Here is a 57,102-nt window from a genome sequence, read left to right as displayed (position 1 = left end):
CAGCGAGGCGATCGCGGCGAGGCCGATCGCGCTCACGCCCAGGAAGGTGGCCCGCCAGCCCAGGTGCTGGCCCATCAGCGTGGCCGCCGGTACGCCCGCGATGTTGGCGACGGTCAGGCCGAGGAACATCAGGGACACCGAGCGGGCCTTGCGCTCCGGCGGGACCATGGTCGTGGCGACGACCGCTCCCACGCCGAAGAAGGCGCCGTGCGGCAGGCCGCTGAGGAAGCGGGCGGCCAGCAGGGAGTCGTTTCCGGGGGCCAGCGCCGAGAGGGCGTTGCCCGCCACGAACAGGGCCATCAGGGCGATCAGGACCGTGCGGCGGGACATGCGGGCCGTGAGCGCGGCCAGCAGCGGGGCGCCGATCACCACGCCCAGCGCGTACGCCGAGACCAGGTGACCGGCGGCGGGGATGGAGATGTGCAGGTCGTCCGCGACGTCGGGCAACAGGCCCATCATCACGAACTCGGTCGTACCTATACCGAAAGCGCCGACGGCCAGAGCGAGCAGGGCCAGGGGCATGAAGGGCCTGTGCCTTTCGAAGTCGAAGAGGAGTGGGAGAGCGGAGTTCCGTACAGCTTATGTTCAGTTGCGGAACAAAGCCTCTCAGGCCCAGTATTCCAAGGGGTTACGCCGACGTGTCCAGCTTCACACGGGCAGCCACGGGAAGGTGGTCGCTGCCGGTGCGCGGCAGTGTCCAGGAACTCTCCGGATCCATGCCCCTGACCATGATCTGGTCGATCCGCGCCATCGGGAACGACGCCGGCCAGCTGAACCCGAAGCCGCTGCCCGCCGCGCCCTGCGTGGAGCGCATCTGGGAGGTGACGGCGTTGAGCGAACGGTCGTTCATCGTGCCGTTCAGGTCGCCGAGCAGCACCACCCGCTTCAGCGGCTCCCCGGCGATGGCCTCGCCGAGCGCGTCGGCGCTCTTGTCGCGCTGCCGTGCGGTGAACCCGGCCTCCACCTTCACCCGCACCGAGGGCATGTGGGCGACGTACACCGCGATGGGGCCCTTCGGCGTGGTCACGGTGGCGCGCATCGCGCGCTTCCAGCCGAGCTTGATGTCCACCGCCCGCACGTCGCTCATCGGGTACTTGCTCCACAGACCGACCGTGCCCTCGACACCGTGATACCCGTACGTCGGCGCGAGCGCCTTCTCGTAGGTGGACACGGCCGTGCCCGGGACCTCCTCCAGGGCCACCACGTCGGCGCCGGAGGCGGCCACCTCACGGGCCGTCGCGGCGGGGTCGGGATTCTCGGCGTTGACGTTGTGCGACGCCACCATCAGGTCGCCGCCCGAGCCCGTCTTGTCGGTGAGCAGCCCGCCGAAGAGGTTCAGCCACACGACGGCCGGAAGGAGTACGGCGATCAGCGCGGTCGCCGACCTCCGCAGCAGCCCGAGGAGCAGCAGTACCGGGATGGCGAGGCCGAGCCACGGCAGAAACGTCTCGGTGAGGCTGCCGAGGTTGCCCACCTGGTTCGGGATGCGCGAGTGCAGCAGCATCACCAGGGCGAGCAGGAGGGCGAGGAGCGCGAGGACGATGCCCCGGCGCCAGATGCGCGGGTCACCGCGCCAGCCGGCCAGCAGGCGGTGCACCAGGCGCCGAAGCCGGGATCCGGGTCGCTCGGGCCCCGAGCCGCCGTTGTCCGTCTCCGTCATGTACGCCTGCTGCGCCATACCGTCTGCCTCACTGCCTGCCGTGCACACCGTCGTTCCCCCGTGTTCTTCCGACCCTAGGGGATGATCGGCTCCGATCCCGCCGTCCCATGACGGCCGTACGGAAGACGAGGACGATCGAGGCGGGGCAGTGAGTTCCGGTTACCCCCGAAACCATGGGGTCTGTGACAGAACGCGCACATGAGCGCTACGAGGCTGTCGAGCTGACGGGCCGTAGGCCTTCCAGAACGGAGTCGACGATCTGCTCGGCCAGGCCCTCGGGCAGTGCGCCGTCGCGGCGCAGGACGGAGCGCACGAGCATGGGGCCGACGAACATGTCGTTGGCCAGCTCCAGGTCGACGTCCGTGCGCAGTTCGCCGTTGCGCTGTCCGCGGCGCAGCACGTCGAGACCGAGGGCGCGCCGGGGCTCGACGACCGCGGCGTGGTACGCCGACCAGATCCTGGGGCTGGACTTCATCTGGGCGTAGACGTTGTGCAGGATCGCGGAGGAGCGGCTGACCAGGCCGCGTTGGCGCAGCGACTCCAGCAGGGCGACCAGGTCGTCGCGCATGGAGGTGCCGGGGAGTACCGGGTCGGGGGGTTCGGCGGCGCGCATGACGTCGACGAACAGTTCCTCCTTGCCGCTCCAGCGGCGGTAGATGGTGGCCTTGCCGACTCCGGCCGTGCGCGCGACGCGCTCGATGGAGAGTTCGGCGAGCGGTACGCCGTCCTCCAGGAGCTTCATCACGCCTTCCAGAATGGCCCGTTCCACGGCCTCGCTGCGGGGTCGTCCCCGCACGGGTCCGTCCGGTCGCGGCCGGCTCTCGGCAAGGCTCACGTCGTCCGTCCTCTCACTGTGCTGCGGGAATTGTCCCGCAGCGGCCTCCTTCCCCCGTGTACGACCGTTGTACGGCCGCGGCCCGCGTCAGTCCGCGGCCGCGACCAACTCCGCTTCCTGCTCGCCCGCTTGAGCGGCCGGCGGCCTGCCGGGCAGGAACAGGGCCGTCACCACGGCGCCGATCAGCGCCACGCCCACTCCGCACAGGGCGGTGACGTGCATGGCGTGCAGGAACGCGTCGTTGGCCGGGGTGACCAGGGCCTTGCCCTGCGGGCCGAGCTTGCCGGCGATGCCGAGGGTGGCCTCGAGGGACTCGGCCGCCTTGTCGCGCAGGGCGGGCGGCAGCATGCCGAGCCTGCCCTCGATGCCGTTGCGGTAGGACGTGGCGAGCACCGAGCCGAGTACGGCGATGCCGAGGGCGCCGCCGACCTGGCGGAAGGTGTTGCTGAGCGCGGAGGCGGAGCCGGCCTTCTCGCGTGGCAGGGCCTGCATGATGACGACCGAGGTCGGCGTCATGATGTACGCCATGCCGGTGCCCATGAGGAAGAAGACGACCTCGAGGATCCAGATCGGGGTGTCGGCCTCGAACGTGGCGAACGCGGCCAGGGTGGCGGCGATCAGCACCAGGCCGGCGGTGGTCGTGGCCTTGTTGCCGAACCGGTCGACCAGCAGCCGGGCGCGCGGCGCGAAGATCAGCTGGGCGCAGGCGAGCGGCAGCATCAGCACACCGGACTCCAGCGGCGAGTAGCCGCGCACGCTCTGGGTGTAGAAGACACCGAAGAACGTGACGCCCATCAGTGCGAAGAAGACCAGCGCGATGGCGGTCATGGCGGCCGAGAAGGCCTTGTTCTTGAAGTAGGTGATGTCGAGCGACGGGTGGTCGCTGCGCTTCTCGAAGACGACGAAGCCGGCCAGGACGACGAGACCGGCGACGATGGTCGCCAGCACCTTGGCGTCGGTGAAGTCGGCGAGTTCGCCGCCCTTGATGATGCCGTAGACCAGCAGGACCAGGCCGACGACGGACAGGACGACGCCGATGGGGTCGAGGCGGCCGGGCCTGGGATCACGGGAGTCGGGCACCAGCCAGGTCATCAGGACCAGTGCGACGATCACGATCGGTACGTTGACGAAGAAGACCGAGCCCCACCAGAAGTGGTCGAGGAGCGCGCCGCCGGTGATCGGCCCGATGGCGATCGCGAGGCCGACGCCGCCCGCCCAGATGCCGATGGCCTTGGGCTGCTCCTCGCGCTCGAAGACGTTCATCAGGACGGCGAGGGTGGCGGGCATGACGAAGGCGGCACCGAGGGCCATCAGCGCGCGGTAGGCGATCAGCTGGCCCGGCGAGCCGGACTCGGCGGCCAGCATCGAGCCGATGCCGAACACGGCGATGCCGCCGAGCAGCACCTTCTTGCGGCCGAGGCGGTCGCCGATGAGGCCGGCGGTGAACAGCAGGCCGGCGAAGACGAGGGTGTAGGCGTTGATCGCCCACTCGATCTGGCCCTGGGTGGCGCCGAGGCCGGTCGGCGCGGGGCTGGAGATGGTCTTGATGGCGACGTTCAGGATCGAGTTGTCGAGCACCACGATCAGCAGGCTCAGCATCAACACGCCGAGGATCGCCCAGCGGCGCCGGTGCACCGCTTCCGGTATCCGGGAGGCAGGGACGGGACTTGTCATGTGTCCGAGCCTAAGGCCATTTCGATACGGAACGGTCTCGTATCTTACTTCTTTACCAAGGCCTTACACAGCTCGCTCATGGCTCGGGTCCGGCAGGGGCGCGGATCGGCCATGGGTGGGGATCACAGCCGGCCCCCCTGGTCCTGACTGGCACGAGGTGCCACCATGGAAGCGATCCGGGGACGCCGTCAGGGCGCCTCGAGATGACTGAAGGAGCCGTTGCCATGACGCAGCTTTCGGCTGCCCAGCACAAGCCTTCCGACGGCAGCAAGGCGCTGTACGGGGGGAAGGGCACCCGCCGCATCACCGTCCGCGACATCACCCTCGCCAAGGAACGCGGCGAGAAGTGGCCCATGCTCACCGCCTACGACGCGATGACCGCGTCCGTCTTCGACGAGGCCGGGATCCCGGTGATCCTGGTCGGCGACTCGGCGGGCAACTGCCACCTCGGGTACGAGACGACCGTGCCCGTCACCCTCGACGAGATGACCATGCTGTCGGCGGCCGTCGTACGCGGCACGCAGCGCGCCCTGATCGTCGGCGACCTCCCCTTCGGCTCCTACCAGGAGGGCCCGGTGCAGGCGCTGCGCTCGGCGACCCGGCTGGTGAAGGAGGCGGGTGTCGGTGCGGTCAAGCTGGAGGGCGGCGAGCGCTCGCACGACCAGATCCGCCTCCTGGTCGAGTCCGGCATCCCGGTCATGGCCCACATCGGCCTGACCCCGCAGTCCGTGAACGCGATGGGCTACCGCGTGCAGGGGCGCGGCGAGGAGGCGGCACAGCAGCTGCTGCGCGACGCCAAGGCCGTACAGGACGCCGGCGCCTTCGCCGTCGTCCTCGAACTCGTCCCGGCGGAGCTGGCGGCCGAGGTGACGCGGGTGCTGCACATCCCGACGGTCGGGATCGGCGCCGGTCCCGAGACGGACGCGCAGGTCCTGGTCTGGACGGACATGCTCGGGCTGACCTCCGGCCGGGTGCCGAAGTTCGTGAAGAAGTACGCCGACCTGCGTGAGGTCATGGGGAACGCGGTGAAGTCGTTCGCCGAGGACGTCGTCTCCGGGACCTTCCCGCTGGAGGAGCACTCCGTCCACTGAGCCATTGCGGCAACACCCCGGCAGCCCGCCGATCTTCCCCCGTCGGCGGGCTGCCGCTTTGCGTTGCCCGCAGGGTGGGGGCGAGCACGGCCGGGCGAACGGGCCCTCACCCCACCACCTGCGCAACGCAAAGGGGGCGTGAGGTCACCAGGACCCCACGCCCCCCGCCCCTCAGCGGAGCGTCAGCGCGTCAGCGCGTCAGTGCTTCTTGTACGACTGCACGTACCCGTTCGCAGGCGAGCCCACGCCGGTCACGTCGTCGTAGCCCTTCACGGCCTTCAGCGAGCTGTCCTTGCCCAGGCTGCGGGCCGAGTACAGCAGGCCGCCCGAGGCGTTGAGGCCGTTGGCGAAGTCCACGCGGGCGACCGCCAGGCCGGAGCCGGTCGGGTCGTCCGTGACGTCGTGGAAGACACCCTTGCCGTACTTGGCGTAGATCGACGGGTTGGCGAAGCCGATCGCCTTGCCGCCGCGCGCCTCCTGGGCCAGGGCCTGGACCGCCGCGATGACCGGAGCGGCGAGCGAGGTGCCGCCGATGCGGTACTCGCTGTACTGCTGCGAGCCGTCCGGGAAGGTCTGGGTCTGGCCGACCAGGAAGCCGGTGTTCGGGTCGGCGATGGCCGCGATGTCCGGGACGACGCGGTTGCCGTCGGCGCTGTTCGCCTTGGCGAGCGAGTCCGGGACGACGCCCTTCTGGTAGTACGGCTCGGCGACCGTCTTGCTGGTGCCGCCGCCCGCGCCCGAGGTGAAGGCGCCGGGGAAGCTGGTCCAGCTCTTGCCGTCGGCCGACAGGGTCGACTTCTCGGTGCCCCAGCCGGTCTCCCACTCGTACGCGTCGCCCTTGCCGACGGCCAGCGAGGTGCCGCCGACCGCCGTCACCCAGGCGGAGTTGGCGGGGGTGTCGACCTGCTTCGTGCCGGTGTGGGCGACCTCGTCGCCGTTGTCACCGGAGGAGAAGTAGAAGCCGATGCCCTGCACCGCGCCCAGCTGGAAGACCTGGTCGTAGGCGGCCGCGAGGTCCGGGGTCTGGTTGGCCTCGATGTCGCCCCAGGAGTTGGAGACGATGTCGGCCAGGTGGTTGTCGACCACCTTGCTGAGCGAGTCCAGCAGGTCGTCGTCGTAGCAGGAGGCCGCACCGACGTAGGTGACGTCGGCGGACGGGGCGACCGCGTGCACGGCCTCGACGTCGAGGGTCTCCTCGCCGTACCAGCCGGCCGCGCCGCACTCCTTGGTCTTGGTGTAGTTCTTCGGCAGCACCTGGTGCAGCTGGCCGGTCTTCCAGGCCGCGTCACCGTGCTTGACCGCGTACGTGCCCGCGTCGTAGGCGATCGTCGGGGAGGCGTAGGCGTCGGTGATGGCGACGCGGACGCCCTTGCCGGTGTAGTCGCCCGCGCCGTAGGCGGCGCGCAGCTGCTTGCCGGTGTATCCCTTGATCGCGTACGGGATCTTCCCGCCGTAGGCGTCCGGCAGGGTCGTCGCGATGTTCGAGCCGAAGTACGAGGAGAACGGCCCGGAGTTCTTGAACACGGCGTCCGGCGGCGGCAGCTGGTCGTCGTGGTTGGCCTTGTGCGGGGCGCTGTCCAGGCCGGTGACGGTCAGGACGGTGCCCTTCAGGCCCTCCGGCACGGTGGCCGTCTGCGCCGGGGCGCGGTAAGTCGCCGAGCCCTTGGCGTAGTTGTGCATCTGGGTGCCAAAGGCCTTCTCGGCGGCGGCCACGTCACCGGAGACGGCGACGTAGTGCTGGGTGACCTCGGTGACCTTCAGGCCCGCCGACGTCAGCCAGGACTTGACCGCGGCCACCTGGGCCTTGGTGGCCCCGAACCGGGCCTGCGCCTTCTTGGCGTTCAGGTACTTGCCGTACAGCGGCGAGCCGGGGTCGGACACGGCCTTGGCGTAGGCGGCGAGGCCCGCCGCGTCCTTGCCGGCCAGGTAGACCCGGGCGTTCACCTGGGCGCTGTTCGAGGTAGCGCCCTTGTCCGCCTTGGGCGTGGCCCACAGCGGCTTGGTGCCATTGAGTGCGGAACGAGCAGGGCTGTCCGTGGCGTGTGCCGCGGGTATGCCCAGCGCCAGCGCGCCGGCGACCATGGGCAGTGTCGCTGCCATGCTCACGGCGCGCAGCTTGGCGCGGTTGGATCTCATAGAACCCCCTGCGATGCGGTTCGCATGCATGTAGTGGTCGATGCGTCATGCGTCCGCGTGCCGGCCCGCGGCGGTTCGGTCGGCCGTATGGATCACACGATGGGGGTCACTCTTTCGATGAACGGTTCATGCCAGGGGAACGGAAAGGTCAAGAGAACCCCAAGTAGCCGTCACGTAGGGCGAATTGCACCTTTCGTACCTCACGGTTGCGTAACGGAAGTGTGTGGCCGCTGTTCACGAACCACTCGTTCACCGTTCACCAACCGCCGGTCATGAACCGCCGGTCACGAACCGCCGTTCACGAACGCGGCGCGGAACCCCGCTCCTTGAGCATCTGGGCCATCACCTGGAGCTCGGACTGCTGCGCGTCGACCATGCCCTGCGCGAGCCGCTTCTCCACGCCGACGGTGCACTTGGCGACACAGCCCTCCGCCATGTGGATCCCGCCCTTGTGATGGTCCGTCATCAGCTGCAGGTACAGGATCTCGGCCTGCTTGCCGCTCAGCGACTGGAGCTTCCTCAGCTCCGTGTTCGTCGCCATGCCCGGCATCAGCGAGCCGTCCCCGCGCTCGGGCATGTCGCCCATGCCCATCCAGGCCATGGGCGGCTTCTCCGACACCTTCGGCAGTTCCCACAGATCCAGCCAGCCCAGCAGCATGCCGCGCTGGTTGGCCTGCGTCTGCGCGATGTCGTAGGCGAGCCGCCGCACTTCCCCGTTCTTCGTGCGGTCCCGGACGATGTACGACATCTCGACGGCCTGCTGGTGGTGCACGGCCATGTCCCGCGCGAACCCGGCGTCCGCCGACTCGGCGGCCGGCGTCTGCACGGCCGACCCGCCGCTTTCGTTCTCGGCGACCGCGTACGTGACCGCGCCGGCCGCGACGAGCACCGCCGCCGCGGCCCCGGCGATCCAGCCGACGTGCCGACGCCTCACTACATCGCTCCGCTGGTGCAGGCGGCGCCCGGCTCCGGGGTCTGCGGACCCTGGACGTAGGCCTTGAAGAACTTGTTCACCTCGGGGTCGTCCGCGCTCTTGACCGCCACCTGGTGGCCCCAGGCCGACAGGATCAGCGGCGCCGCCTGGTTCTCGTACGGGCTCATCAGCGAGAACGACGTCTTCTTCACCTTCGCCGCCAGCGCGTCGACGTCGGCCTTCTTCGCCTTGCTGGTGTACGTCACCCAGACCGCGCCGTGCTCCAGCGAGTGCACGGCGTTCTCGTCCCGCAGCGGCTTGGTGTAGACGGTGCCGTCGCAGGTCGCCCAGATCGGGTTGTGGTTGCCGCCGACCGGCGGGTGCATCGGGTACGACACCTTGGCCGTCACGTGCGTCCGCGGCAGCTTGCCGCTCCAGGTCTGCACGCCGTCCTTGCCGGTGGTCCAGTGACCGGAGTCACCGGAGGAGGTCTTGGAGTCGTCCGCGCTGTTCTTCTTGTTGTCGGACTGGGAGTTCACGAGGACCACACCGCCGACCACGAGGCCGGCGACGACCACCACGCTCGCGGCGATGGTGAGCGCGCGGTTGCGGCGCTCGCGCGAGCGCTCGGCACGGCGCATCTCCTCTATGCGCGCCTTGCGCGCCGCGCTGCTGTTCTTGGCGGAACCCATGAGGTGTCCTTCTGGGGAAAGGGCCGGCAACGGGAAGGGTGGGGCCCGCCGATCGTAATGGGGAGGGGGCGGGCCTCCGTAGAGAGGGCCCGGCCAAGAGCTGACCGTCGGATAATTTGAACCGCGGATGCGCATTACCTACGCTCGTGGTGTGCGGCTCCTGCGTTCCACCGACCTGGCCCTGCGCGTCCTGATGCGACTGGCCGTGGCGGCCGACGCCACGCCCACCACACGCCAGGTCGCGGCGGACATGGACGTGCCCTACACGCACGCCGCGAAGGTCGTCGCCGAACTCCAGCACCTGGGCCTCGTGGACGCCCGGCGCGGCCGGGGCGGCGGCCTCGCCCTCACCGCCGGGGGCCGTACCGCCTCCGTCGGCGCGGTGGTGCGCACCTTCGAGGGCGACGGGGACGTGGTCGACTGCGAGGGTACGGCGGGTACGGCCCCCTGCCCGCTGAACACCGGCTGCCGCCTGCGCGGTGCCCTGCGCCGGGCCCAGGAGGCGTTCTACGCGGCGCTGGACCCGGTCACGGTCGCCGAGCTCGTCGCCGCGCCGACGGGCCCGCTGCTGCTGGGTATCTCCCGTGGGCCGCAAGGCGGTTGACCGTTCTCGACGGGGCGCGTTCACCAGTGGGCGTCAAGGTGCGCGCGTGATGGAGGGGAACCAGGGGACGGATGACGAACGGTGGAACGAGTTCGTCAGCGAGTTCGAGAAGAGCGGGGGGATCCACGGCGGGGGGATCCACGAGCCGGGCGCGGCTGAGCGCGAGACCCCTGCGAAGCGTCCGCCGCGCCGCAAACTCGGGGCGGTGATGACGGCCGTGGTCGGTGCGGTGGCCGTGGTGGCCGGGGCGGGATTCTGGCTGGGCGAGGGGCACGGAACGCGGCACGAGACGGCGGCCGGGGCGGCGGGACACGCGCCCAGCCGGAAGGCCGCCCCCGCGGAGCCGTCCACGGCGTCGATGCCGATGGTCACCGAGGACCAGGCGTTCCCGGCCCACGTCGGCGGCTATACCAAGGTCATGCAGACGGGTGGCCCGAACTGCACGGGCGCGATCGGCCCGAACCTGGCCGGGATGATCCGCGAGAGCAAGGGCTGCCGGGGTGTGATCGGGGCTCTGTACCGGGACGCGTCGGACAACCAGTACACGATCGTCGCCTTCGGCATGAAGGACCGGGCCGACGTCGTCCGCCTGGTCACGCTCCTGAGCATGAACCAGACGGACCATGAAGTGCCGGTGCTGACGCCGCCCGCCGGATCCGGTCTGAAGACGTTGCCGGCGGACAGCGGGCTGGTGCAGGCCTTCGCGGGACAGGGGGCGTTGGTGGTGGCCGGCCTGGCCCAGTGGGCGGATGGCCATGCCGACGACTACCCGGCCCTGGTCGACAGGCTCCAGCCGGTCATGGACAAGGTGCGGAAGGTGGCCGGCGCGCACGACCGCGGCTGAGCGGTCAGCCGCCCTGTCGGGCCGGCCACAGGTCCGGGCCGAACACCTCGTAGTGGATGTCGGCCGGGGCCACACCCCTCTCGATCAGCTGGGTGCGGACCGCGCGCATGAACGGCAGCGGGCCGCACAGGTACGCGCGCGTGCCGGCCGGTACGGCGATGCCGGCGAGGTCCACCAGGCCGGTGCGGGTGCCCGGCTCGGCGTCCCGCTCGTAGAAGAAGTGCACGGACGCGTCCGCGAGCTTCCCGGCGTACATCTCGTGGTCGGTGCGCAGGGCGTGGTCGGCGGGGGAGCGGTCGCCGTGGACGACGGTGACCGGGCCGCCGTGGCCGCTCGCCGCGAGGTCGGCCAGCATCGCGATCATCGGGGTCACGCCGATGCCGGCGGAGGCGAGCAGCAGGAGGGTCCCGGCGCCGTCGGCGTCCAGGACGAGGTCGCCGTACGGCTCGGACAGGTGGATGTCGTCGCCTACCTGCACGCGCGCGTGGAGGTGGTTCGAGACCTCACCGTCGGGCGCCGCGTCGTCGCTGGTCACGCGCTTGACGCTGAACTGGCGGAGGGTGTCGCCGGGCGCGCCGGACAGGCTGTACTGCCGTATCTGCCGGGCGCCGTCGGGCAGCTCGACCTGGACGGAGACGTACTGGCCGGCGCGGAAACCGCGCACCGGGCCGCCGTCGGCGGGCCGCAGCCGGAAGGTGACGACGTCCGCCGTCTCCTCGATGCGCTCCACGACCTCCCAGGGCCGGCGCCCGGTGCTGCCACTCTCCTCGTACAGCCGCTTCTCGATGGCGATGAGCGCGTTCGCCATCAGCCAGTAGACCTCGGTCCAGGCGGCGGCCACCTCGGGGGTGACGGCCTCACCGAGGATGTCGGCGATGGCGGCGAAGAGGTGCTCGTGCACGATCGGGTAGTGCTCGGGGGCCACGCCCAGGGAGGCGTGCTTGTGGGCGATGCGGCCGAGCATCGCGTCCGGCCGCTGGTCCGGGTGCTCCACCAGGTGCGTGGCGAAGGCGGCGATGGATCCGGCGAGGGCCTGCTTCTGGGCGCCGGAGGCCTGGTTGCCGCGGTTGAACAGGTCCCGCAGCAGTTCTGGGCGGGCGGCGAAGAGGCGGGCGTAGAAGCGCTCGGTGATCTCGCCGACGGCCGCGCCGACGGCGGGGAGAGTGGCGCGGACGGTGGTTGCGGACTGTTCGGACAGCATCGGAACTCCAATCGGCTCAGCTGATCAGGACCGTAGGAAAAGTTGCATCTGAGATGCAAATTAAACGGGCGTGGCATCGGTCACGCCTTCAGCGAATCGGCCATTACGGATATCGGTCCGAGCAGGCAAGATGGGCGACACGGCAGTACACCTGCCGTACGAGAGGCGTTCAGGCCGAGGACGCATCCGCGATCAAGGTCCGCAACGCGCATGAAATGGTGTTGTGGTGGGATGCTCAGGTGCCCGACCGCCTCCCGCGGGACGGGGGACAGGCGGCCTGACCAGCAAGGATGGGGTAGCGGAAGATGGACAAGCAGCAGGAGTTCGTGCTCCGGACGTTGGAGGAGCGCGACATCCGGTTCGTACGCCTGTGGTTCACGGACGTGCTGGGCTTCCTGAAGTCCGTCGCCGTGGCCCCCGCCGAGCTGGAGCAGGCCTTCGACGAGGGCATCGGTTTCGACGGCTCGGCCATCGAGGGCTTCGCCCGTGTCTACGAGTCCGACATGATCGCCAAGCCGGACCCCTCCACCTTCCAGGTCCTGCCCTGGCGCGCGGAGACCCCCGGCACCGCCCGCATGTTCTGCGACATCCTCATGCCGGACGGCTCCCCGTCCTTCGCGGACCCCCGCTATGTGCTGAAGCGCGCCCTGGCCCGCACCTCCGACCTGGGCTTCACCTTCTACACCCACCCCGAGATCGAGTTCTTCCTGCTGAAGGACCGCCCGCTGGACGGCTCCCGCCCCACCCCGGCCGACAACTCGGGCTACTTCGACCACACCCCGACCAATGTCGGCATGGACTTCCGCCGCCAGGCGATCACCATGCTGGAGTCCATGGGCATCTCGGTGGAGTTCTCCCACCACGAGGGCGCGCCGGGCCAGCAGGAGATCGACCTGCGCTACGCCGACGCGCTCTCCACGGCCGACAACATCATGACGTTCCGCCTGGTCATGAAGCAGGTGGCGCTGGAGCAGGGGGTGCAGGCGACCTTCATGCCGAAGCCTTTCTCCGAGCATCCGGGCAGCGGCATGCACACGCACCTCTCCCTCTTCGAGGGCGACCGGAACGCGTTCTACGAGTCCGGCGCGGAGTTCCAGCTCTCCAAGGTCGGCCGCTCCTTCATCGCGGGCCTGCTCAAGCACGCGGCGGAGATCTCCGCGGTCACCAACCAGTGGGTGAACTCCTACAAGCGCATCTGGGGCGGCTCCGAGCGCACGGCCGGTGCCGGCGGCGAGGCCCCCTCCTACATCTGCTGGGGCCACAACAACCGCAGCGCCCTGGTCCGCGTCCCGATGTACAAGCCCGGCAAGACCGGCTCGGCCCGCGTGGAGGTCCGCTCCCTGGACTCGGGCGCCAACCCCTACCTGGCCTACGCCGTCCTCCTGGCCGCGGGCCTGAAGGGCATCGAGGAGGGCTACGAGCTCCCGCCGGGCGCCGAGGACGACGTCTGGGCCCTCTCCGACGCCGAACGCCGCGCGATGGGCATCGAGCCCCTCCCGCAGAACCTCGGCGAGTCCCTGACCCTCATGGAACGCAGCGACCTGGTCGCCGAGACCCTCGGCGAGCACGTCTTCGACTTCTTCCTGCGCAACAAGCGCCAGGAGTGGGAGGAGTACCGGTCCGAGGTCACGGCCTTCGAGCTGCGGAAGAACCTGCCGGTGCTGTAGGCGCAGGCAAGGGCGGGTTTCTGCCCGAGGCGATGCCTTGGGGCCACGGGTCGCAGAGGGCGCGGACCTCGGACGCGAACTATCCCTTCGTGGTACAAGTTGGACATGACGGATGGGCGGCGGACGACCGGGCGGTCGCGGTCCCCGGAGGCGCTCCGCTGGATGAGGTTCGGTTTGGCGGTGCTTGGCTTCGGCGGCGCCGCCGTTGTCGTGCACTTCTGGCTGGGACAGTCATGGCGCGATGTCCTGCTGATGGCCGCTTCGCTGTCGTTCGTGTGGGTGGTCGTCAGAGAGGCCCTGGAGGGCAGGCGCCGTGGGCGGACCGGGCGGCGGGACCGTTGAAGGCCGGCCGTGGAAATGGCGCCCCGGCGGGAATCGTTCGTCCCCCCGCACGAGGGGGCCGGCCCGGTGAACCTTCCGGGCCCGGCCCGCGTCTTCCCGCGCGACCGTCACCACACGCGCAGGAGAACCGACCGTGGCCGACACAGACGTTGAGCAGAGCGGCGAGCGGGGTTACGACCCGGGGCCCTGGTGGGCGGCCCTCGGGACGTGGGGGGCGGTCGCACTGATCGTCTTCGGGGGTCTCGCGGCAGCGTGGGTCTTCTTCCGGCTGCCCGGCACCCCGCAGGAGCCGGCGTCCGGCTACTACCCGGCCGCCAAGGTCATCGCCATCGGCCTGGTGATCGTGGGATGCACCTTGTTGGGCCGCCCTCGCACCCGGGCCGCAGCCACCGAGGAGACGAACGAGCCGGAACGCGCCTGACGCCACCGGCGGGTGCGCGGCGTCAGACGGCGGCACCTTCGAAGCACCTGCCCCACGCGGCGGACATCGGGCCACCACCACGACGCGGTTCCACGCGGCCCGCAGGCGGACCTCGGACGCGGAGCGGCCGGCCGCGCGGAAGCGCTCGGCCGTTTCGCGGCAGGACAGTGCCGGGGTCTCGCTGTGGCGGGTCCCGTCGACGCGGCACCAGAGTCTGCCGGTGCTGTAGGCGCAGGCCGGAGCGGGCTTCCGCGCCTGCCCGCAACAGGCGGCCCGCCCCTCGGAGCGAGCCGCCGCCGGCTTTTCACCGCCAGTCCGAGTCCGGGGCGGAGTCGGAGCGGGGCTGCTGGGACCGTTCGTGATGGACGTGCGGGCGGTTGTTGCAGGCGTCGTGCACCGAGCTGCCCGTCCACGGTGCGGTGAGCGGGACGAGCCCGAGGGCCGTCTCGCAGAGTTTGTCCGGGGACAGGGGCCGGCCGGCGATGTTGATGCGGCCGCGGGTGCCGTCGCTGTCTGCGTGGGCGGGGGCGGCGAGCGCGAGACCGGCGGCGGTGAGCGCTGCGAGAGCGGTGATCTTCTTCACGCCCTGGTCAACGAGACCGAATCCGCCCAGGTCACGCGGGCTGGCGGTGGTGCGGTTATCCGACGTACGCCGGTGACACCGCGGCCGTGGTGATCCGCCGCGCCGCCCCCGAGCCGTCCGCCGGAACCTCGTACAGATCGGCGCCGTAGTCACCGGGCAGCGCGTACACGACCGTGCGGGCATCGCGCCACACCACCTGGTCGTCCACGCTCCTGCGCTCGGCCAGCGGAGTCTCCCGCAGGGTGCGCAGGTCCAGGACGTACAGCTGCCAGGGGGCGTCCTTGGGCAGGCCCTCGACCCGCTTCTTGTAGGCGATCCGCGTGCCGTCGGGCGAGAGGGACGGGCACTCGACGTTCGCGTGCACGGTGGTGACCGTACGGGCGAGCAGGTCGCCCCGGACCAGATACGTGCTGCCCCCGGTCGCGAGCGTCGCGTAGAACGTACGATCGTCCGCCGCGAACGTCACGCCCCAGAAGTTGGCGTCCGCCGCGTGGTACGTGCGCCCGTCCTTGACGATCCGGAAGGCCTCCAGGGACGGGATCAGCCGACCGCTCCTCGTGTCCACGATCGCCGCACGCGTGGAGAAGTTCGTCCCGGCGTACGAGTCACCGCCCACGAACGCCGTCCAGGCGGCGAAGTGACCTGTCGGCGAGACCCGGGCACGCGACGGGATGCCCGGGACGTCGTACCGGTGCACGGTCCGCAACCGGGCGTCCAGGATCAGCGCGCGATAGGTGTCCGACACCGGCCCGTGCACGGCCTGCAGACACACACCCGTCCCCGAAGCGGCGTAAAAACGCAGGCACTTGACGCCGGACGCCGTCCGTGCCCCCGACGGATCGCCGGCCGGAACGCCGACGAGCTCGTCCCGGTGCGGCCCCCACGCCATGTTCCGGAACACCATCCGCCCGTGCCCGGCCAGCGTCACCGCCCCCGCCGTGACCCGAGGACCGCCCGCCTGCGCCTGGTTGCGGCGGTCGGCCCGGGCCGAGGCGTGCAGCACGGACGCCACCCCCACCACCGCGAGCACGGCGACGGCGGCGACCAGGATCAGGACGCGGTTGCGTACGGTCATGCGGGCACCGTCCCCTTCGGGCGCAGGGCGAGGGAGAAGGCGGCACACGCGGTCAGCGCCACCGCCGCGCCCGCCAGCGCCGCCCGGTCGCCCCACACCGTCCAGGCGGCGCCGAACAGCAGACTGCAGGCGAACCGGGCCGCGGCCTGCCCGGTCTGCACGAGGGCCAGCCCCGACGAGCGCAGCGCCTCCGGCACCCCGTCCGAGGCCGCCGCCATCAGCACCCCGTCGGTGGCCGCGTAGAAGGCGCCGTGCAGGGCGAGCACGACGTACGGCAGGGCCGAGCCGTGCCACGCCGTGAGCAGCAACGCGTACGCGACCAGCAGGGCACCGTGCCCGCCGACGAAGACCGCCCACCGGCCCACCCGGTCCGCGAGCCGCCCGAGCGGCACCGCCAGCAGCAGGAAGGAGGCGGCCGTACCGAGCGGCAGCAGCGCGAACCAGCGGTCCGGGACGCCGAGGCGGCGCTGCAGCAGCAGATAGACGAACGAGTCGCTGACCGTGGCCAGACCCAGCAGCAGTGCGCACACCGCGATCCGCCGCAGTCCGCGCCGCCGCAACAGCCCCACCGCTCCCCGCAGGGTGGGCCGCTCGTCCGCGACCACGCCACCGCGCCCGCCGGGCACGAACAGAAGCAGGATCAGCACGCCCAGCACCGCGACACAGAAGCTGACGGTGAACACCGCGTCGTAGCCGTCCACCGTGGCCCGCAGGATCAGGAAGGCCACCAGCGGCCCGAGCAGCGCACCCGCCGTGTCCATGGCCCGGTGCACTCCGAAGGCCCGCCCCCGCGACCGCGCCGTACTGGACAGCGAGATGAGGGCGTCCCGGGGCGCAGTCCGCAGCCCCTTCCCCGTGCGGTCGGCGGCCAGGACGAGCCCGATCGGGGTCAGGGAGTGCGCGACCAGCAACAGCGGCTTGCACACGGCCGACACCGCGTACCCGAACCCGGCGACCCACTTGTGCCGCCCGCCGCCGCGATCGGCGAGATGCCCGCCCACCAGCCGTACGACCGCAGAGAAGCCGTTGTACACACCGTCCAGCAGCCCGAAGCCCAGCGGCGACAGACCCAGGCCGCTGACCAGGTACAGCGGCAGCACGGCCGTGACCATCTCGGACGACACGTCGGTCACCAGACTGACCGTTCCGAGCGCGAGCACGGTGGGGGCGATCGCGGCACGGCGCCGCCCGGCCACTGGCCGGACGGCACCGTCCGCGGACGCCGGCGTGCTCGCGCGGCTGTCCGCTACGTACACGTCAGGACGCCCAGATGCCGGTGATGTCCTTGGCGGAGGCCGCGTTGCCCGCGTGCGAGGTCAGCCCCTGGCTGTCCTCGAGGGTGCGCAGCAGGTCGTAGTGGTTGTACGTGGCCGAGCTGGACGACCCGGCCGTCACCGGCTGCCCGTACAGCACGGTCGGAATCCGGTTCCCGCTCAGCCGGTTGTCCTCGTCGAAGGTGACGACGAGCAGGCTGTTGTGGGTCTTGGCCCAGGTCGCGTAGGCACCCAGGTTGTTCTTCAGCCAGGTGTCACCGGTGGACACCGAGCAGTCGTGCATGTCGCTGCACAGGTTGGGGACCACGTACGACATCTGGGGCAGCGTCGAGTAGTCCGTCGGGAACTGGTCGAACGTCATGGCGCTGTCCGTCGGCACGTTGCTGAACCCGAACCACGGGTTGTGCTTCTGGGCGTAGTCGCCGCTGCTGCACGTGGTGTCGCCCTGGCTGGGCAGATCCTCGTTGTAGCTGGCCCAGGTACGGCCGGCGTCGATCACCTCGGACGCCAGGTTGGGCGCCGAGGAGAAACCGGGCGTGACACAACTGTCGTCCGTGATGCCCTGGGTGTCGCCGGAGAACATCGCGTAGTAGTTCGGCTGGCTCGGGTGGGTCTCGGCGTACGACTGCGTCAGGTTGGCACCGCCCGACTTCAGCGAGTTGATGTACGGGGCGCGGGAGGAGCCGATGACCTGGCTGTACGCGTGGTTCTCGAAGACCACGACGACCACGTGGTCCGGGCTCGGCACGGCGCCCGCGGCGTGCGCGGACTCTGCGCCGATCCCGGTCCACAGCCCGAACGCGGCCGCGGCGAGAGCCGCTGCGGATGCCACGACGGTACGGGTACGGCGGTACACGGAACTGCCGGACACATCAACCTCCGGTGTGGGGGTGGGACGGGGCTGGCGGTGCGGACAGAGCATGCACACGCCAACATTCCCACGCCGCACGTCACCCAACCGAAAGGGTGAAGAGCGGATGAACTACTGACCGCAGCCGCGCACGGCAGACCGACGCACAGCCCGCAGGGGGCGCAACCCAAGCCACGACGCACCCGCCCGGACTGCCACAGGCAGTGCCCCCCACCCGCAGCGTCCCGAGTACCCCCCCCGCCCGGCAGGGCCCACCGCACCGGCACGCGCCCACGCGCCCCGAATCCGTCCCGCAGGTTTCACGCACCCGCAAGCACCCACGCACCCGTCCCCCCGCCCGGCAGGGCCCACGCACCGGCATGGCACTGCGCACCGAACCGGACCCCCGCCCGGCAGGGCCCAGGCACCGGCACGGCACCACGCACCCCAACCCCGCCCGGCAGAGCCCATGCACCCGCAGGGGCTCCGCACCGAATCCCCTCCTGCCCGCAGGGGCCGCGCACCCGAATCCCCACCCGTCGCACAGGCCCCCCGCCCCCCCCGCCCGGCAGGGCCCACCGCACCGGCAGGGGCCCACGCGCCCCGAATCCGTCGCGCAGGTTTCACGCACCCGCAAGCACCCACGCACCCGTCCCCCCCCGCCCGGCAGGGCCCACGCACCGGCATGGCACTGCGCACCCGTCCGGACCGCCGCAGGCAGTGGCCCCCACCCGCAGCGACCCGAGCACCCACCCCCGCCCGGCAGGGCCCACCGCCAGGCAGGGCCCACGCACCCGGCAGGGCACCACGCACCCGAACCCGCCCCCTCCCGGCAGAGCCCATGCACCCGCAGGGGCTCCGCACCGAACCCCCTCCTGCCCCGCAGGGGCTCCGCACCGAACCCCCTCCCGCCCCGCAGGGGCTCCGTACCGAACCCCCTGCCCCGCAGGGCCCCGCACCCGAACCCCCTCCCGCCCCGCAGGCCCCCGCACCCCAAGCCACCCCGCCCCCCTCCGGTTAGGCTCTGGCCAGGACGATTCCGATCCGAGACGCACGCAGACGCACGCAGCCGCACCCAAGGGGAGGCACGGAGATGACGCCGGGGCGCAGAAGCAGTACCTTCACCCGCCTGCTCCGACACGGCTTCACCGACCCCTCCGCCGCAGAGCGCCTCCTGGACGGCCCGGAACTCGCCCCCGTCCGCGACGACCCCGTCCTCCTGGAGGCCCTGGGCGCCACCGCCGACCCCGACCTCGCCCTGCACGGCCTGGTCCGCCTCCTGGAGGCCCAGGACGGCCAGACGGCCCACCGCGAACTGCTGGACACCCTCATCGCGGCCAAGCCGCTGCGCGACCGCCTCCTCGGTGTCCTCGGTGCCTCCGCCGCCCTCACCGACCACCTGGCCCGCCACCCCAGCGACTGGCACGCCCTCGTCACCTACGAGCCCCGCGACCTGCACCCCGGCGTCGAGGAGTTCGAGCGCGGCCTGGCCGAGGCCGCCGACCCCGTCTCCCTCCGCGTCGCCTACCGCCGCTGTCTGCTCTCCATCGCCGCCCGCGACGTCTGCGGCACCACGGACGTCGCCGAAACCGCCGCCGAACTCGCCGACCTCGCCACCGCCACCCTCCGCGCCGCCCTGGCCATCGCGCGGGCGCACGCCCCCGGGGACGCCGCCGCCTGCCGCCTCGCGGTGATCGCGATGGGCAAGTGCGGCGGCCACGAACTGAACTACGTCTCCGACGTGGACGTGATCTTCGTGGCCGAGGCAGCCGACGGCACCACCGAGGCCAAGGCGCTCACCGCCGCCACCCGCCTCGCCTCCCACCTCATGCGGATCTGCTCGGAGACCACCGTGGAGGGCTCCATCTGGCCGGTGGACGCCAACCTCCGCCCCGAGGGCCGCAACGGCCCCCTGGTCCGCACCCTCTCCTCCCACCTCGCCTACTACCAACGCTGGGCGAAGACCTGGGAGTTCCAGGCCCTGCTCAAGGCCCGCCCGGTGGCGGGCGACGCGGACCTCGGCCAGGCGTACGCGGACGCACTCGAACCCCTGGTCTGGAAGGCGGCCGAGCGCGACAACTTCGTGACGGACGTCCAGAAGATGCGCCGCCGCGTGGTGGAGAACATCCCCGCCTCCGAGATCGAGCGAGAGCTCAAACTCGGCCCCGGCGGCCTGCGCGACGTCGAATTCGCCGTCCAGCTCCTGCAGTTGGTGCACGGCCGCACCGACCAGAGCCTGCGCAGCGGCACCACCCTGGACGCCCTGCAGGCGCTGGCCGCCGGAGGCTACGTCGGCCGTGAGGACGCCGCCCGCCTGGACGAGGCGTACCGCTTCCTGCGCTCGATGGAGCACCGCATCCAGCTCTACCGCCTGCGCCGCACCCACCTCGTTCCGGTCGCCGAGGAGGACCAGCGGCGCCTCGGCCGCTCCCTCGGCCTGCGCACCGACCCGGTGGCCGAGCTGATCCGGGAGTGGAAGCGGCACACCGGCGTCGTACGCAGGCTCCACGAGAAGCTCTTCTACCGCCCGCTGCTCGACGCGGTCGCCCAACTCGCCCCCGGCGAGGCCCGCCTGAGCCCCGAGGCGGCGCGCGAGCGCCTCGTCGCCCTCGGCTACGCCGACCCCGCCGCCGCCCTGCGCCACCTGGAGGCCCTGGCCTCCGGAGTGACCCGCAAGGCGGCGATCCAGCGCACCCTGCTCCCCGTCCTGCTCGGCTGGTTCGCCGACTCGGCGAACCCGGACGCGGGCCTGCTGAACTTCCGCAAGGTCTCCGACGCGCTCGGCAAGACGCCCTGGTACCTGCGCCTGCTCCGGGACGAGGGGGCGGCCGCGGAAAACCTGGCCCGCGTGCTCTCGGCGGGCCGCCTCGCCCCCGACCTCCTCATGCGCGCCCCCGAGGCGGTGGCCCTGCTGGGCGACGGCGACGGCGGCGGCCTCGAACCCCGCGGGCGCGCCCACCTGGAGCAGGAGATCCTGGCCGCCGTGGGCCGCGCCGAGAACGCCGAGCAGGGCGTCACCGCGGCCCGCGGCGTGCGCCGCCGCGAGCTGTTCCGCATCGCCGCCGCCGACATCGTCGGCTCCTACGGCACCGAGACCAACCCCGCCGAGGCCGACCAGGGCGCCCTGGTGGACCGGGTCGGCGCGGCGGTCTCCGACCTCACCGCCGCCACCCTCGCGGGCACCCTGCGCGCGGTGGTCCGGGACGGCTGGGGCGACACGCTGCCCACCCGGTTCGCGATCATAGGGATGGGGCGTTTCGGCGGTCACGAGCTGGGCTACGGCTCCGACGCGGACGTCGTCTTCGTGCACGAGCCGCAGGACGGCGTGGACGAGCACGAGGCGGCCGCGGCCGCGAACAAGGTCGTCGCCGAGATGCGCCGCCTGCTCCAGCTGCCCAGCGCCGACCCGCCGCTGCTCATCGACGCCGACCTGCGCCCGGAGGGCAAGTCGGGCCCGCCGGTGCGCACCCTGAAGTCGTACGAGGCGTACTACCGCCGCTGGTCCCTGGTCTGGGAGTCCCAGGCGCTGCTGCGGGCCGAGCCGGTCGCCGGGGACGAGGAGCTGGGCCGCCGCTTCACCGAGCTGATCGACCCCCTGCGCTACCCGGCCCACGGCCTCGAAGAGGACGCCGTACGGGAGATCCGCCGGCTGAAGGCCCGTATGGAGTCCGAGCGCCTGCCGCGCGGCGCCGACCCCAAGCTGCACACCAAGCTCGGCCCGGGCGGGCTGTCCGACGTCGAGTGGACCGTCCAGCTCTTCCAGCTCCGGCACGGCTGGGACCGGCCCGGCCTGCGCACCACCCGCACCCGGGACGCGCTGGCCGCCGCCCGCGAGGCCGGACTGCTGTCCGCCGAGGAGGCGGAGATCCTGGACGAGGCCTGGGTGCTGGCGACGCGGGTGCGCAACGCGGTGATGCTGGTGCGCGGCCGGGCCGGGGACACCTTCCCCACCGAGCCGCGCGAGCTGGCCGCCGTGGGCCGCTACCTGGGTTACGGCGCCGGACACGCCGGCGACATGCTGGACGCCTACCGCCGTACCACCCGCAGGGCACGCACAGTGGTCGAGGAGCTGTTCTACGGCAACGGAGGGTGACGACCGGCCGGTGCTACGGCGCCCGGACGGCCCGGACCGCCGCGGGCTCCGGCTCGTGCCTGCGGGCCGGGACCACCCTGGGCAGGGCGTACGGCAGCGCGCCGTACCACATCCGTGCCACCGTGAAGCCGAAGGCCAGGCAGAGCACTCCGCCCACCGCGTCCAGCCAGAAGTGGTTGGCCGTGGCAACGATGACCAGCAGGGTGGCCGCCGGGTAGAGCAGGCCCAGCACCCGCACCCACGGCACGGACGCCAGCGCGAAGACCGTCAGCCCGCACCACAGCGACCAGCCGATGTGCATCGACGGCATCGCCGCGTACTGGTTCGACATGTGCTTCAGATCGCCGGAGGCCATCGAGCCCCAGGTGTGGTGCACCATCACGGTGTCCACGAAGTGCCCGCCGCGCATCAACCGGGGCGGCGCGAGCGGAAACAGATAGTAACCGAGCAGGGCCACACCCGTCGTCGCGAACAGCGCCAGCCGCGCCGCCGCGTAACGCCCCGGATGCCACCGGTACAACCACACCAGCACCCCGATCGTGACGATGAAGTGCAAGGTGGCGTAGTAGTAGTTCATCCCGATGATCAGCCAAGTCACCGAGTTCAGCGCATGGTTGACGGATTGTTCGAGGGCGATGCCCAGATGGTGCTCGGCGCTCCAGATCCAGTCGGCGTTGCGCAGCGCCTTGCCCCGCTGCTCCGGGACGGCGTTGCGGATCAGCGAGTACGTCCAGTAACTCACCGCGATCAGAAGGATCTCGAACCAGAGCCGGGGCCGGCGCGGGCGCCGCAACCGGCCCAGCGGAGTCCGCCTGTCCTCGCCCGTGACGGCCTGCGGAACGGCCACCTCCTCGCGACCTTCCGGCTGCGTCACGGTCGAGTCACTCATAGGCATCAAGTCTGCCAGAAAAGGCGTCTTCGACCGATCATCCCAAGGTCGGGTCCGGGACGCACCTTCTACGACGTACGGACGACATTCGGTGCCGAAGCGGTCGAACCGCGCACCACCAGCTCCGGCATGAACACGAACTCGCTGTGCGGCGCGGGCGTCCCGCCGATCTCCTCCAGCAACGTGCGCACCGCGGCCTGTCCCATCGCGGGCACCGGCTTGCGGACGGTGGTCAGCGGCGGGTCGGTGAAAGCGATCAGCGGGGAGTCGTCGAAGCCGACCACCGACACGTCCCGGGGCACTTCCAGACCCCGCTGCCGGGCCGCCCGTATGGCACCGAGCGCCATCATGTCGCTCGCGCACACCACGGCCGTGCAGTCCCGCTCGATCAGTGCCGTCGCGGCGGCCTGACCGCCCTCCAGGGTGTACAGCGAGTGCTGGATCAGCTCGGTCTCGACCACCTCGGCGGCGAGCCCCAACTGGTCCTGCACCGCCCGCACGAAGCCCTCGATCTTGCGCTGCACCGGCACGAACCGCTTCGGCCCGAGCGCCAGCCCGATCCGGGTGTGGCCCAGCGACACCAGGTGGGTCACCGCGAGCGTCATCGCGGCCCGGTCGTCGGGGGAGATGAACGGCGCCTGCACCTTCGGCGAGAACCCGTCCACCAGCACGAACGGCACGCCCTGCGCCCGCAGCCGCTCATAGCGCTGCATGTCGGCGGTGGTGTCGGCGTGCAGCCCGGAGACATAGATGATCCCCGCGACGCCGCGGTCCACCAGCATCTCGGTCAGCTCGTCCTCGGTCGAGCCGCCGGGAGTCTGGGTGGCGAGCACCGGCGTGTAGCCCTGCCGGGTCAGCGCCTGGCCGATGACCTGGGCCAGGGCCGGGAATATCGGGTTCTCCAGCTCCGGCGTGATCAGCCCGACCAGCCCCTCGCTGCGCTGCCGCAGCCGGACCGGGCGCTCGTAGCCCAGGACGTCCAGTGCGGCCAGCACGGACTGGCGGGTGGTGGCGGCGACGCCCGGCTTGCCGTTGAGGACCCGGCTGACGGTCGCTTCGCTCACCCCCGCCTGCGCAGCGATGTCGGCAAGCCGTGTGGTCACGGCACCGGACTGTACCGGTCGTATGTCGCCTTGCCCACCGGCCGGACGCCGGGCACGGGCAGCCGAACGGCCCGCCGTGGGTTGCTGCCTCATCGCGCTCCCTCGAATTCATGGTGGCAAGAGCTTGCAGAGTCTTGCACAAGTGCCGCCGTCACCGCCCCACCGGCCCCAATACACGGTTGCGACGGGGTCGAGCGCCGGTCACGAGCGGGTAACCATCGTGTTCCCTTGCACTTTTTTTCTGCAAGGTCTTTCGCAACGCTTACAACGCTGTTACGTTCCTGGTCGCCCGGCCGCCGCAACGGCGCTGTCGGCAAGACCGCAGGGACGGCGGACGGGAACCGCCCCTGCCTCACTCGGGCTTAAACCCTCAAGGAGAACTCATGCGGCGTGGCATAGCGGCCTCCGCGCTGGTGGCGTCCCTCGCCCTCGCGGCGACGGCCTGCGGCGGCGGTAACAGCGACAGCGGCAAGGCCGGCGGCCCGGTGACCATCACCTGGTGGGACACCTCCAACGCCACGAACGAGGCGCCGACGTACCAGGCCCTGATCAAGCAGTTCGAGGCCGCCAACAAGAACATCAAGGTCAAGTACGTCAACGTCCCCTTCGACCAGGCGCAGAACAAGTTCGACACCGCCGCCGGCTCCAAGGGCGCCCCGGACGTGCTGCGCTCCGAGGTCGGCTGGACCCCGGCCTTCGCCAAGAAGGGCTACTTCCTGCCGCTGGACGGCACCGAGGCCCTCGCCGACCAGGCCAAGTTCCGGCCCAACCTGATCCAGCAGGCCCAGTACCAGGGCAAGACCTACGGCGTGCCGCTGGTCACCGACACCCTCGCCCTCGTCTACAACAAGGCCCTGTTCAAGAAGGCCGGCATCGCCGAGGCGCCCAAGACCTGGGACGAGCTGAAGTCCGACGCCGCCAAGATCCAGGCCAAGACCGGACAGTTCGGCTACTGGGGCTCCACCCAGGCCTACTACGCGCAGACCTTCCTCTACGGCGAGGGCACCGACACCGTCGACGCCACCGCCAAGAAGATCACCGTCGACTCGGCCGCCGCCAAGAAGGCCTACGGCACGTGGCTGAGCACGTTCTCCGGCAAGGGCCTGCACAAGGCCGACACCACCGCCGACGCCTACGCCCACATCCAGGACGCGTTCGTCAACGGCAAGGTCGCCGCGATCATCCAGGGCCCCTGGGAGATCACGAACTTCTACAAGGGCAGCGCCTTCACGGACAAGTCCAACCTCGGCATCGCCACCGTCCCGGCCGGCTCCAGCGGCAAGGCGGGCGCCCCGACCGGCGGCCACAACCTCGCGGTCTACGCCGGCTCCGACAAGTCCCACCAGGACGCGGCGCTGAAGTTCGTGAAGTTCATGACCTCGGCGGCCTCCCAGGAGACCATCGCCCTGAAGAACTCCACCCTGCCCACCCGTGAGGACGCCTACACCGCGCAGGTCAAGGCCGACCCCGGCATCGCCGGCTTCCAGTCCGTCCTGCCCGCCGCCCAGCCCCGCCCGGCGCTGCCCGAGTACAGCTCCCTGTGGGGTCCGCTCGACACCGAGCTGCCGAAGGTCGCCGGCGGCAAGGAGTCCCTGGACAAGGGCCTGAGCAACGCCGAGGTCGCCATCGCCAAGCTGGTGCCCGACTTCAGCAAGTGACGCCCGGGTGGCCGTCGGATCCTCTCGTAAGGAGGGGAAGGATCCGGCGGCCACCGCCCTGTGCCCGGCCCAACCCCTGATCGTTTTGAAGGTGTCGAACCATGACAGTCGCCATCGACCGCGCGACCGGCAAGCGCCGCGGTGACCGCGCGCCTCGGCCCGGGCTGGGGCAGCGCATCAAGAACGGCTACCAGAAGTACTGGTACGCCTACGCGATGATCGCCCCGGTGGTCGTCGTACTCGCCGTGATCGTGGGCTATCCGCTGCTCCGCGGCGTCTACCTCACGCTCACCGACGCCAACAGCCTCAACTCGGCGCGCACCATCGGCGTCAACCACATCCCGGCGACCTACAAGTTCATCGGGTTCGGCAACTACAAGGACATCCTGTTCGGCCCGCTGTCCTACGACCGGTTCTGGTCGCACTTCCTGTGGACGGTCGTCTGGACGGCCGCGTGCGTGGCGCTGCACTACACCATCGGCCTGTGCCTCGCGCTCATGCTCAACGAGAAGCTGCGCGGCCGCACCTTCTACCGGGTGCTGCTGGTCCTGCCCTGGGCCGTGCCGACCTTCGTCACCGTCTTCTCCTGGCGGATCATGCTCGCCGACTCCGGAGTGATCAACCAGATCCTGCACGCGCTCCACATGCCCCAGCCGCAGTGGCTGGAGGACACCTTCTGTCAGCGCTTCGCCGCGATCATGGTCAACACCTGGTGCGGTGTGCCGTTCATGATGCTCTCGCTGCTCGGCGGACTGCAGTCCATCGACTCCTCGCTCTACGAGGCCGCCGAGATGGACGGCGCGAGCGCCTGGCAGCGCTTCCGGCACGTCACCCTGCCGGGCCTGCGCTCGGTCAGCTCCACGGTCGTACTCCTCGGCATCATCTGGACCTTCAACCAGTTCGCCATCATCTTCCTGCTGTTCGGCCCGACCAGCGCCCCGGACGCCCAGATCCTCGTCACCTGGGCCTACTTCCTGGGCTTCGGTCAGCAGCCGCGCGACTTCGCCCAGTCCGCCGCGTACGGCGTACTGCTGCTGTCGATCATCACCGTCTTCACCTCCTTCTACTTCCGCTGGCTGAAGCGCAATGACCAGCTCGCCGTCTGACGCCGCAGGAGCCACCACCATGAGCACCACGACCCTCGAAAAGACCGAGGCCGGGCCGGCCCCCGCCGCGCAGCCCCCGCGCCGGACCCGCCGCGGCGAACGCGGCCCGCTCGGCGCCGCCCTCCTGCACGGCGGCCTCGCCCTCGCGAGCCTGATCGCACTCGCCCCGGTGGCCTGGCTGATCTTCCTGTCACTCGGCCCCGAGAAGGACGACTACCTGCACCCGGGCAAGATCCTGGGCAAGCTCAGCTTCTCCAACTACAGCTTCGTGCTGGAGCACACCGGCTTCTTCGACTGGTTCAAGTCGACGATGATCGTGGCCGGCGGCACCACCCTGATCGGTGTCTTCGTGGCCGCCACCACCGGCTACGCGGTCTCCCGGATGCGCTTCCCCGGCTACAAGCAGCTGATGTGGGTCCTGCTGCTCACCCAGGCCTTCCCGATCGCCATCCTGATCGTGCCGATGTACGAGATCTTCAGCCAGCTCGATCTCATCGACACCTACTGGGCGCTGATCGTCATCAACTGCACCACCGCCGTGCCGTACAGCGCCTGGCTGCTCAAGGGGTACTTCGACACCATCCCCTTCGAGATCGACGAGGCCGGACGTGTCGACGGACTGAGCCCCTTCGGCACCTTCTTCCGGCTGATCCTGCCGCTGGCCCGCCCGGGCCTGGCCGTCGCCGCGTTCTACAACTTCATCACCGCCGTCGGCGAGGTCGCCTTCGCGACCACCTTCATGCTGGACGACTCCAAGTACACCTTCGCCGTCGGTCTGCAGACCTTCGTCAGCGAGCACGACGCCCAGTGGAACTACATGGCCGCCACTGCGGTGCTGATCGCGATACCCGTGTCGGTGTTCTTCTACCTCGTGCAGAAGAACCTCGTCACCGGCCTCACCGCCGGCGGCACCAAGGGCTGACGCCCGCCCCGGGACTCCCGCGCGCCTCACCGCGCGGGCAGGCGGCCGCGGTGTCCATCCGACCCCGCTGTCACCGCGGCCGCCTCGCACCCCCCCGGCCCACCCGCATCCGCCGTCGCGCCCACGCGCCCATGACCCGAACACCTCCCCCACGCTCGGCTGCGCTCGCGCGGGGGGACCCCCATCACACCAAGGACGCCATGAGCCAGCAGCACCCTGCCGCACCGGCCCACCACTCCACCGTCGCAGCCGTCGCCGACCGCCGCCGCGACTGGTGGCGGGACGCGGTCATCTACCAGGTCTATCCGCGCAGCTTCGCCGACAGCAACGGCGACGGCATGGGCGACCTGGAAGGCGTACGCTCCCGCCTGCCGTACCTGCGCGACCTCGGCGTCGACGCCGTGTGGCTCAGCCCCTTCTACGCCTCCCCGCAGGCCGACGCGGGCTACGACGTCGCCGACTACCGCGCCGTCGACCCGATGTTCGGCAACCTGCTCGACGCCGACGCGCTGATCCGCGACGCCCACGAGCTGGGACTGAGGATCATCGTCGACCTCGTGCCGAACCACTCCTCCGACCAGCACGAGTGGTTCAAGCGCGCCCTCGCCGAGGGCCCCGGCTCCCCGCTGCGCGAGCGCTACCACTTCCGCCCCGGCAAGGGGAAGAACGGCGAACTCCCGCCCAACGACTGGGAGTCCATCTTCGGCGGCCCCGCCTGGACGCGCGTCACCGAGCCTAACGGCACCCCCGGCGAGTGGTACCTGCATCTCTTCGCTCCCGAGCAGCCCGACTTCAACTGGGACCACCCGGCCGTCGGCGACGAGTTCCGCTCCATCCTGCGCTTCTGGCTGGACATGGGCGTGGACGGCTTCCGCATCGACGTGGCGCACGGCCTGGTCAAGGCCGACGGCCTGCCCGACCTCGGCTCCCACGACCAGCTCAAACTGCTGGGCAGCGATGTCATGCCGTTCTTCGACCAGGACGGCGTCCACGCGATCTACCGCCAGTGGCGCCGCATCCTCGACGAATACGCCGGTGAGCGCATCTTCGTGGCGGAGGCCTGGACCCCGACCGTCGAGCGCACCGCCAACTACGTCCGCCCGGACGAGCTGCACCAGGCCTTCAACTTCCAGTACCTGAGCACGGAGTGGGACGCGGCCGAACTCCGTACGGTCATCGATCGCACCCTGGAGGCCATGCGCCCGGTCGGCGCACCCGCCACCTGGGTGCTGTCCAACCACGACGTCACCCGGCACGCCACCCGCTTCGCCAACCCGCCCGGCCTCGGCACCCAGATCCGCACGGCGGGCGACCGCGAACTGGGCCTGCGCCGCGCCCGCGCCGCCACGCTCCTCATGCTGGCGCTGCCCGGGTCGGCGTACATCTACCAGGGCGAGGAACTGGGCCTGCCGGACGTGGTCGACCTGCCCGACGAGGTGCGCCAGGACCCGGCGTACTTCCGAGGCGCCGGCCAGGACGGCTTCCGCGACGGCTGCCGGGTGCCGATCCCGTGGGCCCGCGAGGGCTCGTCGTACGGCTTCGGCAGCGGCGGCAGCTGGCTCCCGCAGCCCGCGAGCTGGGGCGAGCTGAGTGTGGAGGCGCAGACGGGTGTCCCCGGCTCGACGCTGGAGCTGTACCGCACGGCCCTGACCGTCCGCCGGACCCAGCCCGACCTGGGCGCGGGCGACGCGGTGGAGTGGCTGCGGGCGCCCGAGGGCGTCCTGGCCTTCCGGCGCGGGGAGTTCGTCTGCGTCGCGAACACCACGGGGGAGTCGGTGGCGACCCCGGCGTACGGCCGTGTGCTGCTCGCCAGTGGTGAGGTGACCGAGGCCGACGACGAGACCAAGGTGCCCGCCGACACGACGGTGTGGTTCACGACGGCCTGACAGCCCGTCGACAAGTTCTTGCATCAACTTCACAACGGCCCGCTGCCTTTCAGGCAGCGGGCCTTTAACATCTGCGTCACCGCAAGTTTGCTGAAACATTGCAGCAAGCGCCTTCAGCGGTCTTTCCCCAGCCTTCAAGGACGAAGGACCCCCACATGGCACGCAGACACATGGCACGCAGAACCCTCCCCGCGGTGGCCGCCCTCACGGCCGCCGCTCTGGTTGGCATGAACCCGACCACCGCCGACGCCTCCCCGCCCGGCACCAAGGACGTCACCGCCGTCCTCTTCGAGTGGAACTACGCCTCGGTGGCCCGCGAGTGCACCACCACCCTCGGCCCCGCCGGGTACGGCTATGTCCAGGTCTCCCCGCCCGCCGAGCACATACAGGGCTCGCAGTGGTGGACGTCGTACCAGCCGGTGTCGTACCGGATCGCGGGCCGGCTCGGTGACCGGACCGCCTTCAAGAACATGATCGACACCTGTCACGCGGCCGGCCTGAAGGTCGTCGTCGACACCGTCGTCAACCACATGTCGGCGGGCAGCGGCACCGGTACCGGCGGCTCGGCGTACAGCAAGTACGACTATCCGGGCCTGTACTCGTACCCCGACTTCGACGACTGCACCTCCCAGGTCACCAACTACCAGGACCGCTGGAACGTCCAGCACTGCGAACTCGTCGGCCTGGCCGACCTGGACACCGGCGAAGAGTACGTCCGCAAGACCATCGCCGGATACATGAACGACCTGCTCTCCCTGGGCGCCGACGGCTTCCGCATCGACGCGGCCAAGCACATCCCGGCGGACGACCTGGCGAACATCAAGTCCCGCCTCACCAACCCCTCCGTCTACTGGAAGCAGGAGGTCATCTACGGCGCGAACGAGGCCGTCCAGCCCTCCGAGTACACCGGCAACGGAGACGTCCAGGAGTTCCGCTACGCATACGACCTCAAGCGCGTCTTCAACAACGAGAAGCTGGCCTACCTCACCAACTTCGGCGAGGGCTGGGGCTACCTCAGCAGCTCGGTGGCCGGCGTCTTCGTCGACAACCACGACACCGAGCGCAACGGCTCGACCCTGAACTACAAGGACGGCGCCAACTACACCCTGGCCAACGTCTTCATGCTCGCCTGGCCCTACGGTGCTCCCGACATCAACTCCGGCTACGAGTGGTCCGACGCGGACGCCGGCCCGCCCAACGGCGGTCAGGTCAACGCCTGCTGGCAGGACGGCTGGAAGTGCCAGCACGCCTGGCCGGAGATCATCCGCATGGTCGCCTTCCGCAACGCGACCCGCGGCCAGGCGGTCTCCGACTGGTGGGACGACGGCAACAACGCGATCGCGTTCGGCCGGGGCGGCAAGGGCTATGTGGCGATCAACCACGAGTCCGGCAGCCTGACCAGGACGTACCAGACGTCACTGCCCGCGGGCACGTACTGCAACGTCCAGAACAACACGACGGTGACGGTGAACTCCAGTGGGCAGTTCACCGCCACCTTGGGCTCGAACACGGCGCTGGCGATCTACGCCGGGAAGTCGAGCTGCTGAGCCCGCAGGGCTACTTCCAGGTGTCGCTCGTCGTGTAGCCGGACGAACTGCCCGTCGTGTACGAGCGGTTCGTCCCGGACTCCCAGGTCCCTGCTCCAATTGGGGTACGAGGCCGAGGACAGCGGGATGGCGTCGGTCGTGGCCGCCCAGGGCCGCGATGGATCCGACGATGTACACGTTCGTGCCGGAGGTGGTGGACGCGTCCTCGTGTAAGGCGGCGTGCACCGTGTCGCCGGAGCCGCCGCCCGCGTCGGCGCAGCCCACCGTGGGCGTCGACCACTTGTAGGAGAGGTGGAGGCCGTTGCGTTCGGTGTCGTGGTTCGTCACGAAAGACACCGAGTTCGCGGCGGGCAGGACGCCGCCGCCCTCGATCGAGGACAGGTCGGAGGCGCTGCCCTGGCACGCCGACTTCAGTTTGCTCGCGTAGGTGAGCTCATGTGCGGCTCCGAGAGAAGGGGCAGCGTTTAACAACCCGTGAGAGTGAGGGAGTTGAGAAGGGCACGTCAAGGTTGACGCTGAAACTTCTTGCTATGGGTTTCAAGACTCTTGCTGTAAACCTTTCGACGGCGATACGGTCGCGCGGGGTCGGACCCAAGGGATCCAAAAGAGCCGCATCCGCTAGGAGTTACCGCCTGTGATACCGAGAGCGAAACGGGCCGCGGCCGTCACCGCCGTGGCCCTCGCCGCCGCCCTGATCCAGCCACTGGCCGCGCAGGCGGCCACCCCGCCCGCGCCTCCCTCGGACGCGAAGCTCGCCGCCGTACCCGCCCGGCACGACGACACCCGCGAGCAGTTCTACTTCGTCATGCCGGACCGTTTCGCCAACGGGGACACCTCCAACGACAAGGGCGGACTGACCGGCTCCCGGCTCAGCACCGGCTACGACCCCACCGACAAGGGCTTCTACCAGGGCGGCGACCTCAAGGGCCTGACCAAGAAGCTGGACTACATCAAGGGCCTCGGCACCACCGCCATCTGGATGGCCCCCATCTTCAAGAACCGTCCCGTACAGGGCACGGGCAGCAACGCCTCCGCCGGCTACCACGGCTACTGGATCACCGACTTCACCCAGGTCGACCCGCACTTCGGCACCAACAAGGACCTCCAGACCCTCATCTCCAAGGCGCACGCCAAGGGCATGAAGGTCTTCTTCGACGTCATCACCAACCACACCGCCGACGTCGTGGACTACAAGGAGAAGTCCTCGGACTACCTGTCCAAGGGCGCCTTCCCGTACCTGACCAAGGACGGCCGCCCCTTCGACGACGCCGACTACGCCGACGGAGGCAAGAGGTTCCCGGCCGTCGGCACCGGCTCCTTCCCGTACACCCCGCAGGTCACCAGCCGGTCCAAGGTCCCGGCCTGGCTCAACGACCCGACGATGTACCACAACCGGGGCGACTCGACCTTCGCCGGCGAGTCCGCGGCCTACGGCGACTTCTCCGGCCTGGACGACCTGTGGACCGAGCGTCCCGAGGTCGTCCACGGCATGGAGAAGATCTACGAGCGGTGGGTGAAGGACTTCGCCGTCGACGGCTTCCGGATCGACACCGTCAAGCACGTCGACATGCCGTTCTGGACCCAGTGGGCGACCGCACTCGACAACTACGCGGCGGCGCACGGGCGGAAGAACTTCTTCATGTTCGGCGAGGTCTACTCCGCCGACACGAACATCACGTCCCCGTACGTCACCCAGGGCCGCCTCGACGCCACCCTCGACTTCCCCTTCCAGGACGCGGCCCGCTCCTACGCCTCCCAGGGCGCGAGTGCCCAGAAGCTGGCGGGCGTCTTCGGCGACGACTACAAGTACACGACCGACAAGTCCAACGCGTACGAGCAGGTCACCTTCCTCGGCAACCACGACATGGGCCGCATCGGGTACTTCCTGAAGCAGGACAACCCGAAGGCCACCGACGCCGAGATCCTGAAGAAGGACGAGCTCGCCAACGAGCTGATGTTCCTCAGCCGCGGCAACCCGGTCGTCTACTACGGCGACGAGCAGGGCTTCACCGGCTCCGGCGGCGACAAGGACGCCCGCCAGACCATGTTCGCCTCCAAGGTCGCCGACTACCTGGACGACGACGAGATCGGCACCGACCGCACCCACGCGAGCGACTCCTACGACACGGGCGCACCGCTGTACAAGCAGATCGCCGCGCTCTCCGCGCTCCGCAAGGCCAACCCGGCCCTGACCGACGGAGTCCAGACCCAGCGCTACGCGGCCGACGGCGCAGGCGTCTACGCCTTCACCCGTACGGACGCGAAGACCGGGCAGGACTACGTCGTCGCCCTCAACAACGCCGGCTCGGCGCAGACGGCGACCTTCGCGACCGGTTCCGCCGCCATGGCGTACCGGGGCATCTACGGCGCCACCGGCTCCATGACGTCCGACGGCGACGGCAAGGTCAGTGTCACCGTCCCGGCCGAGTCCGCCGTGGTCTACAAGGCCGCCGGCACCCTCGCCGAGCCCGCCGCCGAGCCGACGATCAGCCTCAGGCCCCCGGCCGCCGGAGCCACCGGCACGGTGGAGGTCGGCGCAGACGTCGACGGCGGTCGCCTGAACCGGGTCGTCTTCGCCGCACAGGTCGCAAACGCCAGGTGGCAGGTGCTCGGCTCCGCCGACCACGCCCCGTACAAGGTCACCCAGACCCTCGGCAAGGACGTGCCCGCCGGGACCGCGCTGCGCTACAAGGCCGTCGTGATCGACTCGGCCGGGCACACCGCGAGCGCCACGGCGAGCAGCACCTCCGGCACCCCGCCCGCGCCCGAGGTCCCCACGGCCTCCTCCCGCGACTACGTGATCGTCCACTACAAGCGCACCGACGGCGACTACGGCAACTGGGGCCTGTACGCCTGGGGCGACATCGCCGACGGCGAGGCCACGAACTGGCCCGCCAGCCACCCGTTCACCGGCCGGGACGCCTACGGCGCCTTCGCCTGGGTCAAGCTCAGGCCCGGCGCCTCCAGCGTCGGCTTCCTGGTCATCGACAAGGACGGCAACAAGGACGTCTCCGCCGACCGGAGCATCGATGTCACCAGGACGGGTGAGGTCTGGGTCGAGCAGGGGAAGACGGACGTACTGACCCAGCAGCCCGGCTATCCGGCGCAGGACAAGACCAAGGCGGTCATCCACTACCACCGCGCCGACGGCGACTACGACGGCTGGGGCCTGCACGTCTGGACGGGTGCCGCGAACCCCACCGACTGGTCGAACCCGCTGAAGCCGGTGAAGACTGATGCCTATGGCGCGGTCTTCGAGGTGCCGCTCACCGCGGGTGCCACCAGCCTCAGCTACATCATCCACAAGGGCGACGACAAGGACCTGCCCGCCGACCAGTCACTGGACCTCAAGGCGGGCGGCTACGAGGTGTGGCTGTTGAACGGCCAGGAGAAGTACCTGCTGCCGCAGCCGGCGGGCAGCGCGGCCGCCCTCGACCTGAGCACGTCCAAGGCGATCTGGATCGACCGGGACACGGTCGCCTGGAACGGCGTGGACGGCGCCGCCTCCACCCAGCTGCTGTATTCCCCGGACGGCTCGATCGCCGTCAAGGACGGGGCGCTGACCAGCGACGACGAGCGCTGGATCCGGCTGGAGAAGACCACGCTGACCGACGCCCAGAAGGCGAGGTTCCCGCATCTGAAGGACTACACCGCCTGGTCCGTCGACCCGCGCGACCGGGACCGCGTGCGCGCGGCGCTGAAGGGCCAGATCGTCGCCTCGCAGCGTGCCGCCAACGGCGCCGTCCTGGCCGCGACCGGTGTGCAGATCGCGGGCGTGCTGGACGACCTGTACCCCGCCGCCACCAAGGCTGCCCTCGGCCCGGTCTTCCACGACGGCAAGCCGACTCTGTCCGTGTGGGCGCCGACCGCGCAGAGCGTCGCGCTGGAACTGGACGGCTCGACCCACGCCATGCACCGCGACGACACCACCGGCGTCTGGTCCGTCACCGGCCCGGCGTCCTGGAAGGGCAAGCCCTACCGGTACGTCGTCAAGGTCTGGGCGCCCAGCGTCCGCAAGATGGTCACCAACAAGGTCACCGACCCCTACTCGGTCGCCCTCACCGCGAACTCCGAGCGCAGCCTCGTCGTCGACCTGAACGACAAGAGCCTCGCCCCGAGCGGCTGGTCGGGCCTGCGCAAGCCCAAGGCCGTACCGCTGAGGGACGCGCAGATCCAGGAGCTGCACATCCGGGACTTCTCGGTCGCCGACAGGACCGTCCCGGCCCAGGACCAGGGCACCTACCTGGCCTTCACCGACAAGAACACCGACGGCTCCAAGCACCTGAAGGAGCTGGCGAAGTCCGGCACGTCGTACGTCCACCTGCTGCCCGCGTTCGACTTCGCCACCGTCCCGGAGAAGAAGGCCGACCAGGCGAGTCCCGACTGCGACCTGGCCTCCTACCCGGCCGACTCCGACCAGCAGCAGGCGTGCGTGGCGAAGACCGCCGCGAAGGACGCCTACAACTGGGGCTACGACCCGTACCACTTCACGGTCCCCGAGGGCTCGTACGCCACCGACCCGGACGGCACCGCCCGTACGGTCCAGTTCCGCAGGATGGTGCAGGCGCTGAACGGGGACGGCCTCAGGGTCGTCATGGACGTCGTCTACAACCACACGGCGGCCAGCGGCCAGGCCGACACCAGCGTGCTGGACAGAATCGTGCCCGGCTACTACCAGCGGCTGCTCGCCGACGGTTCGGTGGCCAACAGCACCTGCTGCGCCAACACCGCGCCCGAGAACGCGATGATGGGCAAGCTGGTCGTGGACTCGATCGTCACCTGGGCCAAGGAGTACAAGGTCGACGGGTTCCGTTTCGACCTCATGGGCCACCACCCGAAGGCCAACATCCTCGCGGTCAGGAAGGCCCTGGACGCGCTGACCCCGCAGAAGGACGGCGTCGACGGCAAGAAGATCATCCTGTACGGCGAGGGCTGGAACTTCGGCGAGGTCGCGAACGATGCCCGGTTCGTGCAGGCCACGCAGGCGAACATGGCCGGCACCGGCATCGCCACCTTCTCCGACCGCGCCCGTGACGCCGTACGCGGCGGCAGCCCCTTCGACTCCGACCCCGGCGTCCAGGGCTTCGCCTCCGGGCTGTACACCGACCCCAACGGATCGGCGGCCAACGGCACTCCGGCCGAGCAGAAGGCCCGGCTGCTGCACTACCAGGACCTGATCAAGGTCGGGCTGACCGGAAACCTCGCGAAGTACCACTTCACGGACACCAGCGGCAAGGAGGTCACCGGAGCGGAGGTCGACTACAACGGCTCGCCCGCGGGTTACGCGGACGCACCCGGCGACGCCCTCGCCTACGTGGACGCGCACGACAACGAGTCGCTGTTCGACGCCCTGACCTACAAGCTGCCGGCCTCGACGAGCGCCGCCGACCGGGCCCGGATGCAGGTCCTGGCGATGGCCACGGCCGCCCTCTCGCAGGGGCCGTCCCTCTCCCAGGCCGGCACCGACCTGCTGCGCTCGAAGTCGCTGGACCGCAACTCCTTCGACAGCGGCGACTGGTTCAACGCCATCCACTGGAACTGCGCCGACGGCAACGGCTTCGGGCGCGGGCTGCCCATGGCGGCCGACAACCAGTCCAAGTGGGACTACGCCAGGCCGCTGCTGACCGGCGTGCAGGTTGGCTGCCCGCAGATCACCGGCACCTCCGCCGCCTACCAGGACATGCTGAGGATCCGTACGACCGAGAAGGCGTTCTCGCTCGGTACGGGCACGCAGGTGCAGGACGAGCTGTCCTTCCCGCTGTCCGGCACGGACGAGACGCCGGGTGTGATCACGATGAAGCTCGGTGACCTGGTCGTCGTCTTCAACGCCACCCCGCAGCGGCAGGAGCAGAAGATCGGCGCTCTCGCCGGCACGCAGTACCGGCTGCACCCGGTGCAGGCCTCCGGCGCCGACCCGGTGGTGAAGACCTCCTCCTACGCGGCCGGCTCGGGCACCTTCACCGTCCCGGCGCGGACCGTGGCCGTGTTCACCCGGGCGGCGAAGTAGGGTCGGACCGTCGTCGTAGAACAGGAGTGCCCATGCCGCAGATCACCGTCGACCACTCGGCCGGTGTCGAGGACTTCCCGGACGCCTTCGTGCGGGAGCTGCACGAGACGACCGTCGAGATCGCGGGGGCCAGGCCGGAGTCCTGCAAGACGCTGTTCCGGTGCGCGTTGTACAGCGCGTTCGGCTACGAGGCTCCCGATGGCGACCAGAACCAGCGGCACGCCATCGTGCATGTGACCATCGGGCTCCTCGCCGGCCGCAGCGAGGAGACGAAGGCCAGGCTGACGGAGGCGGTGCTGGAGCTGCTCCGCAAGCACGTGACGCCGCTGGACGGCGTCACCCTGCACGCCTCCGCCGAGATCCGCGACCTGGATCCGTCGTACCGGAAGTTCGACCGCTAGGGAGCCAGGGAGATCAGCCGGCCGACGAGCTCCGCGAAGGGCCCGTCGGCCGGCTCGTCCTTGACCATGGTGCGCAGCAGGGCGGCCATGTCCTCGTCGTAGGCCGCGCTCACCGCCGCCAGCGCGGCGAAGTCGTGCACGAGCTGCAGCTCCAGCTCGCCGCGCGGAATGCGCCGGCCGTCCAGCCAGATCAGCGCCGTCGACTCGGCGAGCGAGATCCAGGAGCGCACGACCAGTTCGAGGCGCGCGGGTGCCTCGGCGACGCCGAGGTGCGCGAGCATGTGCTCGTAGGCGGCCTGGCGTACCGAGTCGATGAGCGCGTTGGTCGCGGACGATCCGACCGCCGGGCCGCCGCGCATCAGTGCCGAGAAGCCGGGGCCGTGTTCGTCCACGAAGTCGAAGTAGCGGCGCATCACACGCAGCAGCCGGGCGCCGAGCGGGCCCTCGTGCGGCTCGGCGAAACGGCCCGCGAGATCCTGCGAGGCACGCTTCAACGCGGCCTCGTACAGGCTGAGTTTGCCGGGGAAGTAGTGATACACCAGCGGGCGCGAGATGCCCGCGGCCGACGCTATCTCGTCGATGGAGACCTCGTCGGGCGAGCGTCGGCTGAACAGGTCGAGGGCGACGCCGATCAGCTGCTGCCGCCGCTCCTCGACGCCCATCCTGCGGCGAACCCCGGTACTCATGCGCACACCTTACCGATCGGGTTCGGGCGCAGGTGATCACATGTCGAGCACCAGACGATCGCTTCGGGCCCGCGAGACACAGATCAGCATCGAGTCGGCGCGCTCCTCGTCCGTCAGCAGCTCGTCCCGGTGGTCGATCTCCCCTTCCAGCACCCGCTGTTGGCAGGTCCCGCAGAAACCCTGCTCGCAGGAGTAGGCGGTGTCCGGCAGTTCCCGGCGTACGGCGGCCAGCACGGTGGAGTCGGCGGGAACGGTCAACGTCCGTCCGCTGCGCCGAAGTTCGACCTGGAAGTCGCTGGTGCCCCCGGCCGGCGTACGGGCCGCGAACCGTTCGAGACGGACGTCCGGGAAGCGTGCCGCGACGGACGCCATGAGTCCCTCGGGGCCGCAGCAGTAGACGGCGGCCCCCTCTCTCACCTCGAGGGCGTCGAGGTCGGGCCTTCCCTCCACGACGGTCACCCGGTCCCGGCCCAGCTTCTCGACCTCCTCGAGGAAGGGCATCGAGGCCCGGTCGCGTCCCGCGTACAGCAGCCGCCACTCGGCGTGCTCCGGCAGGGACCGCAGCATCGGCAGCAGCGGCGTGATCCCGATACCGCCGGCGACGAAGACGTACGACTCCGCCTCGACCAGCGGGAAGCGGTTCCGCGGCCCCCGCACCTCGAGTTCCGTGCCCTCCGTGACCTGCTCGTGCACCTCGCGCGAGCCGCCCCGCCCGTCCTCGACCAGCCGGGTCGCGACCGTGTACGAGGAGGTGTCCTCGGGGTCCCCGCACAACGAGTACTGCCGGACCAGCCCCGACGGCAGGACGAGGTCGAGATGGGCTCCGGGCTCCCAGCGCGGCAGGTCCCGCCCCTCCAGGCGGAGTCGGACGACTCCCTCGGCCACCGTCTCGCGAGAGGTCACCAGCAGCCGCAGCGCACGCGAGCGCGGCCGGCCCGACGTGGGCTCCTCCAGCGCGGGCATCGGCCACAGCGGCGAGACCTGGATCCGGCGGCGCAGAGCGCCCCGGGCCAGCAGGGCGGCGCCCGCGACGAGCGCGACAGTACGCAGCCTCGGCATCAGGCGGCCCTCTTCTCCGCCGCCGTGGCCGCCGGGGAGGCGGCCAGATAGGCGACGGCCTGCTCGGTGTCGCCTTCCTGCGAGGGGTGGTAGTCGCGGCTCAGATAGCGGGGGATGGACCTGAGCATGTCCCCGGCCGTGGGCAGCAGGCCCCGCCTGCCGCGGACGTGGAAGTCCTTGAAGGAGGCCTTGCCGTCGATGAGGGTCGGGTCGTTCTCCATGAAGAACCGCGCCCCGCGCTGCCACAGGAACACCAGCGCCGAGAAGGCCGTGGCCCAGGTGCGTACGCGCCGGCGGTAGCTGCCGTCGACGTGCATGAACAGCTCGAAGGCGACGGAGCGGTGCTCGACCTCCTCGGCGCCGTGCCAGCGCAGCAGGTCCAGCATGGTCGGGTCGGCGCCGCGCCGGTCCAGTTCATCGGCGTTGAGCACCCAGTTGCCGAGGAACGCGGTGTAGTGCTCGATGGCCGCGATGAGCGCGACCCGCTCCATCAGCCACCACCGGCGCGCCCTGCCCGGCGGCAGCGTCCGGTCGCCGAGCAGCTTCTCGAAGAACCAGTCGACCTGTGCGGTGTACGGCGTCGGGTCGAGGCCCTGCTCGCGCAGGTGCGGCAGCACCTCGTCGTGGGCCTGGGAGTGCATGGCCTCCTGGCCGATGAACCCGATCACGTCCTCGCGGAGCCGCTCGTCGCGGATGTACGGCAGCACCTGCTTGTACACGTGCACGAACCACCGCTCACCGGCGGGCAGCAGCAGGTGCAGCACGTTGATGGTGTGCGTGGTGAACGGATCCTCCGGCACCCAGTGCAGCGGCGTGCCGTCCCAGGAGAAGGACACCTTGCGTGCCTTGAGCGGCACCCGGGCCTGCGTGTTAGACATGGCGTCAATGTACTGATGGGTAGGCTCACTGAGAACCCCTCCGGCAGTGCTTGTTTACGCCGGTGTCAATAAAGGGCCGCCGGTGTAGAGCTGCCGCAACCGCCCTACTGCAACCCGCCGACCTCGGTGCCGTCCACCAGCGTGCCCTTCAGCGAGGCCTGGGCGCCCTTCTTGGCCCGGGCCACCAGGAACTGCCCCTGACCGGCCGCGGTGACCGCGCCGCCCGCCTGGATCGACGCCGTGTCCTTGTCGCCCGCCGCCAGCAGGTACCAGTGGCCGGCCGCGGACTTCCACAGCACCCCGGCGAGCACATGGGGATCGCGCGGACCGCAGGACCGCGCGTCCGTGCCCCTGGCGGCGACCGCCCCGGCCGGATGGCCCGGCAGGCCGAACAGGGCCAGCGAGCCCGTACCGTCGCCGCGCCACGTCTCGGCCCTGGCGCACATCCACGAGGCCGCCCCGCTGCCGTCGGGCAGCGGCTGGTCGGCGAACGACCAGGCGTTGACGGTGCGCACCCCGCCGGAGCGCTCGGCGTCCAGCGCGCAGGCGAACGGCGCCCACGCCCGCAGCCCGGCCGCCCCGGACGCCTCGCCGGCCGAGCCGGGCCGGCCCGCGGTCAGGTGGGCCGGTACCAGCTCGCCCAGGTCGGTGGCGAGCGCGGTGCCGGAGGCGGAGGTCAGCTGGAGCACGGTCCAGGAGGCGCACTTGCCGGGCTGCAGCGCGGGGCTGGCCAGCGGCGCGGTGACGCCGTGGGTGACGGCCAGCGGGGTCGGGTCCGAGTCCGGCTTCATCAGGTCCCGGGAGGCCACCTTCTTCACCCAGGGCGCGATCAGGTACTGGGCGTTGCCGTCGGAGCGGCCCAGCAGCAGGGCGCTCGCCTCGGCGCCGGTCGCGCCGTCGACCCGGGCGAGGTCGAGCGCCGCGCCCTGGGTGCCGCCGGCCGGCTCGGCGTAGCGGGCGATGCGCAGGCCGTCGTAGAAGATCACCACGTGGGCGTCCGCGACCTGGCCCGCGTACAGCAGCTGGGGCGGGCCGGCCGGGCCGCCGGTCTGGGTGCCGGGGGTCGCCGAGACCCGGACCGTCGCGCCGGGGCGGGCCCACACCGCGAGTGCGCGGCGCAGCAGGGCCGTGTCGCCGGTGAGCGGCCCGCGCGCGGGCCACACCGAGAAGTCGGTGCGGGCGGCGGTCTTCCAGTCGACGGGGGAGACCTGGATCAGCCGGGCGGGGTCGAGGGCGGCCTCGGCGGCCGGGTTCTGGGCGTAGGCGGGCGCGGCGGCGCCGTCCGGGCCCCAGCCGCCCGAGGGCAGGCCGACCAGCGCCCCGCACACCGCGAGCGCCGCGACGGCGGCGAGGGCGGCCTTGGTGTGCTGGCGGCGGCGCATCAGATCGGTGGGCCGGGCCTGCAGCAGACACGGGTCGAACTCGGGGGAGGAGAGCAGCGCGGGCTGGGTGGGCACGCCGTTCGCCGAGGCCAGCGCGCCGCCCGCGTCGTCCGCCCCGGCGGCGGTGAGCAGCTCCCGGATCTCGGCGTCGGGCAGGTTCTCCAGACCGCGCAGCACGTACGCGGCGCGGGCCGGGCCGGACAGCGTGGACAGGCGCTGGTCCAGGGCGAGTTCGTCGGCGCCGCCCGAGCGCGGGAACAGCCTCAGGCCCCACACCTGGGGCAGCGGCGGCGGCAGCTGGGCGAGCCGGGGCAGGCCCTTGCGGGGCCGGGCCGCCTCCAGCGCCCCCACCAGGACGCGCTCGCGCAGGAAGGCGTACCCGGGGTCGCCCTCGCGCCCGGACGCCGGGGCCGGGATCACGGCCTGCTGCTTGCGGCCTCTGGGCAGGGCGCGCTGGACGAGCGCGTGTGCGGTCAGCACCCGGCGGCTGCGGCCGAGGCCGGGCGGCAGCACCAGATAGGCGATCCGGACCAGCCGTGGATAGTGCTCGACGAGCGCGGCCTCCGCCTGCTCGACATCGACCGGTCCGTTGTTCTCGGAGGTGGGTGCGTGACGCTGGGCTACATCCTGTGACTGCACGTCATGGAGAACGAGCGAGGCGTTGGTTGGTCACCACCGGATGGGTGATTCCGGGAATTGAGCGCACGGCGGCCCGGAGCCGTATCCGTAGGAGCCGAGGCATGCTTGGCCCACAGGACCGGAGGAACAGATGAGGGTGACACGACTGCTGCCGGCCGCCGCGGCCGTACTGGCGCTGGCGGGCTGCGGTTCGGGCGGGGACACCAAGGCGGTCCCGCCCACCGCGACCGGCAGCCTGGAGAGCCTGGCCGCCGAGGTGAAGTGCGCACCGAACATGCAGATCGACTCCGACGAGGTCCGTCAGGCCATCTGCAAGAACCCCGACGGCAGGTTCGTCTTCGCCACCTTCGCCACCGACCGCGGCCAGCGCGAGTGGATCAACGACGCCAAGGACTACGGCGGTTACTACCTCGTCGGCCGCAAATGGGTCGCCGTCGGCGACGACGGGGTCGTCAAGGCGCTGCGCGGCACCCTCGGCGGGGACGTGGAGATGGGCACCGACCATGCCGGCCACTCGGGCCACTCCGCGCACGGCGGCTGAGCCGGCCGTATCCAGCGGGGGGCGCGCACGGGAAAGGCCGGTGACGGGAGGGGGGTCCGTCACCGGCCTCGCTGTGTGGCCCGTGTCAGGCGGTCATGCGCATTTCCGGCCGCCGTTGATGCAGTTGGCGATCCGGTTCGCCAGGCCGCCGGTCGTGACGCTGATGAAGTCGTCGTGGTCGGTGATCGGCTTGTGCAGCTCCTCCGGGAAGCCGTCGACCGCGTAGGCGTTCTTCACCGTGCCGTCCGCCTGGATGACGGGCTGCGGCACGTTGTAGACCAGGCGCATCGTCAGCTGCGGGATCGCCTTGAAGCCGTTCGGGCAGACACCGCTCCCCGGATCCGCGAAGGCCACGTGGGTGCGGTGGTTGGCGCTGTCGATGTTCTGGCCGTCCCAGCAGCTCTGGAAGGCGAACGAGCGCACCACCTGGCTGCCCTGCGGGCAGATCGGGTACTTGTCGGTCAGCTGCACCCTGTTCTCGAAGCCGGTGCAGCTCCAGTGGGCGTTGGCGTTGGCCGGGCCGTTGACGAAGGCCTTGGCGTCACCGGTGATGATCCGCAGGAACTGCGGCATCGCGACGACCTTGCTGGCCGGGCTGCCCACGTACTTGATCTGGGCCTGCTGGGGGACCAGGATCTTGCCGACGTTGAGGTCCTTGCCACCGCCGTCCGCGTTCGCGTCCTTCTCCTGGGTGCCGTCCTGCTCGCGGATGACCGGCCAGTAGTACGCCGACAGGTCGTTGCGGTTCTGGCAGCTGGTGCCGCCCTGCAGGAACGTCTGGTTGCTGGAGAACGCGTTGACCTTCTGGTTGCCCACGTAGTCGTGCACGTGGTGGGCGCCGTTGGTCACGCCGGGCGCGACGATCACGTTGTCGCTGTTGTGGTTCTGGTTCGCGTTCACACCGCAGCGGGTGGTGAACGTGCCCGTCGAGGCGTTGGGGGTCTGGTTCGGCTTGCCCTGGACGTTCGGTGCGACCTTGGTGATGTCCACGAAGTCCGCCGCGGCGGGTCCGTCACCGCCCTGGCCACCGTTGTTGCCCTGCTGCTGGCCGCCTTGCTGCTGCTGACCTCCCTGCTGCTGGCCGCCTTGCTGTTGCTGACCGCCTTGCTGTTGCTGACCGCCCTGCTGTTGCTGACCGCCGGTGTTCTGCTGCTGGCCATCGCCGTTCCCCCCGGCGGTGGTCTGGTTGGCGGACTGCGTGGTGCAGGCGGCGAGCTGCGACAGGGCGTTGTTGAAGCTGCCGCCGACGCGCTGGATGTCGATCCGGATCCGGTCGATCGTCGCCGCCCGCTTCTCCTTGAGCGGACCGACGATCGCGTTCTGCACGAAGCTCGGATCCTTGGCCTGCGCGTCACGCGTGGAGGCGAGCCGGGTGTAGGCCTCGGTGATCTGCTTGTCGAGGTTCGACAGCTCCATCGCCACGCCCTGGCGGGCCCGCCAGGGCACGTTCGTCAGCTTCTGCTGGACATCCGGACAGGAGATCGTCGCGACCTGCGCCGTGGCGGCCTTCGTCTGGTTGCCTCCCCACGACTGGTTGTGCGACTCGTGCGCAGAGGCGTAGAAGTTCGCCCAGATCAGCCCGCCCCCACCGAGCGCTAGGGCCGCCGATGCGGCTATGGCCTTGGTGGCCAGCGGCGTACGGCGTTTTCGTGTGTTGCGTCCCATGGAACTCCTCTGACTTCCTTGCGGGGCAGCATCGAGGCGCCCGACAGGAGTGAAGCGGCGCCCTTCCATACGGACGCCGCCCCAGAGGTGTTCACCGGTCTCACAAATTCCTCGCAGAAACAGGGGAGTTGGCTGGTCAGCGGTCCCGGTCCAGATGGGCGAGGACGGCCAGCACGCGCCGGTTGTCGTCGTCCGACACCTCCAGGCCCAGCTTGGCGAAGATGTTGGAGGTGTGTTTGGCGACGGCCCGTTCGGTCACCACCAGCTGGGCCGCGATGCCCGCGTTCGACCGGCCCTGCGCCATCAGCTCCAGCACCTCCAGCTCGCGCGGGGTGAGGCCCGCGAGCGGCCGGTCGTCTCCGGCCCGGCGGGACAGCAGCTGCTGGATCACCTGCGGGTCCATCGCCGTACCGCCGGCCGCTACCCGTCGTACGGCGTCGACGAACTGCTCGGCGTCGAAGACCCGGTCCTTCAGCAGATACCCGATCCCGCCGTTGCCGTCGGCGAGCAGCTCGCGCGCGTACAGCTGCTCCACGTGCTGCGAGAGGACCAGCACCGGCAGCCCGGGCCGGGCCCTGCGGGCCGCGAGCGCGCACTGCAGGCCCTCGTCGGTGTGCGTGGGCGGCAGCCGTACGTCGACCACGGCGACGTCCGCGTCCAGCTCGGCGAGCGCCCGGGAGAGTTCGGGGCCGGACTCGACGGCGGCCGCGATCTCGAAGCCGAAGGCCTCCAGCATCCGCACCAGCCCGTCGCGCAGCAGGAAGAGGTCTTCGGCTAGGACAACGCGCACGGGATCTCCATGGTCACCAGGGTGGGGCCGCCGACGGGGCTGCTGACGGCCAGGACGCCGTCGAATGTACCGAGCCGGCGTTCGACCCCGGCGAGACCCGACCCGGCGCCGACCGCCGCGCCGCCCCTGCCGTTGTCGGTGACCGTGATCCGCAGCCGGCCGTCGGCATGGTGCACGTCGACCCAGACCCGGTCGGCGCCGGAGTGCTTGGCGGCGTTGGTGAGCACCTCGCTGACCGCGAAGTAGGCCGCGGACTCCACCGGCGCGTCCGCCCGGCGGGGCAGCTCCACGGTCACCTCGGCCGGCAGCGGCAGCCGCAGCGCCAGCGCCCTCACGGCGTCGCCGAGTCCGCGTTCGGCGAGGACCGGCGGGTGGATGCCGCGCACCAGGTCGCGCAGTTCCTCCAGGGCCTCGGCGGAGTTCCGGCGGGCCTGGGCCAGCAGCTTCTTCGCCCGGGCCGGGTCGTGTTCCACCAGCATCTCGATGGTGCCGAGGTCCATGCCCATGGCGACCAGCCGGGCCTGCGCCCCGTCGTGGAGGTCGCGCTCGATGCGCCGCAGTTCGGCGGCGGAGGTGTCCACGGCGTCCCGCCGGGTCTCGGTCAACACCCGGACCCGTTCGGCGAGTTCGCCGTCGGCCGGGCCGAGGACGGCCCGGGTGAGCCGGAAGTGGAGACGCATCAGACGAGGGGTGTGGCGGAAGGCGAGGACCAGGAGCCCGGCGGCCGGCACGGCGGCGGCCAGCGCCGTCAGGGGGCCGCCGACCGGCACGAAGAGGTACCAGTACGGCCCGTCCGTCACCCGCCACAGCCCGGCCGCCACCGCGAACCCCTCGAACGGGTAGAACAGCAGCAGGGCCGGAAGCAGTGCGGTGACGAACCCCGCGGTCATGTCCACCGGCAGCCACCGCACGTCCCGCCGGACCTGCGGGTCCCGGAGCAGGGCGAAGGTGCGCGTCCAGGGGTTGGCACTGCGGGGCGGCGGCCGGTACGCCACCGGGATCCGCACCCCGCACCACTCCGCCGCGAGCTTCCTGCGGGCGTCCGCGAGGGCCCGTACGCCGGTCAGGACGGCCGGGGTCGTGACGAGCCCGACACCGACCGGGATGAGCGCGACGGAGACGAGGGTCAGGACGAGGAACGCCACACCGCAGGGCAGCACGGCCACGGCCAGCGTCAGCCCCTGTACGGCGGCCAGTACCGCGCTGCGGGCCCGGGTGCGGAAGTCGTCGCTTTCGGTGTCGGTGTTCATGCCGTCAGTCTTGCCGACGGCCCTGCCCGCGTCAGTCGTCCGAAGTCGCCTCTTCGGGGGTGGTGCCAGGTACACCCCCGCCCCCGGCCAGCACCTTCGCCTCCACCTCCGGATCGACGCCCGGGGCCGTCCGGTCGGGCCGCATCGGCGCCTCGCCGCCGGTCGCCGTCAGCCAGCGCCAGGTGTCCGCCATGGTCTGTGCGGCCGGCCGGCACACCAGACCGGTCGCCAGCGCCCGTGACACGTCGGTGCGGTGCACGCAGTCGTACAGCTCGGTGCCCGGCGGCACCCACACCGGCAGCCCGGTCCACGGTTCGATCCCGGCGGCCAGGATCGCCTGCGGATCGGTCCAGCGCAGCTCGGCGTCCGCGCCGGTGACCCGGACACACAGGTCGAGCAGCTCGCCCATGGTGCTGTGCCCGGGCGGGCCGATCAGGTCGTACGGCCCGCTCAGCGACTGTTGCACCGCGCCGAGGATCCAGCCGGCCAGATCGCGGGCGTCGATGAACTGCACCGGCAGCTCGCGCGGCCCGGGGGCCAGCACCGGGCCGCCGCGGGCGATCCGGGTCAGCCACCAGGGCAGCCGGCCCACGTTCTCGTACGGCCCGAGGATCAGCCCCGCCCGCACCAGCAGCGAGTCCCGCTCGCCGAAGGCCTCGACGGCGGCCAGTTCACCGCCCCGCTTGTCGCGCGGGTAGTCGGTCGGCCCCGCGTCGGCGGCGGCGCCCTCGACCGGCGCCCCAGCCTCGGCGGCCCCGCCGAGGCTCGGCCAGGGCCAGGCGTACACCGACCGGCTGGAGACGTACACGTACCGCGCGACACGGCCCCGCAGCAGCCGTGCCGCCGCGAGCACGGCACGCGGCTCGGCCGACCAGGTGTCGACCACGGCGTCCCAGGAACCGGCACCGGCGGCGAGCGCGGCCAGGCCGTCCGGGGCGGTGCGGTCGCCCTGCAACGACCGCACCCCGGGCGGGGGTTGGTGCCGCCCCCGGTGGAAGACGGTCACCTCCCAGCCGCGCCCCAGCGCCGCCTGGGCGACCGCCCGCCCCACGAACTCCGTACCGCCCAGCACCAGAAGTCTCATACCGGGATCGTGCCCGCTCCGGGCGAGTGGCGGCAGGGGACTCTGCCGAGGGCAGAGCCGCTCGTCCAGCCCCGGTCAGCGGCCGGTCGGCGGGGTGTACTTGTAGCCGACCCGGCGCACCGTCTGGATCGCCTGGCGGTGCTGGGCGCCCAGCTTGCGGCGCAGCCGGGCGATGTGCACGTCGACGGTGCGGCCGTCCCCGACGTGGCCGTAGCCCCACACCGTGGTGACCAGCTGGTCGCGGGTGTGCACCCGGTGCGGATGGGCCACCAGGTGCGCGAGCAGTTCGAACTCCAGGTAGGTCAGGTCGAGTTCACGGCCCTCGACGCGGGCGGTGCGCCGCACGGGGTCGATCCGCACCAGCGGCTCGCCGCCCGCCCGGCCGTCCGCCTCGGCGGCCGTCTCCGGCTGGTCCGGCACCGCTACCGGCAGGAACGGCGGGTGCTGGTCGGCCGGGACCAGCACCAGGTAGCCGACCATCGGCGGCTGTCCGGGCAGGGTCGGCAGGGTGTGCTGCGGCGCGGGCAGCCAGGTGGCACCCGGTGGCAGGAGGTCCGCGACGTCGACCACCTCGTCCCGGTCGACGGCGCGCAGCCGGTGCCGGGCGGGGGCGGTGGGGGCGGGGGAGAGAGAACGAGTGGTCGCCATGAGAGGTCAGCTCTTTCGCGCGAGAGGTTCGTCGGTCGAGGCGACGGCCGCGATTCGTGGTCGGGGCGCGCCGGGGGACGTACGTCGTTCCGCGCTGGCCGAAGGCCGGGGGTTACGGCTTTAGAGGGCCCGCGCGTTCACCGCGCGGCAACACACCCGGTCGAAGTCGTGGTGCTGACGGGAAGGCCAGAAGGGCTCGAGGTCATGGCGACCCGTCGCGGTGTACTTCTGGAAGCTGGCCATGGGCCCATTGAAGCAGACGCGGGCGCCGGGTAGGACCCCTGCGTGAAATGTCGTCTCGCCATCCGGACAATGGGCCGCACGATACGCAGCAGGGGCGCCCACCACGACGGTGGGCGCCCCTGTCGGAAGCGGGACGGATCAGACCTGGCCGGCCTTCTCCAGCGCGGTGCAGCAGGTATCCACCAGCAGGCGGGTCACCACGTACGGGTCGACGTTGGCGTTCGGACGGCGGTCCTCGATGTAGCCCTTGCCGTCCTTCTCCACCTGCCACGGGATACGGACCGAGGCGCCGCGGTCGGAGACGCCGTAGGAGTACTTGTCCCACGGGGCGGTCTCGTGCAGACCCGTCAGGCGCTCGTCGATGCCGGCGCCGTAGTTCTTGACGTGGTCCAGCGGCTTGGAGCCCTCGCCGAGCGACTCGCACGCGGTGATGATCGCGTCGTAGCCCTCGCGCATGGCCTTGGTGGAGAAGTTGGTGTGCGCGCCCGCGCCGTTCCAGTCGCCCTTGACCGGCTTGGGGTCGAGGGTCGCGGAGATGCCGAAGTCCTCGGCGGTGCGGTACAGCAGCCAGCGGGCCACCCACAGCTGGTCGGAGACCTCCAGCGGGGAGACCGGGCCGACCTGGAACTCCCACTGGCCGGGCATGACCTCGGCGTTGATGCCCGAGATGGCGAGACCCGCCTTCAGGCAGTTGTCCAAGTGGGCCTCGACGATCTCGCGGCCGAAGATCTCGTCGGCGCCGACACCGCAGTAGTAGCCGCCCTGCGGGGCCGGGAAGCCGCCCTCGGGGAAGCCCAGCGGGCGGGAGCCGTCGAAGAAGGTGTACTCCTGCTCGATGCCGAAGACCGGCTCCTGCGCGGCGAAGCGCTCGGCGACCTCGGCCAGCGCGGCACGCGTGTTGGACCGGTGCGGGGTCAAGTCGATGTCGAGGACCTCACACAGCACCAGGATGTCGTCGCCGCCGCGGATCGGGTCCGGGCAGGTGAAGACCGGCTTGAGCACGCGGTCCGAGGAGTGGCCCTCGGCCTGGTTGGTCGAGGAGCCGTCGAAGCCCCAGATCGGCAGCGCGTCGAGACCGGCCGGGGTACCCGTGATGACCTTCGTCTTGGAACGGAGCTTGGCCGTCGGCGCGGTGCCGTCGATCCAGATGTACTCAGCCTTGAAGGTCACGGGGGCCACATCCTTAGAGGGTCGGGCGCACTCGGTGCGGGTGCTGCGGCGCTGCGGCACTGGGGCGCCGCTCGAACTGCCGGGCAGCCTGTCAACAGGCGGTTTCCCGTCCATTGCCCTTGTGTGAACCCCGTGTTACCTGGTCGTTCTGTGTCACGACTCACGTTGTGAGGTGCCGGTGGGCGGGGTATGGGCGCCTTCCGCGGCGGCCTGCCGCACCCCGTCGAGGAAGTCCCGGATCGCGGCCCGCTGATGGTCGTCGTAGCCGCGCAGCAACTCCTGCGACCGCTCGATCAGCGGCCCGAAGAACGCCCAGCCGAGTTCCACGGCGCTGTCCGTCACCTCCACGACGACCTTGCGTCGATCGCTCTGCCCGCGAGTCCGCCGTACCTGCCCCGCCCGCTCCAGCCGGTCCAGCAGCGCCGTCGTGCCCGCCGAGTTGAGCCCGAGCGCGGCCCCGAGCCGCCCGGCGGTCAGCTCATCGCCCGCGCGCCGCGCGTCCATGAGTGCGATCAGGGCGCGTACGTCCGTCGGATGCATGCCGTTCCGCTGCGCGAACCGGCCGCTGTGCAGGCCGAGTTCGACGGCGACGGTACGCAGCAGATGGATGGTCTCCAGCTCGGACTGCACGCGGGGCCTCCCCGGTTATCATCTCGCTCGACGAGTATCTTGCCGAACGAGATAATAGGGGGCGGTTCCGTGGCCGGAGACACCGGATACGACAGCGAGGCCTTCCGGGTTGCGTACGACAAGGTCCTGGCGAAATGGCCCGCCGAGCGGGAGGCACTGACCGTCGCCACGCCCTTCGGGGACACCCGCGTCAACACCTGCGGCCCCCGCGACGCGCCCCCGCTGGTCCTGCTCCCGGGCGGTGGCGGGGCCACCTCCGTCTCCTGGTACGCCCAGGTCGCGGAGCTGGCCCGGGTACGCCGGGTGCACGCGGTCGACGTGATCGGCGCCCCGGGCCCGAGCGCCCCGGCCGGCGACCGCCACCCCCGTGCGGTCGCCGACCTGACGCTCTGGCTGGACGCGGTCCTGGACGGCCTGGGCGCCGCCTCGGCCGACCTGGGCGGGCACTCGTACGGCGGCTGGATCGCCCTCCACTACGCCGTGCACGCCCCGGCCCGGACACGCCGCCTGTTCCTCCTGGACCCGACCCAGTGCTTCGCCGGGTTCAAGGCGGCGTATCTGCTGCACGCCCTGCCGATGCTGCTGCGGCCCACGCCCCGCCGGGCCCGCGCCTTCCTGGAGTGGGAGACCGGGGGAGGGGCACCCCCGGACCCGGACTGGCTCGCCCTCCAGGAGGCGGCGGCCGGCTTCCCGGCGGCGAAGCCGGTGACCGGCCCGCGCCCGGCACCGGACGCGCTGCGGGCCCTGGAGGCCCGGACCCTGCTGCTCGTGGCCGCGAACAGCAGGACCCATGACCCCCGCGAGGTGGCTGCCGGGGCGACTGCACTGCTGCCGCACGTGGAGACGGGCGTACTGCCGGGCCTCTCGCACCACGCGCTGCCGCAGGCGGCACCCGCCGCCCTGGCCGGCCGCCTCACCGCATTCCTGTCCGGTCCCTGAACCTCACCCCACCTTCTCGATCCGGGCGTGCCGGATGAGGAACTTGCCGGGCTCCCGGACCTGTTCGAAGGCCGCGTTGTTGAGCAGCACACAGCTTCCCGAGACGGAGGTGACCTTCACCGTCGTGGACTTGTTGTTGTCCAGGTTGGTCACCTTCAGGGTCGTACCCGCCGGGAACTGGTTGCTGGACGCGGCCGGGGCGCCGGCCTCACCGGAGAGCGTGACCGTGGAGCCGTTGCAGACCTGCTGACCGGAAGCCGCGGCGGCGCCACCGCCGTTGTTCCCCCCGGCGGCGGACTGCGAGGGCTGCGCGCTCTGCTGCCCGGCGCCCTGCTGGCCGGCCTGCTGCCCGGCGCCCTGCTGTCCGGCCTGCTGCCCCGCGCCCTGCTGGCCGTTCTGCGCCTGCTGTCCGGTCTGGGAGCCCTGAGCCGACTCCCCAACCGTGCAACCGGCCGCCTTCTGCTGGACCTCGATCTGTTTGATGACCGCCTCACGGTTGGCGATCCGGGCTGCCGACTGCGCGTCCGGATGAGCCTTCTGGTCCGCGATGAACCGGTCGTTGTTGCCGTGGGCCGTGGCCAGCCCCTGGCACACCGTCGAGTCCCCGGCGGACAGCGTCTTCGCGTTGTGCGCGGGCTGGGCGGCGTTGGACGTGGTCGCCAGTGCAAAGGCCCCGCCGCCCGCCACCGCCGCGGCGCTGACGAGCAGAGCGATCTTCTTCTTCGTGCCGAGAGTTCTCCTGCGCGACATGCGCGCCTCCTGAAGAGGTAGGGGAGCGTACGCCGCTATGTACGAGATACCGAACGAGGTTACTCAGCGGTTGCAGGAGTAAGTGAAGTGGGCTGCGTCACAGGACAGTTGGGCGTCGGCTCAGCTCTTGTTGTGCGACAGGGCCTCGCGTACCGCGTCCTCGGAGCGGGCCACCAGGGCCGTTCCGTCGTCGGCGGTGATGATCGGCCGCTGGATGAGCTTCGGGTGCTCGGCGAGCGCGGTGATCCAGCGGTCCCGGGAAGTCTCGTCCCGCGCCCAATCCTTGAGCCCCAGCTCCTTGGCCTCGGCCTCCGCCGTGCGGGTGATGTCCCACGGTTCGAGGTTCAGCCGCTCCAGCACGGCCCTGATCTCGTCCGCGCTGGGCACGTCCTCCAGATAGCGGCGGACGGTGTACTCGGCTCCCTCGGCGTCGAGCAGGCTGATGGCGCTGCGGCACTTGGAGCAGGCCGGATTGATCCAGATTTCCATGCGGGACACGGTACGCCAGGGCCCGCTACCGCCCGGTGATGCCGGTCCCCGCCGGGAGCCGGACCGTGCCCGTCACGATCGCGACGCCGCCCAGGCTCACCGTCCGCGCGGACGCGCTCCGGGACGCGGGTCCCGCGGTGGCGGTGACGGTGGACGGGGAGCCGAGGCTGTCGCCCAGGTCGACGGCGATGCCGGCCGGGTGCGTGCCGGCGAGGTGGGCGGCGAGGCAGCCGGTGCTGTTGGCGTTCGCGATGTCCTCGGGCACACCGATCGACGGCGCGAACATACGGGCCGCGAGGCGCCCTGTGCGGTCCGTCGGCTGTGTGTACACATAGCAGCCGAGCAGCCCGCCGCGGTCGCAGGCCGCGCGCAGCCGGTCGAAGTCCGGGGCCAGCGAGTCGAGAACGGACCGCGCGGCCACCGGGACGAGCAGCCGCGGCCGTCCCACCGAGGCCACGCGGACGGGACCGGGCAGGGTCCGCCCGGCGAGGCCCAGGGCGTCGAGGACGGGCTCCGGTTCGCCCGGCTCCGGTGCGCGCAGGCCGACGGGGCCCAGGGTGAACTCCGCGGTGAGCCTGCCGTTGTCGCGGACGGCCCGGCCGGTGAAGACGCGTTCCCGGGTGCGGAGGGTCGCCCGGTACTTGCGCCCTCCGGCCCGCTCGGCCAGATGGGCCAGCGCGGCAACCGTCCCGTGGCCGCAGGCCGGCAGCTCCCCGGTGGCGGTGAAGAACCGCAGGGTCACCTCGGGACCCTCGGCGCCGACGTCACGCGTGGCGACGAAGACCGCGTGGGAGGTGCCCGCCAGAACCGGAACGGCCCGTCGGGTCGCGTCGTCCAGGCCGGTTTCCGGCAGCACTGCGGTGGGGCTGCCGCCCATGCCGTCCCGCACGCAGGCGTGCACCATCGCCACGCGCGGCACGGTGTCGTCAGGCATGTGGGTGTCCTTCGGCCGGGAATGCGGTGGCCCGGGGCTCTGCTTCCAGCGGCAGGCCGTTGGTCGGCTGGCTGGTCGTTCGGTGCCGGCCGGCCGGGGCCGGAACGGCCCGTCGGGTCGCGTCGTCCAGGTCGGTTACGTGCGGCACGGTGTTGTCAGGCATGTGGGTGTCCTTCGGCCGGGAACGCGGTGGCCCGGGGTTCCGCTTCCAGCGGCAGGCCGTAGGCGGCGTGCGAGAGGTGGGCCGTGTCGTGCAGCTCGTCGACCGCGTCGAGCAGGGCCCGGTGGCGCGGTGGCCATGGGGCACCGGCCGCGGGGTCCGGCCGGGTCGTCGCCCGGAGCTGCTCCGGACTCAGGCCGGCCTGTTCGGCGAGGGAGGCGGCGTGTACGCCCCACTCGTAGGCGCAGTCGGCGCGTGCGGTGACCCGGGCGATGACGATCTCGCGGTCGGGGGCGGGGAGCAGGCCGTGGCCCAGCAGTCCGGCGCCCGGCGCGAACATCCGCGAGGCCGGCTCGGGGTGACGGTGCAGCACCCGGAACAGGGCGATCGGTTCATGCCCGACGCCCGGCGGCATCCAGCGGCGCGGCGCCCGGTCGATCGGGGCGGGGTAGGGCGGGGTGAGCGGTTCGATGCGCGGCACGCGACACCTCTTGCTTCGATTTCCGAATCATCTTCGCGCTTCGGTTTCGGAAGCGCAAGGGCTCGCCGGAGGGCGAGCGTCGGGCGGGGAGTGTCAGTCGCCGGCGTCCGGATGCTCGTCCGTGTCTCCGGCGAGGGCTTCCGCCCACCGGCCCGACCAGCGCACGAGCGGCCGCAAAGCGGTGCACGCCTCGGTGCCGAGCGGGGTGAGGGCGTACTCCGTGCCGTCCCGCTGGGTCACGAGCCCCGCCTCGGTCAGTTCGAGGAGCCGCCCGCGCAGCACGCTGGAGGACATGCCGTCGCAGCGCTGCTGCAGCGCCCGGAAGCCGGTGGGCCCCTCGTGGAGTTCCCAGAGGATGCGCAGGGTCCAGCGCCGCCCGAACAGGTCGAGCGCCGCCATCAGGGGGCGGCCGGTGGCCGAGCCCCGGACCGGCCGGCCGGGTCTGGGTGTCGTCATGCCGTCCGCTCAATCCGCCTGGTGCTTCGGTTTTCGAAAACGTAGCACGCGGACGCCGACGCCTCCGCCCGACGGCTCTGTTCGAATTGACGCAGACCCACCCGCCCCTTGGGAATCTGGTGTGACGCGACGGCAATTTCCTTGCTGAGCTGGCACTTTGACGGGCCCGCGGCCTCCGTCGTTGTCAGTGCCCGGCGGTAGACTGGAAGCAGTGTTCGAGGGCATCGCCGGGCTGTCCGGCCGGTGCCCTGACCGCGACAGGAGGATGCCCGTGCCCGCTGCCGCCCTGAAGCCGAAGCCGTTGCCCACCCAGTCCACCGCCCAGCACCCCGTGCTGTTCGACTCGCCGTACGCGCCCGTGGCGAAGCGGCCCCTGCCGGCCGGACGGCCGCGCGAGTGGTACGTCACCCACAACCGCCGCCTGAAGGCCATGCGCCTCGCCATAGCCCTGCTCGACTCGGGCGTCTACCTGCCGGCCCAGGCCCGCGACGACAGGATCCGCAGCAAGGCGGAGGAGATCGGCATGCGCCCGCCGTCCGACACCACCTGCCACATGGTCCGGGCGTTCATGCGCTACAGCCGCTGACGGCCGGGACCGGCGCCGGGGGCCCCGCCCCGCGAGGGGGCGCCCGGCGCCGCAGGTCCCGCGGGATCGCTCAGCCGTAGCGCTCCAGCAGTCCGCGCACATACCCCTCCACGCGCACGCCCAGCACCTCGGGCGTCAGGTCCGTACGGCCGAGACCGCGCCACGGTCCGGCCAGTTTCTCCGCGCCGGACGCGTAGTGGAGGGCGTCCAGCAGCCGCCAGTACAGATGGTCCCGGCCGTCGGCGAGGCCGTGGCCGCCCCGCCGCTCGTACCGGTCCCGGAAGGCCAGCCCGTGCTCCGGGCCGTGCAGCAGGGCCAGCGCGGTCGCGCAGTGGGCCACGTCCAGGTCGGCCGGACCCCAGGAGGTCTCCACCCAGTCCACGACCCCGCTGATCCGCACGTCCTCGCCCGTGCCCGTGAAGAGCACGTTCCCCGGGTGGTAGTCCCGGTGCAGAAAGCGCCCCCGGTACGGCGGCGGGTCCCGGCGGATGACGTCCACGGCGCGTTCCCACAGCTCCCCCGGCGGAGTGCGCACGTTCTCGGGTGGGGTCCACGCCTGGTAGGCGCGGGGTTGCTCCGGCGGAACCACCGCGTGGATCCTGACCAGTTGGGCCGCCAGCAGATCGAGCCGCCGGTCCAGCGCCGCGCCGCCCTGCCCGTCCTCCTCGTCCACCAGGATCCGGCCCGGCAGCCCGGTCATCAGCAGGGAGGGGTGGTCGCAGTGCTCGGCCGTGGCGTCCACCGCGATCAGGGCCGGGGCCGGGACGCCCTCCTCGGCGGCGAGCAGCCCGAGGACCGCGGCCTCCCGGGACAGCAGCCCGGGCGCGTGCCGCCGGAAGAAGGGCTTCACGAAGGTGCGCAGTACCAGCTCCTCCCCGTTGTCGAGGGTGAGCCCGCGCAGCTGCGACGACCAGCCGCCCCGGAGCATCCGGGCGTCCGTGACGGTACGGCCGGCGGGCAGCTGCTTGGCCGTCCAGGCCCGGGTCGCCGCCCACCCCCGCTCTCCGTCGAGCCCGCTCACCAGCGCCGCCACCAACTCGCGCCGGTCCTCGGCATGGTCGCGGAACCACAGTCCCAACCGGTGCCCCGCCTCGGGGAGTTCGAAGCGGGTGTACTGGGCCCGCGCGGACAGAGCGTCCTGCACCGCCTCCGTCACGGCCGGCGGGATGACCGCGTCGCTGCCCGGGACCGCGAGCACCGCCCGGCCCCCGTACGTCCGGAACGCCTCCAGCGCGGGCGAGGTCCGCCAGCCGTCCGGCGTGCGGATGATCTCGCTGAACCGGCCCCGACGGTCCTCGAACGGCACGTCCCAGGCCTCGGGGGCGTAGACGGCGGGCGAGCACAGCCCGACGGCCGCCACCCGTGGGCCGTAGTGCCGTACGAGATCGGCGACCGTCTGGCCGCTCATGCTGAAGCCGACCAGAACCAGCGGATCGTCCGCCGGTGCGTGCGCGTCGAGCACCGCCACCGCCTGCTCGAAGCGTCGGCGCAGGCTCAGTTCGGCGAGCGAGCCCGTGCTCTCGCCGTGGCCCGAGAAGTCGAACGCCAGGGCGTGGCAGCCGTGCCCGGCGAACTCCGTGAGCAGGGGCAGCAGGCGCTGCTTGCTGCCGTTGCCCGCCCCGTGCAGCAGCACCGCCGTGGCCCGGCCCGGTGGACCCGCGGCCACACCACTGAGCCGTTCGCCGTCGAAGTCACAAGTGAATGCGGAGAGTTCGCTCATGGGGTCATTCACTCACGGCTCCCTCCCGCCGGGCGGAAAACGGGATGCGGCCGCCGCCACGGCCTCCCTACTCTGAACAAACGGCACGAAGCCGACACACTCCACCCCCGCCACACTCACCCCACGGAGGTCCGTCATGCGTGGCATCGTCGCATCCGCGACCGTCGTCCTGGTGATCCTCGGAATCGGAAACCATCTGTGGTGGCTCGCCGCCGTCGCGCTGCTCTACCTGTACGCGACGCACGGACGGGGTTCCCCCGGCACGCCACCACCCGCCGGCGCCGGCACCCCGCCCACGCCGGAGAACTACCGCGCCTACCGCGAGCGCCGGGACCGGCTGGCGAAGTGGGAGCGCCGCTACCGCCGGGAACGGCCCTTCGAGACCCGTCGGCAGGAGCGCGAAAAGAGCAGGTGAGGGCGTGGGGCGGCCCCGGTCACAGGCCGGGGG

Annotated in this window: 51 protein-coding genes (2 of these 51 only partly in view); 18 read left to right on the top strand and 33 right to left on the bottom strand. The window is 71.2% G+C overall.

Annotation, left to right across the window (positions count from 1 at the left end):
* The 4 genes from LMU33_RS12065 to LMU33_RS12050 form a co-directional block, all read right to left on the bottom strand.
* Nucleotides 1-522, bottom strand: the start of a protein-coding gene (locus tag LMU33_RS12065) for an MFS transporter (protein ID WP_228619937.1). It extends 702 nt beyond the left edge of the window; 522 of the gene's 1,224 nt are visible here — the first part of the coding sequence; it begins with the start codon at nt 520-522; its stop codon lies off the left edge, out of view.
* 106 nt (nt 523-628) lie between these two features.
* On the bottom strand, nt 629-1,678 hold the full coding sequence (locus LMU33_RS12060) for an endonuclease/exonuclease/phosphatase family protein (protein ID WP_228619936.1): 1,050 nt from the start codon (nt 1,676-1,678) through the stop codon (nt 629-631).
* Between the two features lie 187 nt (nt 1,679-1,865).
* Complete coding sequence (locus LMU33_RS12055; RefSeq protein WP_228619934.1) at nt 1,866-2,495, bottom strand: TetR/AcrR family transcriptional regulator; 630 nt, start codon at nt 2,493-2,495, stop codon at nt 1,866-1,868.
* A gap of 87 nt (nt 2,496-2,582) precedes the next feature.
* On the bottom strand, nt 2,583-4,169 hold the full coding sequence (locus LMU33_RS12050) for an MFS transporter (protein WP_228619932.1): 1,587 nt from the start codon (nt 4,167-4,169) through the stop codon (nt 2,583-2,585).
* Nucleotides 4,170-4,393: 224 nt separating this feature from the next.
* Here LMU33_RS12050 and panB point away from each other — a divergent pair, with 224 nt between their 5' ends.
* Nucleotides 4,394-5,260, top strand: a complete 867-nt coding sequence (gene panB, locus LMU33_RS12045; protein WP_228619931.1) for a 3-methyl-2-oxobutanoate hydroxymethyltransferase — start codon at nt 4,394-4,396, stop codon at nt 5,258-5,260.
* A gap of 198 nt (nt 5,261-5,458) precedes the next feature.
* Here panB and LMU33_RS12040 read toward each other — a convergent pair whose 3' ends face one another.
* From LMU33_RS12040 to LMU33_RS12030, 3 genes are all read right to left on the bottom strand, one after another.
* Entirely contained in the window at nt 5,459-7,396 is a 1,938-nt protein-coding gene (locus LMU33_RS12040; protein ID WP_228619928.1) for a S53 family peptidase, read from the bottom strand.
* A 298-nt stretch (nt 7,397-7,694) separates the two neighbouring features.
* Nucleotides 7,695-8,330, bottom strand: a complete 636-nt coding sequence (locus tag LMU33_RS12035; protein WP_228619927.1) for a DUF305 domain-containing protein — start codon at nt 8,328-8,330, stop codon at nt 7,695-7,697.
* Nucleotides 8,330-9,001, bottom strand: a complete 672-nt coding sequence (locus LMU33_RS12030; RefSeq protein WP_228619925.1) for a thioredoxin-like domain-containing protein — start codon at nt 8,999-9,001, stop codon at nt 8,330-8,332. Before LMU33_RS12030 ends, LMU33_RS12035 begins: the two co-directional genes overlap by 1 nt.
* 151 nt (nt 9,002-9,152) lie before the next feature.
* Here LMU33_RS12030 and LMU33_RS12025 point away from each other — a divergent pair, with 151 nt between their 5' ends.
* Together LMU33_RS12025 and LMU33_RS12020 are read left to right on the top strand one after the other, a co-directional pair.
* The gene (locus LMU33_RS12025) at nt 9,153-9,605 is read left to right on the top strand and encodes an Rrf2 family transcriptional regulator (protein WP_228619923.1); all 453 of its coding nucleotides are present in this window, start codon (nt 9,153-9,155) and stop codon (nt 9,603-9,605) included.
* Nucleotides 9,606-9,654: 49 nt separating this feature from the next.
* Complete coding sequence (locus tag LMU33_RS12020; protein WP_228619922.1) at nt 9,655-10,449, top strand: hypothetical protein; 795 nt, start codon at nt 9,655-9,657, stop codon at nt 10,447-10,449.
* Between the two features lie 4 nt (nt 10,450-10,453).
* Here the strand turns inward: LMU33_RS12020 and LMU33_RS12015 are convergent, their stop codons facing one another.
* Nucleotides 10,454-11,650 (bottom strand): globin domain-containing protein, encoded by a 1,197-nt coding sequence (locus LMU33_RS12015; RefSeq protein WP_228619920.1) that lies wholly within the window; start codon nt 11,648-11,650, stop codon nt 10,454-10,456.
* A 305-nt stretch (nt 11,651-11,955) separates the two neighbouring features.
* Here LMU33_RS12015 and glnA2 point away from each other — a divergent pair, with 305 nt between their 5' ends.
* The 3 genes from glnA2 (at nt 11,956) to LMU33_RS12000 (ending at nt 14,080) form a co-directional block, all read left to right on the top strand.
* Entirely contained in the window at nt 11,956-13,317 is a 1,362-nt protein-coding gene (gene glnA2 / locus LMU33_RS12010; RefSeq protein WP_228619919.1) for a gamma-glutamylpolyamine synthetase GlnA2, read from the top strand.
* Between the two features lie 174 nt (nt 13,318-13,491).
* Nucleotides 13,492-13,659 (top strand): hypothetical protein, encoded by a 168-nt coding sequence (locus LMU33_RS12005; RefSeq protein ID WP_228619917.1) that lies wholly within the window; start codon nt 13,492-13,494, stop codon nt 13,657-13,659.
* A gap of 133 nt (nt 13,660-13,792) precedes the next feature.
* Nucleotides 13,793-14,080 carry a hypothetical protein gene (locus LMU33_RS12000; RefSeq protein ID WP_228619915.1) on the top strand — a complete coding sequence of 96 codons (288 nt, stop codon included), beginning with the start codon at nt 13,793-13,795 and terminating at the stop codon, nt 14,078-14,080.
* 304 nt (nt 14,081-14,384) lie between these two features.
* Here LMU33_RS12000 and LMU33_RS11990 read toward each other — a convergent pair whose 3' ends face one another.
* From LMU33_RS11990 to LMU33_RS11975, 4 genes are read right to left on the bottom strand one after another with little or no spacing between them, the layout of a single operon-like run.
* The gene (locus tag LMU33_RS11990) at nt 14,385-14,663 is read right to left on the bottom strand and encodes a hypothetical protein (protein WP_228619914.1); all 279 of its coding nucleotides are present in this window, start codon (nt 14,661-14,663) and stop codon (nt 14,385-14,387) included.
* A gap of 55 nt (nt 14,664-14,718) precedes the next feature.
* Nucleotides 14,719-15,738, bottom strand: a complete 1,020-nt coding sequence (locus LMU33_RS11985) for a TolB family protein (RefSeq protein ID WP_228619912.1) — start codon at nt 15,736-15,738, stop codon at nt 14,719-14,721.
* Nucleotides 15,735-16,994 (bottom strand): MFS transporter, encoded by a 1,260-nt coding sequence (locus LMU33_RS11980; protein WP_228619910.1) that lies wholly within the window; start codon nt 16,992-16,994, stop codon nt 15,735-15,737. The genes LMU33_RS11985 and LMU33_RS11980 overlap by 4 nt, the downstream gene beginning before the upstream one ends.
* A gap of 1 nt (nt 16,995) precedes the next feature.
* Nucleotides 16,996-17,883 (bottom strand): alkaline phosphatase family protein, encoded by an 888-nt coding sequence (locus tag LMU33_RS11975; protein ID WP_228619908.1) that lies wholly within the window; start codon nt 17,881-17,883, stop codon nt 16,996-16,998.
* A 1,072-nt stretch (nt 17,884-18,955) separates the two neighbouring features.
* Here LMU33_RS11975 and LMU33_RS11970 point away from each other — a divergent pair.
* Nucleotides 18,956-21,955: a bifunctional [glutamine synthetase] adenylyltransferase/[glutamine synthetase]-adenylyl-L-tyrosine phosphorylase gene (locus LMU33_RS11970; protein ID WP_228619907.1), complete on the top strand. Its 3,000-nt coding sequence runs from the start codon at nt 18,956-18,958 to the stop codon at nt 21,953-21,955.
* Between the two features lie 13 nt (nt 21,956-21,968).
* Here LMU33_RS11970 and LMU33_RS11965 read toward each other — a convergent pair whose 3' ends face one another.
* Nucleotides 21,969-22,844 carry a phosphatase PAP2 family protein gene (locus tag LMU33_RS11965; RefSeq protein WP_228619905.1) on the bottom strand — a complete coding sequence of 292 codons (876 nt, stop codon included), beginning with the start codon at nt 22,842-22,844 and terminating at the stop codon, nt 21,969-21,971.
* Nucleotides 22,845-22,912: 68 nt separating this feature from the next.
* On the bottom strand, nt 22,913-23,947 hold the full coding sequence (locus LMU33_RS11960) for a LacI family DNA-binding transcriptional regulator (protein ID WP_228619903.1): 1,035 nt from the start codon (nt 23,945-23,947) through the stop codon (nt 22,913-22,915).
* 383 nt (nt 23,948-24,330) lie between these two features.
* Here LMU33_RS11960 and LMU33_RS11955 point away from each other — a divergent pair, with 383 nt between their 5' ends.
* From LMU33_RS11955 to LMU33_RS11925, 7 genes are all read left to right on the top strand, one after another.
* Complete coding sequence (locus LMU33_RS11955; protein ID WP_228619902.1) at nt 24,331-25,605, top strand: extracellular solute-binding protein; 1,275 nt, start codon at nt 24,331-24,333, stop codon at nt 25,603-25,605.
* A 101-nt stretch (nt 25,606-25,706) separates the two neighbouring features.
* Nucleotides 25,707-26,711, top strand: a complete 1,005-nt coding sequence (locus LMU33_RS11950; protein ID WP_228619900.1) for a carbohydrate ABC transporter permease — start codon at nt 25,707-25,709, stop codon at nt 26,709-26,711.
* A gap of 19 nt (nt 26,712-26,730) precedes the next feature.
* Entirely contained in the window at nt 26,731-27,633 is a 903-nt protein-coding gene (locus LMU33_RS11945; RefSeq protein ID WP_228619898.1) for a sugar ABC transporter permease, read from the top strand.
* Nucleotides 27,634-27,833: 200 nt separating this feature from the next.
* Nucleotides 27,834-29,519 carry a glycoside hydrolase family 13 protein gene (locus LMU33_RS11940; RefSeq protein WP_228619897.1) on the top strand — a complete coding sequence of 562 codons (1,686 nt, stop codon included), beginning with the start codon at nt 27,834-27,836 and terminating at the stop codon, nt 29,517-29,519.
* Between the two features lie 170 nt (nt 29,520-29,689).
* On the top strand, nt 29,690-31,066 hold the full coding sequence (locus LMU33_RS11935; RefSeq protein ID WP_228620479.1) for an alpha-amylase: 1,377 nt from the start codon (nt 29,690-29,692) through the stop codon (nt 31,064-31,066).
* Nucleotides 31,067-31,700: 634 nt separating this feature from the next.
* Nucleotides 31,701-37,073, top strand: coding sequence for a pullulanase-type alpha-1,6-glucosidase (gene pulA / locus LMU33_RS11930; protein ID WP_228619895.1), 5,373 nt, complete (start codon nt 31,701-31,703; stop codon nt 37,071-37,073).
* A 32-nt stretch (nt 37,074-37,105) separates the two neighbouring features.
* Entirely contained in the window at nt 37,106-37,474 is a 369-nt protein-coding gene (locus LMU33_RS11925; protein WP_228619893.1) for a 5-carboxymethyl-2-hydroxymuconate Delta-isomerase, read from the top strand.
* On the opposite strand, the gene LMU33_RS11920 is transcribed toward LMU33_RS11925, so the two are convergent.
* The 4 genes from LMU33_RS11920 to LMU33_RS11905 form a co-directional block, all read right to left on the bottom strand.
* Entirely contained in the window at nt 37,471-38,160 is a 690-nt protein-coding gene (locus tag LMU33_RS11920) for a TetR/AcrR family transcriptional regulator (RefSeq protein WP_228619891.1), read from the bottom strand. The two genes, LMU33_RS11925 and LMU33_RS11920, sit on opposite strands and share 4 nt — an antisense overlap.
* Before the next feature lie 36 nt (nt 38,161-38,196).
* Nucleotides 38,197-39,219, bottom strand: a complete 1,023-nt coding sequence (locus LMU33_RS11915; RefSeq protein ID WP_228619890.1) for a PDR/VanB family oxidoreductase — start codon at nt 39,217-39,219, stop codon at nt 38,197-38,199.
* Nucleotides 39,219-40,097 (bottom strand): metal-dependent hydrolase, encoded by an 879-nt coding sequence (locus tag LMU33_RS11910; RefSeq protein ID WP_228619888.1) that lies wholly within the window; start codon nt 40,095-40,097, stop codon nt 39,219-39,221. The genes LMU33_RS11915 and LMU33_RS11910 overlap by 1 nt, the downstream gene beginning before the upstream one ends.
* 104 nt (nt 40,098-40,201) lie before the next feature.
* The gene (locus LMU33_RS11905; RefSeq protein WP_228619887.1) at nt 40,202-42,118 is read right to left on the bottom strand and encodes a hypothetical protein; all 1,917 of its coding nucleotides are present in this window, start codon (nt 42,116-42,118) and stop codon (nt 40,202-40,204) included.
* A 130-nt stretch (nt 42,119-42,248) separates the two neighbouring features.
* On the opposite strand from LMU33_RS11905, the gene LMU33_RS11900 reads away from it, so the two are divergent.
* Nucleotides 42,249-42,659, top strand: coding sequence for a hypothetical protein (locus LMU33_RS11900; protein ID WP_228619885.1), 411 nt, complete (start codon nt 42,249-42,251; stop codon nt 42,657-42,659).
* 93 nt (nt 42,660-42,752) lie between these two features.
* On the opposite strand, the gene LMU33_RS11895 is transcribed toward LMU33_RS11900, so the two are convergent.
* From LMU33_RS11895 to LMU33_RS11865, 7 genes are all read right to left on the bottom strand, one after another.
* On the bottom strand, nt 42,753-44,324 hold the full coding sequence (locus LMU33_RS11895; protein ID WP_228619884.1) for a DUF1996 domain-containing protein: 1,572 nt from the start codon (nt 44,322-44,324) through the stop codon (nt 42,753-42,755).
* Between the two features lie 136 nt (nt 44,325-44,460).
* Entirely contained in the window at nt 44,461-45,114 is a 654-nt protein-coding gene (locus LMU33_RS11890; RefSeq protein WP_228619882.1) for a LuxR C-terminal-related transcriptional regulator, read from the bottom strand.
* The gene (locus tag LMU33_RS11885; protein WP_228619880.1) at nt 45,099-46,364 is read right to left on the bottom strand and encodes a sensor histidine kinase; all 1,266 of its coding nucleotides are present in this window, start codon (nt 46,362-46,364) and stop codon (nt 45,099-45,101) included. The genes LMU33_RS11890 and LMU33_RS11885 overlap by 16 nt, the downstream gene beginning before the upstream one ends.
* A gap of 31 nt (nt 46,365-46,395) precedes the next feature.
* Complete coding sequence (locus tag LMU33_RS11880; RefSeq protein ID WP_228619879.1) at nt 46,396-47,448, bottom strand: NAD-dependent epimerase/dehydratase family protein; 1,053 nt, start codon at nt 47,446-47,448, stop codon at nt 46,396-46,398.
* A 75-nt stretch (nt 47,449-47,523) separates the two neighbouring features.
* Nucleotides 47,524-48,096 carry a winged helix-turn-helix domain-containing protein gene (locus LMU33_RS11875; protein WP_228619877.1) on the bottom strand — a complete coding sequence of 191 codons (573 nt, stop codon included), beginning with the start codon at nt 48,094-48,096 and terminating at the stop codon, nt 47,524-47,526.
* Nucleotides 48,097-48,477: 381 nt separating this feature from the next.
* Nucleotides 48,478-49,509 carry a glutamine synthetase gene (gene glnII, locus LMU33_RS11870; protein WP_228619875.1) on the bottom strand — a complete coding sequence of 344 codons (1,032 nt, stop codon included), beginning with the start codon at nt 49,507-49,509 and terminating at the stop codon, nt 48,478-48,480.
* 153 nt (nt 49,510-49,662) lie between these two features.
* A complete protein-coding gene (locus LMU33_RS11865; protein ID WP_228619873.1) occupies nt 49,663-50,139 on the bottom strand; it encodes a MarR family winged helix-turn-helix transcriptional regulator in 477 nt (158 codons plus the stop codon).
* A 69-nt stretch (nt 50,140-50,208) separates the two neighbouring features.
* Here LMU33_RS11865 and LMU33_RS11860 point away from each other — a divergent pair, with 69 nt between their 5' ends.
* Nucleotides 50,209-51,078: an alpha/beta fold hydrolase gene (locus LMU33_RS11860; RefSeq protein WP_228619871.1), complete on the top strand. Its 870-nt coding sequence runs from the start codon at nt 50,209-50,211 to the stop codon at nt 51,076-51,078.
* A 3-nt stretch (nt 51,079-51,081) separates the two neighbouring features.
* On the opposite strand, the gene LMU33_RS11855 is transcribed toward LMU33_RS11860, so the two are convergent.
* The 6 genes from LMU33_RS11855 to LMU33_RS11830 form a co-directional block, all read right to left on the bottom strand.
* Nucleotides 51,082-51,828 carry an SCO2207 family protein gene (locus LMU33_RS11855; protein WP_228619869.1) on the bottom strand — a complete coding sequence of 249 codons (747 nt, stop codon included), beginning with the start codon at nt 51,826-51,828 and terminating at the stop codon, nt 51,082-51,084.
* Nucleotides 51,829-51,948: 120 nt separating this feature from the next.
* Entirely contained in the window at nt 51,949-52,317 is a 369-nt protein-coding gene (locus tag LMU33_RS11850) for an arsenate reductase family protein (protein ID WP_228619868.1), read from the bottom strand.
* Nucleotides 52,318-52,342: 25 nt separating this feature from the next.
* Nucleotides 52,343-53,251, bottom strand: a complete 909-nt coding sequence (locus LMU33_RS11845) for a PhzF family phenazine biosynthesis protein (protein ID WP_228619866.1) — start codon at nt 53,249-53,251, stop codon at nt 52,343-52,345.
* Nucleotides 53,244-53,414 (bottom strand): hypothetical protein, encoded by a 171-nt coding sequence (locus LMU33_RS11840; RefSeq protein WP_228619864.1) that lies wholly within the window; start codon nt 53,412-53,414, stop codon nt 53,244-53,246. The genes LMU33_RS11845 and LMU33_RS11840 overlap by 8 nt, the downstream gene beginning before the upstream one ends.
* The gene (locus LMU33_RS11835; RefSeq protein WP_228619863.1) at nt 53,407-53,892 is read right to left on the bottom strand and encodes a carboxymuconolactone decarboxylase family protein; all 486 of its coding nucleotides are present in this window, start codon (nt 53,890-53,892) and stop codon (nt 53,407-53,409) included. The genes LMU33_RS11840 and LMU33_RS11835 overlap by 8 nt, the downstream gene beginning before the upstream one ends.
* Nucleotides 53,893-53,985: 93 nt before the next feature.
* Nucleotides 53,986-54,348, bottom strand: coding sequence for a winged helix-turn-helix transcriptional regulator (locus LMU33_RS11830; protein ID WP_228619861.1), 363 nt, complete (start codon nt 54,346-54,348; stop codon nt 53,986-53,988).
* A gap of 271 nt (nt 54,349-54,619) precedes the next feature.
* Here LMU33_RS11830 and LMU33_RS11825 point away from each other — a divergent pair, with 271 nt between their 5' ends.
* Nucleotides 54,620-54,934 carry a hypothetical protein gene (locus LMU33_RS11825; RefSeq protein WP_228619860.1) on the top strand — a complete coding sequence of 105 codons (315 nt, stop codon included), beginning with the start codon at nt 54,620-54,622 and terminating at the stop codon, nt 54,932-54,934.
* A gap of 70 nt (nt 54,935-55,004) precedes the next feature.
* Here the strand turns inward: LMU33_RS11825 and LMU33_RS11820 are convergent, their stop codons facing one another.
* Nucleotides 55,005-56,654 carry an alpha/beta fold hydrolase gene (locus LMU33_RS11820; protein ID WP_228619858.1) on the bottom strand — a complete coding sequence of 550 codons (1,650 nt, stop codon included), beginning with the start codon at nt 56,652-56,654 and terminating at the stop codon, nt 55,005-55,007.
* A 136-nt stretch (nt 56,655-56,790) separates the two neighbouring features.
* Between LMU33_RS11820 and LMU33_RS11815 the strand changes: the two genes are divergently transcribed.
* Nucleotides 56,791-57,069: a hypothetical protein gene (locus tag LMU33_RS11815; protein ID WP_228619856.1), complete on the top strand. Its 279-nt coding sequence runs from the start codon at nt 56,791-56,793 to the stop codon at nt 57,067-57,069.
* A gap of 19 nt (nt 57,070-57,088) precedes the next feature.
* On the opposite strand, the gene pspAB is transcribed toward LMU33_RS11815, so the two are convergent.
* On the bottom strand, nt 57,089-57,102 hold the end of the coding sequence (gene pspAB, locus LMU33_RS11810; protein ID WP_228619854.1) for a PspA-associated protein PspAB. The gene runs 571 nt beyond the window's last position; only the last 14 of its 585 coding nucleotides appear in the window; the start codon falls outside the window, past its right edge; its stop codon occupies nt 57,089-57,091.

The organism is Streptomyces barringtoniae, assembly GCF_020819595.1.
GTDB classification, from domain to species: domain Bacteria; phylum Actinomycetota; class Actinomycetes; order Streptomycetales; family Streptomycetaceae; genus Streptomyces; species Streptomyces barringtoniae.
The sequence above is the reverse complement of the archived record's forward strand: the minus strand, read 5'-3'. Positions and strand labels throughout refer to the sequence as shown.

Excerpts from the sequence above, each read along its gene's own strand:
- LMU33_RS12060 (WP_228619936.1), bottom strand. The coding sequence starts at position 1,678 with ATGGCGCAGCAGGCGTACATGACGGAGACGGACAACGGCGGCTCGGGG.
- LMU33_RS12050 (WP_228619932.1), bottom strand. The coding sequence starts at position 4,169 with ATGACAAGTCCCGTCCCTGCCTCCCGGATACCGGAAGCGGTGCACCGG.
- panB (WP_228619931.1), top strand. The coding sequence starts at position 4,394 with ATGACGCAGCTTTCGGCTGCCCAGCACAAGCCTTCCGACGGCAGCAAG.
- LMU33_RS12040 (WP_228619928.1), bottom strand. The coding sequence starts at position 7,396 with ATGAGATCCAACCGCGCCAAGCTGCGCGCCGTGAGCATGGCAGCGACA.
- LMU33_RS12030 (WP_228619925.1), bottom strand. The coding sequence starts at position 9,001 with ATGGGTTCCGCCAAGAACAGCAGCGCGGCGCGCAAGGCGCGCATAGAG.
- LMU33_RS12020 (WP_228619922.1), top strand. The coding sequence starts at position 9,655 with ATGGAGGGGAACCAGGGGACGGATGACGAACGGTGGAACGAGTTCGTC.
- LMU33_RS12015 (WP_228619920.1), bottom strand. The coding sequence starts at position 11,650 with ATGCTGTCCGAACAGTCCGCAACCACCGTCCGCGCCACTCTCCCCGCC.
- glnA2 (WP_228619919.1), top strand. The coding sequence starts at position 11,956 with ATGGACAAGCAGCAGGAGTTCGTGCTCCGGACGTTGGAGGAGCGCGAC.
- LMU33_RS11985 (WP_228619912.1), bottom strand. The coding sequence starts at position 15,738 with ATGACCGTACGCAACCGCGTCCTGATCCTGGTCGCCGCCGTCGCCGTG.
- LMU33_RS11970 (WP_228619907.1), top strand. The coding sequence starts at position 18,956 with ATGACGCCGGGGCGCAGAAGCAGTACCTTCACCCGCCTGCTCCGACAC.
- LMU33_RS11965 (WP_228619905.1), bottom strand. The coding sequence starts at position 22,844 with ATGAGTGACTCGACCGTGACGCAGCCGGAAGGTCGCGAGGAGGTGGCC.
- LMU33_RS11955 (WP_228619902.1), top strand. The coding sequence starts at position 24,331 with ATGCGGCGTGGCATAGCGGCCTCCGCGCTGGTGGCGTCCCTCGCCCTC.
- LMU33_RS11950 (WP_228619900.1), top strand. The coding sequence starts at position 25,707 with ATGACAGTCGCCATCGACCGCGCGACCGGCAAGCGCCGCGGTGACCGC.
- LMU33_RS11945 (WP_228619898.1), top strand. The coding sequence starts at position 26,731 with ATGAGCACCACGACCCTCGAAAAGACCGAGGCCGGGCCGGCCCCCGCC.
- LMU33_RS11940 (WP_228619897.1), top strand. The coding sequence starts at position 27,834 with ATGAGCCAGCAGCACCCTGCCGCACCGGCCCACCACTCCACCGTCGCA.
- LMU33_RS11935 (WP_228620479.1), top strand. The coding sequence starts at position 29,690 with ATGGCACGCAGAACCCTCCCCGCGGTGGCCGCCCTCACGGCCGCCGCT.
- LMU33_RS11925 (WP_228619893.1), top strand. The coding sequence starts at position 37,106 with ATGCCGCAGATCACCGTCGACCACTCGGCCGGTGTCGAGGACTTCCCG.
- LMU33_RS11920 (WP_228619891.1), bottom strand. The coding sequence starts at position 38,160 with ATGAGTACCGGGGTTCGCCGCAGGATGGGCGTCGAGGAGCGGCGGCAG.
- LMU33_RS11915 (WP_228619890.1), bottom strand. The coding sequence starts at position 39,219 with ATGCCGAGGCTGCGTACTGTCGCGCTCGTCGCGGGCGCCGCCCTGCTG.
- LMU33_RS11910 (WP_228619888.1), bottom strand. The coding sequence starts at position 40,097 with ATGTCTAACACGCAGGCCCGGGTGCCGCTCAAGGCACGCAAGGTGTCC.
- LMU33_RS11900 (WP_228619885.1), top strand. The coding sequence starts at position 42,249 with ATGAGGGTGACACGACTGCTGCCGGCCGCCGCGGCCGTACTGGCGCTG.
- LMU33_RS11895 (WP_228619884.1), bottom strand. The coding sequence starts at position 44,324 with ATGGGACGCAACACACGAAAACGCCGTACGCCGCTGGCCACCAAGGCC.
- LMU33_RS11885 (WP_228619880.1), bottom strand. The coding sequence starts at position 46,364 with ATGAACACCGACACCGAAAGCGACGACTTCCGCACCCGGGCCCGCAGC.
- LMU33_RS11880 (WP_228619879.1), bottom strand. The coding sequence starts at position 47,448 with ATGAGACTTCTGGTGCTGGGCGGTACGGAGTTCGTGGGGCGGGCGGTC.
- LMU33_RS11875 (WP_228619877.1), bottom strand. The coding sequence starts at position 48,096 with ATGGCGACCACTCGTTCTCTCTCCCCCGCCCCCACCGCCCCCGCCCGG.
- LMU33_RS11855 (WP_228619869.1), bottom strand. The coding sequence starts at position 51,828 with ATGTCGCGCAGGAGAACTCTCGGCACGAAGAAGAAGATCGCTCTGCTC.
- LMU33_RS11850 (WP_228619868.1), bottom strand. The coding sequence starts at position 52,317 with ATGGAAATCTGGATCAATCCGGCCTGCTCCAAGTGCCGCAGCGCCATC.
- LMU33_RS11845 (WP_228619866.1), bottom strand. The coding sequence starts at position 53,251 with ATGCCTGACGACACCGTGCCGCGCGTGGCGATGGTGCACGCCTGCGTG.
- LMU33_RS11840 (WP_228619864.1), bottom strand. The coding sequence starts at position 53,414 with ATGCCTGACAACACCGTGCCGCACGTAACCGACCTGGACGACGCGACC.
- LMU33_RS11830 (WP_228619861.1), bottom strand. The coding sequence starts at position 54,348 with ATGACGACACCCAGACCCGGCCGGCCGGTCCGGGGCTCGGCCACCGGC.
- LMU33_RS11820 (WP_228619858.1), bottom strand. The coding sequence starts at position 56,654 with ATGAGCGAACTCTCCGCATTCACTTGTGACTTCGACGGCGAACGGCTC.
- LMU33_RS11815 (WP_228619856.1), top strand. The coding sequence starts at position 56,791 with ATGCGTGGCATCGTCGCATCCGCGACCGTCGTCCTGGTGATCCTCGGA.